54 protein-coding genes (2 of these 54 cut by a window edge) are annotated in these 55533 nt (G+C 65.5%); 21 read left to right on the top strand and 33 right to left on the bottom strand.

The genetic code is table 11. The features are described 5' to 3' along the window. On the bottom strand, position 1 holds a 1-nt sliver of the coding sequence (locus tag SOM28_RS08145; RefSeq protein WP_123072169.1) for an RlmE family RNA methyltransferase. Its footprint begins 647 nt before the window's first position; only 1 of the gene's 648 nt is visible here; its start codon straddles the left edge of the window (only 1 of its three bases is visible, at position 1); the stop codon falls past the left edge of the window. A 44-nt stretch (positions 2-45) separates the two neighbouring features. Between SOM28_RS08145 and yhbY the strand changes: the two genes are divergently transcribed. After that, positions 46-516, top strand: coding sequence for a ribosome assembly RNA-binding protein YhbY (gene yhbY / locus SOM28_RS08140; protein ID WP_123072170.1), 471 nt, complete (start codon positions 46-48; stop codon positions 514-516). 49 nt (positions 517-565) lie between these two features. Here yhbY and SOM28_RS08135 read toward each other — a convergent pair whose 3' ends face one another. The 7 genes from SOM28_RS08135 to SOM28_RS08105 all read right to left on the bottom strand — a co-directional run bounded on the left by SOM28_RS08135 (position 566) and on the right by SOM28_RS08105 (position 10003). Further along, positions 566-1018, bottom strand: a complete 453-nt coding sequence (locus tag SOM28_RS08135; protein WP_320467796.1) for a DUF4149 domain-containing protein — start codon at positions 1016-1018, stop codon at positions 566-568. Positions 1019-1041: 23 nt separating this feature from the next. Next, complete coding sequence (gene greA / locus SOM28_RS08130) at positions 1042-1515, bottom strand: transcription elongation factor GreA (protein ID WP_123072171.1); 474 nt, start codon at positions 1513-1515, stop codon at positions 1042-1044. A 135-nt stretch (positions 1516-1650) separates the two neighbouring features. Next, positions 1651-4881, bottom strand: coding sequence for a carbamoyl-phosphate synthase large subunit (carB, locus tag SOM28_RS08125; protein WP_320467795.1), 3231 nt, complete (start codon positions 4879-4881; stop codon positions 1651-1653). 1 nt (position 4882) lies between these two features. Further along, positions 4883-6046, bottom strand: coding sequence for a glutamine-hydrolyzing carbamoyl-phosphate synthase small subunit (gene carA, locus SOM28_RS08120; protein WP_123072173.1), 1164 nt, complete (start codon positions 6044-6046; stop codon positions 4883-4885). A gap of 296 nt (positions 6047-6342) precedes the next feature. Then, complete coding sequence (locus SOM28_RS08115) at positions 6343-6753, bottom strand: GlcG/HbpS family heme-binding protein (RefSeq protein ID WP_320467794.1); 411 nt, start codon at positions 6751-6753, stop codon at positions 6343-6345. A gap of 13 nt (positions 6754-6766) precedes the next feature. Next, entirely contained in the window at positions 6767-7690 is a 924-nt protein-coding gene (locus tag SOM28_RS08110; protein ID WP_320467793.1) for a patatin-like phospholipase family protein, read from the bottom strand. A gap of 87 nt (positions 7691-7777) precedes the next feature. Continuing rightward, on the bottom strand, positions 7778-10003 hold the full coding sequence (locus SOM28_RS08105) for a TonB-dependent siderophore receptor (RefSeq protein WP_320467792.1): 2226 nt from the start codon (positions 10001-10003) through the stop codon (positions 7778-7780). A gap of 168 nt (positions 10004-10171) precedes the next feature. Here SOM28_RS08105 and SOM28_RS08100 point away from each other — a divergent pair, with 168 nt between their 5' ends. The 4 genes from SOM28_RS08100 to SOM28_RS08085 are packed head-to-tail and all read left to right on the top strand — an operon-like array spanning position 10172 to position 13197. Continuing rightward, positions 10172-10897: a DUF4198 domain-containing protein gene (locus tag SOM28_RS08100; protein WP_123072198.1), complete on the top strand. Its 726-nt coding sequence runs from the start codon at positions 10172-10174 to the stop codon at positions 10895-10897. Positions 10898-10931: 34 nt separating this feature from the next. After that, the gene (locus SOM28_RS08095) at positions 10932-11219 is read left to right on the top strand and encodes a DUF3649 domain-containing protein (protein ID WP_123072177.1); all 288 of its coding nucleotides are present in this window, start codon (positions 10932-10934) and stop codon (positions 11217-11219) included. Next, the gene (locus SOM28_RS08090; protein ID WP_123072178.1) at positions 11216-12850 is read left to right on the top strand and encodes a PepSY-associated TM helix domain-containing protein; all 1635 of its coding nucleotides are present in this window, start codon (positions 11216-11218) and stop codon (positions 12848-12850) included. Before SOM28_RS08095 ends, SOM28_RS08090 begins: the two co-directional genes overlap by 4 nt. Then, on the top strand, positions 12847-13197 hold the full coding sequence (locus SOM28_RS08085) for a DUF3325 domain-containing protein (RefSeq protein WP_123072179.1): 351 nt from the start codon (positions 12847-12849) through the stop codon (positions 13195-13197). The genes SOM28_RS08090 and SOM28_RS08085 overlap by 4 nt, the downstream gene beginning before the upstream one ends. Positions 13198-13663: 466 nt before the next feature. Here SOM28_RS08085 and phoR read toward each other — a convergent pair whose 3' ends face one another. From phoR to alr, 10 genes are all read right to left on the bottom strand, one after another. Next, positions 13664-14956 carry a phosphate regulon sensor histidine kinase PhoR gene (gene phoR, locus SOM28_RS08080; RefSeq protein WP_320467791.1) on the bottom strand — a complete coding sequence of 431 codons (1293 nt, stop codon included), beginning with the start codon at positions 14954-14956 and terminating at the stop codon, positions 13664-13666. Between the two features lie 18 nt (positions 14957-14974). Next, the gene (locus SOM28_RS08075) at positions 14975-15661 is read right to left on the bottom strand and encodes a response regulator (protein WP_320467790.1); all 687 of its coding nucleotides are present in this window, start codon (positions 15659-15661) and stop codon (positions 14975-14977) included. A 2-nt stretch (positions 15662-15663) separates the two neighbouring features. Then, on the bottom strand, positions 15664-16365 hold the full coding sequence (gene phoU, locus SOM28_RS08070; protein ID WP_123072182.1) for a phosphate signaling complex protein PhoU: 702 nt from the start codon (positions 16363-16365) through the stop codon (positions 15664-15666). 63 nt (positions 16366-16428) lie between these two features. Next, complete coding sequence (gene pstB / locus SOM28_RS08065; RefSeq protein WP_229520015.1) at positions 16429-17217, bottom strand: phosphate ABC transporter ATP-binding protein PstB; 789 nt, start codon at positions 17215-17217, stop codon at positions 16429-16431. Positions 17218-17254: 37 nt separating this feature from the next. Then, positions 17255-18115, bottom strand: coding sequence for a phosphate ABC transporter permease PstA (gene pstA, locus SOM28_RS08060; RefSeq protein ID WP_123072184.1), 861 nt, complete (start codon positions 18113-18115; stop codon positions 17255-17257). A gap of 15 nt (positions 18116-18130) precedes the next feature. Next, positions 18131-19063 (bottom strand): phosphate ABC transporter permease subunit PstC, encoded by a 933-nt coding sequence (gene pstC / locus SOM28_RS08055; RefSeq protein ID WP_414675166.1) that lies wholly within the window; start codon positions 19061-19063, stop codon positions 18131-18133. 189 nt (positions 19064-19252) lie between these two features. Further along, positions 19253-20287: a phosphate ABC transporter substrate-binding protein PstS gene (gene pstS / locus SOM28_RS08050; RefSeq protein WP_123072186.1), complete on the bottom strand. Its 1035-nt coding sequence runs from the start codon at positions 20285-20287 to the stop codon at positions 19253-19255. 504 nt (positions 20288-20791) lie between these two features. Beyond that, a complete protein-coding gene (locus SOM28_RS08045) occupies positions 20792-21112 on the bottom strand; it encodes a PilZ domain-containing protein (protein WP_320467788.1) in 321 nt (106 codons plus the stop codon). 94 nt (positions 21113-21206) lie between these two features. Further along, positions 21207-22583: a DNA repair protein RadA gene (gene radA, locus SOM28_RS08040; RefSeq protein WP_123072188.1), complete on the bottom strand. Its 1377-nt coding sequence runs from the start codon at positions 22581-22583 to the stop codon at positions 21207-21209. Positions 22584-22614: 31 nt separating this feature from the next. Continuing rightward, entirely contained in the window at positions 22615-23721 is a 1107-nt protein-coding gene (alr, locus tag SOM28_RS08035; protein ID WP_320467787.1) for an alanine racemase, read from the bottom strand. Between the two features lie 159 nt (positions 23722-23880). Here alr and lplT point away from each other — a divergent pair, with 159 nt between their 5' ends. Next, entirely contained in the window at positions 23881-25140 is a 1260-nt protein-coding gene (lplT, locus tag SOM28_RS08030; protein WP_320467786.1) for a lysophospholipid transporter LplT, read from the top strand. Between the two features lie 478 nt (positions 25141-25618). On the opposite strand, the gene SOM28_RS08025 is transcribed toward lplT, so the two are convergent. Genes SOM28_RS08025 through tsaB form a run of 4 tightly spaced genes read right to left on the bottom strand, consistent with a single transcriptional unit; the run spans position 25619 to position 28620 of the window. Further along, on the bottom strand, positions 25619-26569 hold the full coding sequence (locus tag SOM28_RS08025) for a DUF1853 family protein (protein ID WP_320467785.1): 951 nt from the start codon (positions 26567-26569) through the stop codon (positions 25619-25621). Beyond that, positions 26553-27434, bottom strand: coding sequence for a uracil-DNA glycosylase (locus SOM28_RS08020; protein WP_320467784.1), 882 nt, complete (start codon positions 27432-27434; stop codon positions 26553-26555). Before SOM28_RS08020 ends, SOM28_RS08025 begins: the two co-directional genes overlap by 17 nt. Then, positions 27431-27898, bottom strand: a complete 468-nt coding sequence (gene rimI, locus SOM28_RS08015; protein ID WP_320467783.1) for a ribosomal protein S18-alanine N-acetyltransferase — start codon at positions 27896-27898, stop codon at positions 27431-27433. Before rimI ends, SOM28_RS08020 begins: the two co-directional genes overlap by 4 nt. Beyond that, on the bottom strand, positions 27895-28620 hold the full coding sequence (gene tsaB / locus SOM28_RS08010) for a tRNA (adenosine(37)-N6)-threonylcarbamoyltransferase complex dimerization subunit type 1 TsaB (protein WP_320467782.1): 726 nt from the start codon (positions 28618-28620) through the stop codon (positions 27895-27897). The genes rimI and tsaB overlap by 4 nt, the downstream gene beginning before the upstream one ends. A 99-nt stretch (positions 28621-28719) precedes the next feature. Between tsaB and SOM28_RS08005 the strand changes: the two genes are divergently transcribed. Next, positions 28720-29142 (top strand): thioredoxin family protein, encoded by a 423-nt coding sequence (locus SOM28_RS08005; protein ID WP_320467781.1) that lies wholly within the window; start codon positions 28720-28722, stop codon positions 29140-29142. Positions 29143-29164: 22 nt separating this feature from the next. On the opposite strand, the gene SOM28_RS08000 is transcribed toward SOM28_RS08005, so the two are convergent. Continuing rightward, complete coding sequence (locus SOM28_RS08000; protein ID WP_320467780.1) at positions 29165-29638, bottom strand: AtaL-like protein; 474 nt, start codon at positions 29636-29638, stop codon at positions 29165-29167. A 108-nt stretch (positions 29639-29746) separates the two neighbouring features. Here SOM28_RS08000 and SOM28_RS07995 point away from each other — a divergent pair, with 108 nt between their 5' ends. Continuing rightward, the gene (locus SOM28_RS07995; protein ID WP_320467779.1) at positions 29747-30646 is read left to right on the top strand and encodes a LysR family transcriptional regulator; all 900 of its coding nucleotides are present in this window, start codon (positions 29747-29749) and stop codon (positions 30644-30646) included. A 17-nt stretch (positions 30647-30663) separates the two neighbouring features. Here the strand turns inward: SOM28_RS07995 and SOM28_RS07990 are convergent, their stop codons facing one another. After that, positions 30664-32928: a xanthine dehydrogenase family protein molybdopterin-binding subunit gene (locus SOM28_RS07990; protein ID WP_320467778.1), complete on the bottom strand. Its 2265-nt coding sequence runs from the start codon at positions 32926-32928 to the stop codon at positions 30664-30666. Next, entirely contained in the window at positions 32921-35782 is a 2862-nt protein-coding gene (locus SOM28_RS07985; RefSeq protein ID WP_123070835.1) for a bifunctional diguanylate cyclase/phosphodiesterase, read from the bottom strand. The genes SOM28_RS07990 and SOM28_RS07985 overlap by 8 nt, the downstream gene beginning before the upstream one ends. A gap of 154 nt (positions 35783-35936) precedes the next feature. Between SOM28_RS07985 and SOM28_RS07980 the strand changes: the two genes are divergently transcribed. Next, positions 35937-36446: a DUF1993 domain-containing protein gene (locus SOM28_RS07980; protein WP_123070834.1), complete on the top strand. Its 510-nt coding sequence runs from the start codon at positions 35937-35939 to the stop codon at positions 36444-36446. Positions 36447-36469: 23 nt separating this feature from the next. Here the strand turns inward: SOM28_RS07980 and SOM28_RS07975 are convergent, their stop codons facing one another. Next, positions 36470-36694 (bottom strand): DUF1289 domain-containing protein, encoded by a 225-nt coding sequence (locus SOM28_RS07975; protein WP_123070833.1) that lies wholly within the window; start codon positions 36692-36694, stop codon positions 36470-36472. Next, a complete protein-coding gene (locus tag SOM28_RS07970; protein ID WP_123070832.1) occupies positions 36678-37244 on the bottom strand; it encodes a DUF1415 domain-containing protein in 567 nt (188 codons plus the stop codon). The genes SOM28_RS07975 and SOM28_RS07970 overlap by 17 nt, the downstream gene beginning before the upstream one ends. A gap of 326 nt (positions 37245-37570) precedes the next feature. Between SOM28_RS07970 and SOM28_RS07965 the strand changes: the two genes are divergently transcribed. From SOM28_RS07965 to selD, 3 genes are all read left to right on the top strand, one after another. Next, positions 37571-38902 (top strand): transglycosylase SLT domain-containing protein, encoded by a 1332-nt coding sequence (locus SOM28_RS07965; RefSeq protein ID WP_123070831.1) that lies wholly within the window; start codon positions 37571-37573, stop codon positions 38900-38902. 366 nt (positions 38903-39268) lie between these two features. After that, positions 39269-40855 carry a DEAD/DEAH box helicase gene (locus tag SOM28_RS07960; RefSeq protein WP_123070830.1) on the top strand — a complete coding sequence of 529 codons (1587 nt, stop codon included), beginning with the start codon at positions 39269-39271 and terminating at the stop codon, positions 40853-40855. A 235-nt stretch (positions 40856-41090) separates the two neighbouring features. Beyond that, positions 41091-42146, top strand: coding sequence for a selenide, water dikinase SelD (gene selD, locus SOM28_RS07955; RefSeq protein ID WP_320467777.1), 1056 nt, complete (start codon positions 41091-41093; stop codon positions 42144-42146). A 33-nt stretch (positions 42147-42179) separates the two neighbouring features. Here selD and nhaR read toward each other — a convergent pair whose 3' ends face one another. Next, positions 42180-43124 (bottom strand): transcriptional activator NhaR, encoded by a 945-nt coding sequence (gene nhaR / locus SOM28_RS07950; protein WP_320467776.1) that lies wholly within the window; start codon positions 43122-43124, stop codon positions 42180-42182. 148 nt (positions 43125-43272) lie between these two features. Between nhaR and SOM28_RS07945 the strand changes: the two genes are divergently transcribed. Then, positions 43273-44238, top strand: coding sequence for a TerC family protein (locus SOM28_RS07945; RefSeq protein WP_320467775.1), 966 nt, complete (start codon positions 43273-43275; stop codon positions 44236-44238). A 51-nt stretch (positions 44239-44289) separates the two neighbouring features. On the opposite strand, the gene SOM28_RS07940 is transcribed toward SOM28_RS07945, so the two are convergent. From SOM28_RS07940 to egtD, 3 genes are read right to left on the bottom strand one after another with little or no spacing between them, the layout of a single operon-like run. Continuing rightward, entirely contained in the window at positions 44290-45237 is a 948-nt protein-coding gene (locus SOM28_RS07940) for a YihY/virulence factor BrkB family protein (protein WP_320467774.1), read from the bottom strand. Beyond that, the gene (egtB, locus tag SOM28_RS07935) at positions 45234-46460 is read right to left on the bottom strand and encodes an ergothioneine biosynthesis protein EgtB (protein ID WP_320467773.1); all 1227 of its coding nucleotides are present in this window, start codon (positions 46458-46460) and stop codon (positions 45234-45236) included. The genes SOM28_RS07940 and egtB overlap by 4 nt, the downstream gene beginning before the upstream one ends. Then, on the bottom strand, positions 46457-47425 hold the full coding sequence (gene egtD / locus SOM28_RS07930; RefSeq protein WP_320467772.1) for an L-histidine N(alpha)-methyltransferase: 969 nt from the start codon (positions 47423-47425) through the stop codon (positions 46457-46459). The genes egtB and egtD overlap by 4 nt, the downstream gene beginning before the upstream one ends. Positions 47426-47587: 162 nt before the next feature. Here egtD and SOM28_RS07925 point away from each other — a divergent pair, with 162 nt between their 5' ends. The 7 genes from SOM28_RS07925 (at position 47588) to SOM28_RS07895 (ending at position 52733) form a co-directional block, all read left to right on the top strand. Next, positions 47588-48202: a class I SAM-dependent methyltransferase gene (locus SOM28_RS07925; protein ID WP_320467771.1), complete on the top strand. Its 615-nt coding sequence runs from the start codon at positions 47588-47590 to the stop codon at positions 48200-48202. 52 nt (positions 48203-48254) lie between these two features. Beyond that, on the top strand, positions 48255-49133 hold the full coding sequence (locus SOM28_RS07920) for a putative selenate ABC transporter substrate-binding protein (protein ID WP_320467770.1): 879 nt from the start codon (positions 48255-48257) through the stop codon (positions 49131-49133). Between the two features lie 19 nt (positions 49134-49152). Further along, complete coding sequence (locus SOM28_RS07915) at positions 49153-49968, top strand: phosphonate ABC transporter ATP-binding protein (protein WP_320467769.1); 816 nt, start codon at positions 49153-49155, stop codon at positions 49966-49968. A gap of 16 nt (positions 49969-49984) precedes the next feature. After that, complete coding sequence (locus SOM28_RS07910; protein ID WP_320467768.1) at positions 49985-50815, top strand: PhnE/PtxC family ABC transporter permease; 831 nt, start codon at positions 49985-49987, stop codon at positions 50813-50815. Then, entirely contained in the window at positions 50812-51606 is a 795-nt protein-coding gene (gene phnE, locus SOM28_RS07905; RefSeq protein ID WP_320467767.1) for a phosphonate ABC transporter, permease protein PhnE, read from the top strand. The genes SOM28_RS07910 and phnE overlap by 4 nt, the downstream gene beginning before the upstream one ends. A 15-nt stretch (positions 51607-51621) precedes the next feature. Continuing rightward, positions 51622-52266 carry an ABC transporter ATP-binding protein gene (locus tag SOM28_RS07900; protein WP_320467766.1) on the top strand — a complete coding sequence of 215 codons (645 nt, stop codon included), beginning with the start codon at positions 51622-51624 and terminating at the stop codon, positions 52264-52266. A 176-nt stretch (positions 52267-52442) separates the two neighbouring features. Further along, positions 52443-52733, top strand: a complete 291-nt coding sequence (locus tag SOM28_RS07895) for a hypothetical protein (protein ID WP_123068909.1) — start codon at positions 52443-52445, stop codon at positions 52731-52733. Between the two features lie 7 nt (positions 52734-52740). On the opposite strand, the gene SOM28_RS07890 is transcribed toward SOM28_RS07895, so the two are convergent. Further along, positions 52741-53256, bottom strand: coding sequence for a hypothetical protein (locus SOM28_RS07890; protein WP_320467765.1), 516 nt, complete (start codon positions 53254-53256; stop codon positions 52741-52743). Between the two features lie 276 nt (positions 53257-53532). On the opposite strand from SOM28_RS07890, the gene SOM28_RS07885 reads away from it, so the two are divergent. Next, a complete protein-coding gene (locus SOM28_RS07885) occupies positions 53533-54627 on the top strand; it encodes an AI-2E family transporter (protein ID WP_320467764.1) in 1095 nt (364 codons plus the stop codon). Here SOM28_RS07885 and SOM28_RS07880 read toward each other — a convergent pair. Beyond that, positions 54601-55533, bottom strand: the 3' portion of a protein-coding gene (locus SOM28_RS07880; protein ID WP_320467763.1) for a Ppx/GppA phosphatase family protein. The gene runs 54 nt beyond the window's last position; 933 of the gene's 987 nt are visible here — the last part of the coding sequence; its start codon lies beyond the right edge, outside the window — the gene reads right to left on this strand; it ends in the stop codon at positions 54601-54603. The two genes, SOM28_RS07885 and SOM28_RS07880, sit on opposite strands and share 27 nt — an antisense overlap.

Genomic DNA, 55533 nt, shown 5'->3' with positions numbered 1-55533 from the left:
TTCGCGTAGAATACTGCTTTTATAGGTACATCAAAAAATATTGTTATGATCAAACTCACACCGGCCGAGCGCAGCGCCCTGCGCGCAGAAGCTCACGGGCTCAATCCAGTCGTCATGATCGGCGAAGCCGGCCTTACCGAATCCGTCGTCAAGGAAATCTCGGCCAGCCTCGATGCGCACGGCCTGATCAAGGTGCGCGTGTTCGGCGACGACCGCGAAGCGCGCGTCGCCATGTACGACCAGATCGCCACCGATCTCGACACCGCCCAGGTCCAGCACATCGGCAAGCTGCTGGTCCTCTACCGTCCAAAGAAAGAGGCGGTCAAGGAGCGCAGCGGCAAATCGGGCCCGGGCATGCGCGAAGTCACCATCGTCAAGGCCAGCGCCAGCGGCACCAAGAAGCCGAGCGTCACCAAGGTCATGCTGAAGGGGAACGAACGCGTCACCGCCGGCGGCAACATCAAGCGCGCCAAACCGCGTCAGACCAGTTCCAAGAAAAATTCGCTGAATAAGTGAACAAAAAAACCGGGGCAACCCGGTTTTTTTACGTCGGTACAGTTTGCGCTCAACGCAATCTGACCAGCAGCCACGCTCCGAGCAAGCTCTGCACGAGATAGAACAGCTGCGACACCCCATGCATCACGGCGAACTGCGTCCAGTACGGCGACGCCCTCACCCCGCCCGGCCCGGCCAGCTCACGCAATTGCGCCATGGCCGGCTGCAAGCCGACGAAAATCACCAGCGTACACGCCAGCATCGCCAGCACCAGCAGGCTCAGGAATTTGCGACGCGGCGGCGCCAGGTCGGTCGACAGCCGCAGCAAGACCAGCAGCACGACGGCGCAGGCGATCGACAACCACGCCTGGCGCGTGAGCAGCACCGCGACCAGGTCGCCCGCCTGCACACTGTCCAGGACGGCGAACGCCGCCGGCGCCGCGATATAGCCGAGCGCCCACAGGACACCCGCCCACAGCGCGGCTACCAGCAGGCGTGCCGCCGGCAGGCGCCCTGCCTTCACCCCACTGGCCGCCGCCGCGCCCATCAGACGTAGCGGACTTCGAGGATTTCGTATTCGCGCGGACCCGACGGGGCCTGCACTTCAACCACGTCTTCGGCAAACTTGCCGATCAGCGCGCGCGCGATCGGCGAGGTCACCGAGACCTTGTTCAGTTTCAGGTCGGCTTCATCCATGCCGACGATCTGGTAGGTGACTTTCTGGCCCGATTCCAGGTCTTCGAGGTCGACGGTGGCGCCGAACACGACGCGGCCTTCGGCGTCGAGCGTCGACGGATCGATGACCTGGGCGGTCGAGAGCTTGCCTTCGAGCTCGGCGATGCGACCTTCGACGAAGGCCTGGCGCTCCTTGGCGGCGTCGTACTCGGCGTTTTCGGACAGGTCGCCATGCGAACGCGCCTCGGCGATCGCGTCGATCACGATGCGGCGCTCCTTGGTCTTGAGCTGGTGCAGCTCTTCTTTCAGGAGTTCTGCGCCGAATTTGGTCAGTGGTGTGTTCATGGTTCTCTGCTGTTTGTGTTGTACGGGACACCCGTAGCGTCTCAAAGCGAAAACCACAGAGGCGCGCGGCGCCAAGGCCGCGCGAGCTCTGTGGTTCACTTGTGTACTAAGCTGTCCTACGGGTACTGCGTGTGCTTAGTGTAAGGTTTTATGCAGGCCTTGTAAATCGTACACGCGCAGTTCGTCGATGTGACGCATGCCCTCGATCGCCGCTTCGGCGCCGAAGATCGTGGTGTAGGTCACCACGTGCGCCGCCAGCGCCGAGGTACGGATCGCGCGCGAATCGTTGATCGCGCTGCGCTTTTCCTCGACCGTGTTCACGACCATCACGATTTCACGGTTCTTGATCATGTCGACCACATGCGGACGGCCTTCCAGCACCTTGTTCACCGAACGCACCGGGATGCCGGCGGCAGCGATCACGGCCGCGGTGCCCTTGGTCGCCACCAGGTCGAAGCCCAGCGCTACCAGGTCGCGCGCCACGGCCACGGTGCGCGGCTTGTCGGACGACTTCACCGACAGGAACACCGTGCCCGACTTCGGCAGCTTGATGCCGGCCGCCAGCTGCGACTTGACGAAGGCTTCGCCGAAGGTGGTGCCCACGCCCATGACTTCGCCGGTCGATTTCATCTCTGGTCCCAGGATGGTATCGACGCCAGGGAATTTCACGAACGGGAACACGACTTCCTTGACGCTGTAGAACGGCGGGATCACCTCTTTGGTGATGCCCTGCTGCGCCAGGGTCTGGCCGACCATGCAGCGCGCCGCGATCTTGGCCAGCTGCAGGCCAGTCGCCTTCGAGACGAACGGCACGGTACGCGAGGCGCGCGGGTTCACTTCCAGCACATAGACGGTGTCGACGGTCTGGCCGTTCTCTTCCGATTGCTTGATCGCGAACTGCACGTTCATCAGGCCGACCACGTTCAGGGCCTTGGCCATCAGCGAGGTCTGGCGCTTGAGTTCATCGATGGTGCTTTGTGACAGCGAGTACGGCGGCAGCGAGCAGGCCGAGTCGCCCGAGTGCACGCCGGCCTGTTCGATGTGTTCCATCACGCCGCCGATGAAGGTGGCTTCGCCGTCCGAGATGCAGTCGACGTCGACTTCGATGGCGTCGTTCAGGAAGCGATCCAGCAGCACCGGCGAATCGTGAGAGACCTTGACCGCTTCGCGCATATAGCGCTCCAGGTCGCGCTGCTCGTGGACGATTTCCATCGCGCGGCCGCCCAGCACGTAGGAAGGACGCACCACCAGCGGGTAGCCGATCTCTTCGGCCAGCGCCAGGGCGTCGGCTTCGGTGCGCGCGGTGCGGTTCGGCGGCTGGCGCAGATCCAGCTTTTGCAGCAGTTGCTGGAAACGCTCGCGGTCTTCGGCGGCGTCGATCATGTCCGGCGAGGTGCCGATGATCGGCACGCCGTTCGCTTCCAGGTCCAGCGCCAGCTTCAATGGAGTCTGGCCGCCGTACTGCACGATCACGCCGACCGGCTTTTCCAGTTCCACGATCTCGAGCACGTCTTCCAGGGTCAGCGATTCGAAGTACAGGCGGTCCGAGGTATCGTAGTCGGTCGACACGGTCTCCGGATTGCAGTTGACCATGATGGTCTCGTAGCCGTCTTCGCGCATGGCGAGGGCCGCGTGGACGCAGCAGTAGTCGAACTCGATGCCCTGGCCGATACGGTTCGGGCCACCGCCCAGCACCATGATCTTCTTCTTGTCGGTCGGGTTCGATTCGCATTCCTCATCGTACGTCGAGTACATGTAGGCGGTATTGGTCGCGAACTCGGCGGCGCAGGTGTCGACGCGCTTGTACACCGGACGGATGGCCAGCTCGTGACGGCGCGCACGCACGGCCATCGGCTCGACTTTCAGCAGGAAGGCCAAGCGGCGGTCGGCGAAGCCCTTCTGTTTGAGCTTGTACAGCGTGGCCCTGTCCAGCGACTCCAGGGTCTGGGTCTCGAGCCACAGCTCGATGTCCACGATCTCCTTGATCTGCACCAGGAACCACGGATCGATCTTGGTCAGATTGTGCACTTCTTCCAGGGTGAAGCCCTGGGCGAAAGCGTCGCCGACGTACCAGATGCGGTCCGGGCCAGGTTCGCCCAGCTCTTCCTCGATCTTTTCGCGGTCGCGGGTCTTTTCGTTCAGGCCGTCGACGCCGACTTCCAGGCCGCGCAGGGCTTTCTGGAACGATTCCTGGAAGGTGCGGCCCATCGCCATGACTTCACCGACCGATTTCATCTGCGTGGTCAGGTGCTTGTCGGCGGTCGGGAATTTCTCGAACGTGAAGCGCGGGATCTTGGTGACGACGTAGTCGATCGACGGCTCGAACGAGGCCGGGGTCGCGCCGCCGGTGATCTCGTTGCGCAGCTCGTCCAGCGTGAAACCGACGGCCAGCTTCGCGGCCACTTTGGCGATCGGGAAGCCGGTGGCTTTCGAGGCCAGCGCCGACGAACGCGACACGCGCGGGTTCATCTCGATGACGATCATGCGGCCGTCTTTCGGATTGATCGAGAACTGCACGTTCGAGCCGCCGGTGTCGACGCCGATCTCGCGCAGCACGTCGATCGACGCGTTACGCATGATCTGGTATTCCTTGTCGGTCAGGGTCTGCGCCGGCGCCACGGTGATCGAGTCGCCGGTGTGCACGCCCATCGGATCCAGGTTCTCGATCGAGCAGATGATGATGCAGTTGTCGTTCTTGTCGCGAACAACTTCCATCTCGTACTCTTTCCAGCCGAGCAGGGATTCTTCGATCAGCAGCTCGTTGGTCGGCGATGCTTCCAGGCCGCGCTTGCAGATCGCTTCGAATTCTTCTTCGTTGTAGGCGATGCCGCCGCCGCTGCCGCCCATGGTGAACGAAGGACGGATGATGGTCGGGAAGCCCAGTTCGCGCTGCACGGTCCAGGCTTCGTCCATCGAGTGGGCCACGCCCGAACGCGCCGAGCCCAGGCCGATCTTGGTCATCGCGTCCTTGAACTTCGAACGGTCTTCGGCCTTGTCGATCGCTTCCGGGGTCGCGCCGATCAGCTCGACCTTGTACTTGTCCAGCACGCCGTGGCGGTGCAGGTCGAGCGCGCAGTTGAGCGCGGTCTGGCCGCCCATGGTCGGCAGGATCGCGTCGGGACGCTCTTTCTCGATGATGCGCTCGACGACCTTCCAGGTGATCGGCTCGATATAGGTCACGTCCGCCGTTTCCGGGTCGGTCATGATGGTCGCCGGGTTCGAGTTGACCAGGATGACCTTGTAGCCTTCTTCGCGCAAGGCCTTGCAGGCCTGGGCGCCGGAGTAGTCGAATTCGACTGCCTGGCCGATGACGATCGGACCGGCGCCGATGATCAGGATGCTTTTGATATCACTACGTTTTGGCATATTATTTTTTCTCCGCTGCTTGCATCAGGCCGATGAAGCGGTCAAACAGGTAGGCGACGTCGGTCGGACCGGGCGAGGCTTCCGGGTGGCCCTGGAAGCAGAACGCCGGCTTGTCCGTGCGGGCGAAGCCCTGCAGCGAGCCGTCGAACAGCGAGACGTGGGTCACGCGGCAGTTGGCCGGCAAGGTTTCCGGGTCGACCGCGAAGCCGTGGTTCTGCGAGGTGATCAAGACCTTCTTGCTGTCCAGGTCCTGCACCGGGTGGTTGGCGCCATGGTGGCCGAACTTCATCTTCATGGTCTTGGCGCCGGATGCCAGCGCCATGATCTGGTGACCGAGGCAGATGCCGAAGGTCGGGATGCCCTTCTCGATCAGCTCGCGCGAGGCCGCAATGGCGTAGTCGCATGGTTCCGGGTCGCCCGGGCCGTTGGCCAGGAAGATACCGTCCGGATTGAGCGCCAGGGCGTCGGCGGCGGTCGATTGCGCCGGCAGCACGGTGACCTTGCAGCCGCGTTCGGCCAGCATGCGCAGGATGTTGCGCTTGACGCCGTAGTCGAAGGCGACCACGTGGTATTTCGGATCGGTCTGCTTGCCGAAACCTTGGCCCAGTTTCCACTCGGTTTCGGTGAACTCGTAGGGCTCGGTGACGGACACGACCTTGGCCAGGTCCATGCCGGCCAGGCCCGGGAACGAGCGCGCCAGTTCCAGCGCCTGGGCTGGCGACGGCTCGGCGCCTTGGGCGGCGGTGAGAATAGCGCCGGCCTGGGCGCCTTTTTCGCGCAGGATGCGGGTCAGCTTGCGGGTGTCGATGCCGGCGATGGCAACCACGTTCTCTTGCTTGAGATAGTCGCCCAGCGATTGGGTCGAACGGAAGTTCGAGGCCAGCAGCGGCAGGTCACGGATGATCAGGCCGGCGGCGTGCACCTTGCCCGCTTCGACGTCGGCGCTGTTCACGCCGTAGTTGCCGATATGCGGATAGGTCAGGGTAACGATCTGGCGCGAATAGCTCGGATCGGTCAGGATTTCCTGGTAGCCGGTGATCGCGGTGTTGAACACCACTTCGCCGGTCGTATGACCGACGGCACCAATGGAATATCCTTTGAAGATGGTCCCGTCAGCAAGTGCCAGGATGGCTGGAACGGAGGGGCCAGAAAAAAATGGCGGCAAGGGCAACTCCCGAAAAAGTTGCCGTAGCTTCGCCACGTCAGACCGACATCCAACTGTCCTGGACGCAGTGAAGCCGCCCGGTGTTGGAGGTCATGTTGAATGAGGGATGGTGGGTATGCGCTACGGCTAAGTTTGAATTAGATAAACTTCCGAATTATAGCGCGAACTCTGATGTTCGGCAATGCGGCGCTGCCACATATCCGATACCAAATTGTCGGAAGATGACACGCCTTGCCATCTTCCCTGCCCTGCTGAAACTTATGTTGCGAGTGCAATATGGCTCCCGCAACTTGTCCTTAGGCGACGTTCAAGGCAGCGATGCCGGCGCGGGCGATCTGCACGTCCTGCTCCGACTTGACGCCCGAAACGCCGACTGCGCCGATCACATGACCGTCGACGATTACCGGCACGCCGCCTTCGAGCATGCCTTCCAGCTTCGGCGCGCTCAGGAAGGACATGCGGCCGCCGTTGATCACGTCTTCATAGATCTTCGATTCGCGGCGGCCGAGCGCGGCGGTATTGGCCTTGGCGGGCGCGATATACGACGAGACCGGCGGCGCGCCGTCCAGGCGCTGCTGCCACAGCAGGTGGCCGCCATCGTCGACGATGGCGATCGAGACGTTCCAGCCGTTGTTGACGGCTTCGGCTTCGGCGGCAGCGCCGATTTTCTTCACGTCGGCCAGGGTCAGGTAGGGTTTGGTGTTCATGGTGTTGCCTTTCTTATGGAATTTGCTGCCGGAGCTTGAGCTTGGCTTTGATTTGCGGCATGACGGCGGCGGCGGCCTGCTCGCCGGCCAGGATGGCGAGATTGCGTCCGCCGAAATCGCTCGATCCCATATTGCCGAGTGCCGGCGTGATCACGATGTCGGCGTCCTTCAGTTCGAAATGGTTCAGGCGCTGGCCCATGATGCTGAAGGTCTGCATCAGCACGTCGAGCGAGCTGGCCGTGGCCGCGCCTTCGGTCGCGCTCGAGATATTGACGGCGATAATGAAATCGGCGCCCATCTCGCGCACGAAGCGCACCGGCACCGGCGCCACCAGGCCGCCATCGACGTATTCCTTGTTGCCGATTTTTACGGGCTGGAACACGCTCGGCACGGCCGACGAAGCGCGCACCGCCATGCCGGTATTGCCGCGGTTGAACAGGATCGGCTGGCCGCTCTTGAGGTCGGTGGCCACGGCGCCGAAGCGCAGTTTCAGCTTTTCCATCGGCACATTGCCGATCGCCTTGTTTACATAATTTTGCAGCGCCTCGCCCTTGAGCAGGCCACTCGATTTGCTGAGCCACGGCATGGCCCAGTCCGAGATGGTCGCCTCATCCATGGTGAGGGCCGTCTTTTGCAGCGCGAAGCCGTTCAGGCCAGATGCATATAGCGAGCCGACCACCGAGCCGGCGCTGGTGCCGACCACGATCTCCGGATAGATGCCCTGGGCCTCGAGCGCCTTGATCACGCCGATATGGGCGAAGCCGCGCGCCGCGCCGCCGCCGAGGGCCAGGCCGATGCGGATTTTCTTGGGAGGAAGCGGCGCAGCCTGGGGCGCCACCACGGGCGTGGCGGCGACGGGAGCCGGGGTCGGGGTGCTGCCGCAGGCTGCCAGCAGCAGCGCGGCGCAGGCCACGAGGGAAGTACGACGAGAAACCATGGAATGTGGGGAAAAGAACGAGGCGACGATTGTACCTCGGCTCGTTCTCTCCAGCACATCAAACCCACCCGGGGTGGGCGACGCCCTTTACAGGCTGCCGCGCAGGCTCACCGACACATTGCGTGGATCGCCGTAGTACCAGGCCAGGCCGGTCGGACCGAATTTCTTGTAGTAGACCTTATCGAACAGATTGTTCACATTGGCCTGCACCGACAGCTTGTCGCTGAAGCGCCAGGCGAGCATGGCGTTGGCGACGCCATAGCCACCCTGGGTCGCGGTCAGGCCGGCGCCGCGCACATAGGAATCGCTCTGCATGTTCACGCCGCCGCCGACGGTCCAGCCCGGGCCCGAGCGGTTCGGGCTATAGCTGGTGAACAGGCGCAGCTGGTGTTTTGGATCGATGGTGCGCAGCGGCTGGCCGGTGTTGGCGGCGGTACCGCTCACGTATTTGGTACGGGTGTTGGTATAGCCAGCCATCAGCTGCCAGCCAGGCAAGACTTCGCCCGACACTTCCGCTTCCAGGCCTTCGCTGCGCTCCTTGCCGCCGGCGATGCGGCAGAAGCCGGTCAGGTTGGTCGGCGGACAGGGATTGACCGACGACGTGTCTTCGATCGCGCGGCCGACGTTTTCGACCTGGAACAAGCCCATCGAGGCGTTCAGGCGGCCGCCGAAGAACTCCCCTTTCAGGCCGAACTCGATGTCCTCGCCGATGACCGGTTCGAGCAGGTTGCCGTCGGCGCCGCGCACCTCCTGCGGCTCGAAGATCTCGGTATAGCTGGCGTAGGCGCTGATCTCGTTCGACAAGTCATAAACGATGCCGACATAGGGCGTGGCTTCGCGCGTGACCTTGAAACCGCTGCCATTAGTGCGCCGCTCGGTTTCGTACCAGCTCAGGCGGGCGCCGAGCAGGACGGCCAGCGGGTCTGCCAGCGAAAAGCGCGCCGTGGCGTAGGCGCCGTTATTGGTGGTCACGGTCGGTGCGGCGCCGCCGGCCGGCATCGTCGTCACCTCGCGCTCTGGATAGGTCGAATACGGATCGAAGGTGCGGATGTCGATGGTCTGCTTGAACAGGGTGCCCGCGCCGTAGGTGGCGATCGTCCGGTCATACACGCGCTCGGCGCCAACCACCAGCGTGTGCTTGCGTCCGAACAGCGTGAACGGGCCATTGGCGACGAGGCTCAGCGCCTGCTGGCGGCTGTCGTCGCCGGTGTACTGAGACGTCGTCATGTCCATCAGGTAGGGATTGGTGGTGCTGGTGCGCGCGATATACGTCTGCTTGAAGCCATTGGTCTTGAGGCGCATCCCGAGATAACCGGCGTTCGCGCGCACGCTCCAGCCATTATCGAAGCGGTGTTCGATGCCGATCTGGGCCTGGTCGTTGTAGCGGTTCCAGCGGTTCCAGCTGGCGCCCAGGAAGGTGTCGATCGGCAGGTTCAGCGAGGAACCGTCGAAGTTGCCCGGCAAACCGCCCCAGGCGCCGGTGGCATCGAGGTCGGTGTGCTGCAGCCAGGCGGTGACCGTGGTGCGTGGCGTCAGGTCGGCCTGGACCACGCCGTACAGCACTTCACGGTCTTCTTCGCGCCCATCCTGGAACAAGTCCTTCTTGTCCTTCACCGCCACCACCCGGCCCCGTACCGAACCGCTCTCATTGAGCGGGGTCGACACGTCCATCTCGACCCGGCGGCGATCCCACGAGCCGACCGTCAGGCCGGCCGACGCCTGGAAGGCGGCCGTCGGCAGCTTGCGCACCATATTCACGGTGGCGGAAGGGCTGCCGGAACCGCGCAGCATGCCCGAGGCGCCGCGCAGCAGTTCGACCCGGTCCAGGACGGCCGTGTCCGGCTGGATGAAGTAGGCGCCGGACTGCTTGTAGCTGAGCCCATCGATCTGCATGGCATCGACGCGGAAGCCGCGCGAGTTGTAGGCGATGCGCTCGCTGTCGGTGTAGTCGACCGTGATGCCGGCGGTGTTGGTCAGCACGTCGGTCAGGTCGAGCATATTGCGCTCTTCCATCAGCTGGCGGGTGATGACGGTGACCGGCTGCGGCGTGTCGCGGATATCCTGCTCGCCCTTGAACAGGGTCGAGGAACGGGTGGTGAACGACTTGCTCTTTTCGGTGGTGGCGTCGTGCCTGCCGGTGATGTTGACGGTGGGGATGGCGTCGGTTGCGATGTCGTCCGGCGCTTCCGGCGCTTCCGCCATGGCAGTCAGCGGCGATAGCAGGGCTGCGGTTGCGCACAGTGCAGTGGCCTGGCGCACAAGGCGGGCGACGGGCGTTGGATGGGATACAACGGATGGCACTGGGCGCAACATGATCACTCCTTGAAAGTGTTTTGATAATGAGAATGATTCGCATTATAATTCCTGTTCAATAGTTGAAGCAATGCACATATTCGACGCCCCCACCAAAACAGGCATGTTTCGTTCGGGGAGTGCACAGGCATCATCGAATTAAATAAACCCTACAAGAGAATGACGACCATGAAGAAACTGCTGCTCTCCTCGCTCCTCGCCTTTGCTGCGATCGCACCTGCCGCCCAGGCGCACCACGTCTGGCTGGAGCAGGATGGCAAGACCGTGAAGCTGCAGTTCGGCGAATTCGGCCTGAACCAGCGCGAGACCACGCCCGGCCTGCTGGACAAGTTCGTCGCCCCGCGCGCGACCCTGCTCAAGGCTTCCGGAGAGACTGCGCTGACATTGGAAAAGACGGCCAAGGGCTATGTGGTCGGCGGCGCCACGCTGGCAGCGGGCGACGCGATCGTGGCTGAAGACAATGCCTATCCGGGCTGGGAAACGACGGAGGACGGCACAACCCGCCAGCACATCTGGATCCCGGCCGCGCGCCTGGCAACCAGCTTCGCCGCGCAGCAGCCGAAGCTGGCGCTGGACATCGTCCCGACCGGCACGGCCGGCGAATTCAAGGTGTTCTATAAAGGCCAGCCGCTGCCGAAGGCCAAGGTGGCGATCACCGTCCCGAGCGGCTGGTCGAAGGAAGCGCTGGCCGACGCCAACGGCGCGGTGAAGTTCGACCTGCCGTGGAAAGGCACCTATGTGCTGGAGACGGCGCATACCGACAAGACCGGCGGCGAGCGCGCCGGTGTGCAGTACGCCAGCGCCAGCCATACGTCGTCGCTGACCGTCGTGCAGCCGAAAGGCATCGCGGCCCTGGCCGCGGGCCCTGCGCTGGCGCCGGGCGCCGAGCACTGATCGCCGTTCGCTTGCATAGAAAGGCCCGAGCCTCATGACTACCCTCACCTGGCGCTACCGCGGCGGCGTGGCCGCGCGCACGGTCGCGGCCATCGCCGGCGGCTATGTGCTGACGTCGATCGCCAGCGCCCTGATCGCCATCGCGCTGCCGCTGCCGCGCGCCGACGCCGTCACCATCGCCACCCTGCTCTCCTTCGTGGTCTATACCTGCGTGATCCTGTGGGTATTTGCCACCAGCAGCGCGCTGCGCGCCTGGGTCGGCGTGGTCGCAAGCAGCAGCGTATTGGGCGCCGTCCTGTGGATCGCCGGGAGGGCGTCATGAAAGAAGGCTTGCGCCAATCGATGGCCTGGGTGCACACCTGGTCGGGCCTGCTGGTGTGCTGGCTGCTGCTGCTGGTGTTCATGGGCGGCACCGCTGCCTACTACAAGCACGAGATCACGTTCTGGATGAAGCCCGAGCTGCACAAGGCGGCCGATGCGCCCTCGCGGGTGACGCCGGCCGAATCGGCCGCGCTCGCGGTGCGCGAACTCCAGCAGCGCGCGCCGAAGGCCAATGCCTGGTTCCTCGACCTGCCGCACGAGCGCAATCCGCTGATCTACGCCAGCTGGACCAATCCGCCGAAGAAGGGCATGACCCGCGAAGAGCGGCGCGCGGCCTTCCGCACCCAGAACTTCACCCTCGATCCGATGACCGGCGAGCATACCGCCGCGCCGCGCGATACCCGCGGCGGCGAATTCCTGTACCGCCTGCACTTCGACCTGTACTACATGTCGGCGATCTGGGGCCGCTGGATCGTCGGCATCGCCGCGATGTTCATGCTGGTGGCGATCGTCAGCGGCGTGATCACGCACAAGCGCATCTTCAAGGATTTCTTCACCTTCCGTCCGAAGAAGGGCCAGCGCTCGTGGCTGGACGCGCACAACGCCACGGCGGTGCTGGCGCTGCCGTTTCACCTGATGATCACCTATACCGGCCTGGTCACGCTGATGTTCATGTACATGCCCTCGCCCACCAAGGCGCTGTACGGCGCCGAGCAGAACGCGATGTTCGCGGACGTGTTCCCGAACGCCGAACGGGTGAAGCCGGCGAAGGAATTCGCGCCGCTGGCCGACATCGCGCCGATGCTGCTGCAGGCCGAACGCGCGTGGGGCCAGGCGCCGACGCGCGTGGTGGTGACCAACCCGAACGACGCCAATGCCCGGATCGAGCTGCATCGCCCATCCGGCCAGCAGTTGTCGAACATCGAGCCGACCATGACATTCGACGGCGCCAGCGGTGCGCTGCTATCCGGCGCCAAGCCGATGAGCACGACGCTGGACGCGCGCGCCGCGATCTACGGCCTGCACGTTGCCCATTTCGCCGACCCGCTGCTGCGCGCGCTGTTCTTCGTGTGCGGCCTGGCCGGCACCGCGATGGTCGCCACCGGCGCCCTGCTGTGGGGCGTGAAGGAGCGCCAGAAATACGCCAAGGCGATCGCGCAAGGCGGCAAGGTCGGCTTCGGGGTGCGCCTGGTCGACGCCCTGAACATCGGCGCCATCGCCGGCCTGCCGATCGCCTTCGCCGTCTACTTCTGGGCCAACCGCCTGCTGCCGGTCGAGATCGCGCAGCGCACGAACCTCGAGGCCAACTGCTTCTTCATCGCCTGGGGCCTGGCCGCGCTGCTGGCCCAGATCCGCCCGACGCGCGCGATGTGGCGCTTCCAGCTGACGCTGGGAGCGGTCCTGCTGGCCGGTATCCCGGTGCTGAACGCGCTCACCACCGACACCCACCTGGGCGTGAGCCTGTTCGGCGGTCCGGCCCTGCGCGCGGTGGCCGGCTTCGACATCGTGGTCCTGCTGCTTGGCCTGCTGCTCGGCTGGGCCGCCTGGTGGCTGGGCCGCAAGGCAAAAAAACAGGCTGCCGCCCGGCAGCCGGCGAACCCGGCGCAAACCACGCCACTGGAGGCTGCATGAGCGCATTGATCCTGAGCGGCGCCGCCCTCGCCTTCAGCGGCTTCGCCGCGACGAGCATCACGATGGACCGCCACTACGCGGACATCCACGGCCGCGGCAAGGAAGCCCCCGCCGCCACCCGCCTTCGGCTGCGCGCCCTGGGCTGGATCGGCCTGCTGCTTTCATTCATGGCCTGCATCGGCGCCAGCGGCTGGCACCTCGGCCCGGTGCTGTGGTGCGGCATCCTGTCGCTCGCCGCCTGGACCGTCACCCTGCTCCTGCAATACCACCCGCGCCGCGTGATGCAAAGCGCCTGGATCGGCATCCCCGCCGCCCTGCTCGCCACCACCCTCCTCCTGCGCACCTAAAGCCCACGCAATTAGGGTCAGAGTCGAATTATCGAGCAATTTCCCATTCCCGCTCGCCGATCTTCTCTGACCACAATTTCTGAGTCACAGCTTTCCGAAAAGACAATTAGGGTCAGAGTCGAATTGTTTGACAACTTTAAAAGTTGCTCGATAATTCGACTCTGACCCTCATGCGTTTTGCAACAAAAACAGGCGTCTCAACTGTTCTGAGGCACGTTTTTTGGTCAGTCCTTTCGAGAGCCCATTGTTCATCGCTGAAGCATTTCTCGACAGCGAAAAAACAAGCATAAATTAATTAGGGTCAGAGTCGATTTATTGAGCAATTTCTCGAAATTGCCATTAATTCGACTCTGACCCTAATTATCTTGAAAGCAAATTGCAGCGAGGCTCGTGGAGCAAAAACAAAGCCCCTCTGCATTTCACAAAGTTGTCAAACAATTCGACTCTGACCCTAATTGGAGGGGGGTTAGGCGGGGAGCGAGGTGTTGGGGAGCGAGGCGGAGAAGGTGCTGCCTTTGCCGGGGTGTGAGGTGATTGTCAGCTTGCCGCCGTGGCGCAGCAGGACGTGCTTGACGATCGCCAGGCCGAGGCCGGTGCCCTGCGTTTCGCGCGAACGGCTCTTGTCGACGCGGTAGAAACGCTCGGTCAGGCGCGGGATGTGTTCGGGGTCGATGCCGATGCCGCAATCCGTTACCGCGAAACTCAGGGCGTCGGCGCCGCGGGTCCAGGCCAGGCGGATCGTGCCGCCGTTGGGCGAGTAGCGCACCGCGTTCGAGGCCAGGTTGGCGAAGGCGCTGCGCAGTTCTTCCATGCTGCCCATCACGTCGGGGCCGTCGACCGCCACGTCGATCGTGTGCCGGCCGCCAGACAGCGCGCGCGCCTCGGCGGCGATCGAGTCGATCAGGCTGCGCACGTCGACCCGCTCGCGCTTCATCGGATATTCGTCGGACTCCAGCCGCGACAGCGTCAGCATGTCCTGGATCAGGCGCTGCATGCGGTGCGCCTGCTCCGTCATCAGGTTCAGGTGCGCCATCCGCGTGGCGACGTCGATGCCTGGATCGGACATCGCGATCTCGAGGAAGCCCACGATCACCGTCAGCGGCGTGCGCAGCTCGTGCGAGGCGTTGGCGATGAAATCGCGGCGCATCGCTTCGATGCGCTCGGTGTCGGTGGCGTCGTGCGTCACCAGGATCTGGCGCCGGTTCTCGAACGGGATGATGCGGCATTCCAGCTTGCGGCCGCGGAACGACAGCGTCAGCGGCTGCTCGTAGCGGCCCAGCACAATGTAATCGATGAAGTCAGGATGGCGCACCAGGTTCGTGACGCGCAGCCCCTTGTCGCGCTCCATCGTCAGGCCCAAATGCTTCTCGACCGCCGGATTGCACCACTCCAGGAACAGCACGTCGTCCATGATGGCCACGCCTTCCGGCAGCAGATGCATCGCCTGGCGGAAGCGCGCCAGCCATTCGGTCAGGTCGGCCTGGTGGCGCTCATCGTCGCGCCGCAGGCGGTACAGACGGGCAAACGCATCGGTCCAGGCGCCCCAGCCGTCCGGCAGGCGCGTGCTATGCGGCTCGTCCAGCCACTCGCCCAGCTTGTACAGGTACGACAATTGCGTGAACACGGCGACCGCCATCCCGGCCAGCGCCAGCGACAGCGCGGCCACGAGACCGAACCACCACCACACCACGCCGGACACGGCGAACAACAGCGCCGTGCGCAGCAGCGCCGGCACCCAGAACAGCAGCTTGGGATTCATCGCGTCCTTCGACACCGCTTATTTCTCGGACAGCATGTAGCCGACGCTGCGCACCGTACGGATCAAGCCATCGGCCGATTTCAGTGCCTTGCGCAGCCGCAGCACGTGCACGTCGACCGTGCGCTCCTCGATCACAGCGTGGTCGCCCCACACCCTGTCGAGCAGCTGGGCGCGCGAGAACACGCGCTCCCGATGCGCCATCAGGTACTTCAAGAGCTTGTACTCCGCATTGCCGATGTCGATCTGCTGGTTCTCCACCGTGACGGTGCAGCTGTTCGGATCGAGCGTCACCGTGCCGGCGCGCAGCGGCGCCTCGGCCAGGTGCGGCGATTTGCGACGCAGCAGCGCGCGCGAACGCGCCAGCAGCTCGCGCGGCGAGAACGGCTTGGTGATGTAGTCGTCGGCGCCGTTGTTCAGGCCCGCCAGCTTGTCCTCTTCCATGCTTTTTGCCGTCAGCATGATCACCGGCAGGTCCTGGAAATCGCGGTCGGCGCGTAGGCGCGAGAGCAAACGCAGGCCGCTCTGGTCGGGCAGCATCCAGTCCAGCAGCAGCAGGTCGGGCTTGCCCCGGCTGATGCTTTCCCAGGCGCCGGCCGTGGTGTCGGCGGTGCGGATGTCCCACCCTGCCTCGCGCAGCGAATAGGTCACCAGCTCGACGATCGCCGGCTCGTCTTCGACCACCAGGACGGAGGTATTGTCCGCCATGCTCAAACCGCCGGCAGGTCGTCGAGGATGACCTTGCTGTGGCGGATGTCGCGGCCTTCGACCACGTAGATCACGTACTCGGCGATGTTCTTCGCGTGGTCGCCGATGCGCTCGATCGCCTTCGCCACCCACAGCGTGTCCAGCGCCGACGAGATCGTGCGCGGGTCTTCCATCATGTAGGTGACCATGCTGCGCAGGATGGTGCGGAACTCGTGGTCGACCACCTCGTCGCCGGCGATGATCTGCAAGGCCTGCTTGCCGTCCAGGCGCGCGAAGGCGTCCAGCGAATCGTGCAGCAGTTCCGAGGTCGCCTTGGCGATGGTGCGGATCATGTCGTAGTGGGCGAAGCCCGTAACGCCGCGCTCGTGCAGGCTCTTGGCGGTGCGCGCGACCTTGGTCGCCTCGTCGCCGATGCGCTCCAGGTCGGTGATGACCTTGATGGTGGCCATCACGGTGCGCAGGTCGTTGGCGGTCGGCTGGCGCTTGACGATCAGGTGGCTGCAGGCGTCGTCGAGCGAGACTTCGAGCTGGTTGACGGCCTGGTCTTCGGCCATCACGCGCTCGGCGCGCGGGATGTCGCCGATGCGGAAGCACTCGAGCGCTTCCTCGAACTGGGTTTCCACCATGCCGCCCATCAGCAAGACCTGGGAACGGATGCCCTCGAGTTCCTGGTCGTACTGCTTGGATGAATGCTCGCCTGTCATAACTTCTCCGTCAAATTTTTTTGTGAAGCCGGCGGGGCCGGCAAAATGAGCAACCGGGTGGAATCAGCCGAAGCGGCCGGTAATATAGTCTTGCGTTTCCTTGCGCGCCGGATTCATGAAGATCTGGTCGGTCTCGCCGAATTCGACCAGCTCGCCAAGATACATGTAGGCAGTGTAATCCGAGCAACGCGCGGCTTGTTGCATATTATGGGTCACGATGGTGATCGTGTAATCCTGCTTCAGCTCGCTGATCAGTTCTTCGATCTTGGCGGTCGAGATCGGATCCAGCGCCGAGGTCGGCTCGTCGAGCAGCAGGACGTCGGGTTTCACCGCCACGCCGCGCGCGATGCACAGGCGCTGCTGCTGGCCGCCCGACAGCGACAGGCCGCTCTTGTTCAATTTGTCCTTGGCTTCTTCCCACAGCGCCGCCTTTTTCAGGGCCCATTCGACGCGCTCGTCCATCTCGCCCTTCGACAGGTTTTCGTACAGGCGCACGCCGAAGGCGATGTTGTCGTAGATCGACATCGGGAACGGGGTCGGCTTCTGGAACACCATGCCGACCTTGGCGCGCAGCATGTTGACGTCGACACCCGGCTCCAGGATGTTGCGGCCGCGGTACATGATCGAACCTTCGGCGCGCTGGCCCGGGTACAGGTCGTACATCCGGTTCAGGGTGCGCAGCAGGGTCGACTTGCCGCAGCCCGACGGGCCGATGAAGGCCGTCACCTGCTTGGCGTGGATGTCGAGCGACACATTCTTGAGGCTCTGCGTTTTACCGTAAAAGAAGTTCAGGCCCTGGATTTCGATCGTCTTGGCTTTGGCGGCGGCCGGCGCCGGAGTCGTATTGAGCATGGCTTGGTTCATCACTTTGTCTTTTATCAGGATGGGATTAACGCGGGGTCTTTTGGGCAAACATGGTGCGCGAAACGATGTTCAGCAGCAGCACGGTAGCGGTCACGAGCAGTGCACCACCCCAGGCCAGCGAACGCCAGTCGTCGTACGGGCTCATCGCGAACTGGTAGATCACGACCGGCAGGTTGGCCAGCGGCGCATTCATGTCGTGGCTGTAGAACTGGTTGTTCAGCGCGGTGAACAGCAGCGGTGCGGTCTCGCCGGCCACGCGGGCCACGGCCAGCAGCACGCCGGTCACGACGCCGGCCTTCACGGCGCGCAGGCGCACCGTCATCGCCACCTTCCAGTGCGGCGCGCCGAGGGCGTAGGCCGCTTCGAGCAGGCTGGCCGGCACCAGTTGCAGCATATTGTCGGTGGTGCGCACCACGACCGGGATCGCGATCAGCGACAGCGCAATCGCGCCGGCATAACCCGAGAAGTGCTGGACGTTGGCGACATAGATCGCATACACGAACAGGCCGATCACGATCGATGGCGCCGACAGCATGATGTCGGTCACGAAGCGGGTGATTTGTGCGAACTTGTTGTTCTGGCCGTACTCAGCCAGGTAGATGCCGGCCAGGATGCCGATCGGGGTGCTGACCAGGGTCGACAGGCCGACCATCATCAGCGAGCCGACGATGGCGTTGCGCAGCCCGCCTCCCGGGGTGCCCGGGGCCGGGGTGTCGTTCGTGAACAGGGTGCCGGCCAGTGCGCCGAAGCCGTTGTACAGCAGCGTGCCCAGGATCCAGGCCAGGAAGGCCAGGCCGATGCCCATGGCCAGCACCGACATCGTAATGCCGACGCGGTGGGCCAGCAGGCGCTTGCGGTAGACGGGGTTCTTGATTGCGTTGTTCATCTCTGTCGCCTTGAATTATTTGGTGCCTTCGTTACGGGACATGCTCAGCAGCATCAGCTTGGCCGCGGACAGCACGACGAAGGTGATCGCGAACAGGATCAGCGCCAGGGCGAACAGGGCCGACGAGTGCAGCGCAGTGGCCGCTTCGGCGAATTCATTGGCCAGGGTCGACGAAATCGAGTTACCGGCCGAGAACAGCGAGGCCGAGATGCCGTGCGAGTTACCGATCACGAAGGTGACGGCCATGGTCTCGCCCAGTGCGCGGCCCAGGCCCAGCATCACGCCGCCGACCACGCCGCTGCGGGTGTACGGCAACACCACCTTGCGCACCACTTCCCATTTGGTGCAGCCGAGACCGTATGCCGATTCCTTCAGCACGGTCGGGACGACTTCGAACACGTCGCGCATCACCGAAGCGATGAAGGGGATGATCATGATCGCCAGGATCAGGCCGGCCGTCAGGATGCCGATGCCCATCACCGGGCCCTGGAACACCACGCCGATCAGCGGCAGCTGGCCCAGCGTTTCCTTCAGTGCCGGCTGCACGTATTCGGCGAACAGCGGCGCGAACACGAACAGACCCCACATGCCGTAGATGATCGACGGCACGCCGGCCAGCAGTTCGACCGCGGTGCCGAGCGGACGGCGCAGCCAGGCCGGGCAGATCTCGGTCAGGAACAGGGCGATGCCGAAACTGATCGGGAACGCCACCGCCAGTGCAATGATCGACGTCGCCAGGGTGCCGTAGATCGCAATCATGGCGCCATACTGGTCGTTGACCGGATCCCACTCGACGCGGGTGATGAAGCCCAGGCCGAATTCGGCGAACGCCGGAGCGGCGCCGATCGCCAGCGAAATGATGATACCGGCCAGCGCCGCCAGCACCGAGGCCGCGAACAGCCAGGTCACTTTATGGAAGAAGAAATCCTGCAGGCGCTGGTTGCGCATGGTGTTGCGCAGGGCGGGAGTTTCGAAGGTGTCGGCCTGGGCCGCCACCTTCGAAGGCAGGTCGTTCACGGACACGGATGGATGGACGCTCATGGTGTGGTTGACTTGGTTATCAATATCGTTTTGTCAATATCGCTGGCGTGCGGAAAGACCGGTCGCGCCGGCCCTTCCGGGTTCAGGAAATGTGGATTACCAGAGCGCCTTGCCGGTCGCATCCTTCAGGTTGGCGCGCCAGGCATCCTGCACCAGCTTGGCGACTTCGGCCGGCATCGGCACGTAGTCCAGGTCGGCGGCGGCAGGCGCGCCGTTCTTGTAGGCCCAGTCAAAGAACTTCAGCACTTGCTGGCCCTTGGCGGCAGCCTGGGTCTTGTGGACCAGGATGTAGGAGGCGCCGGTCACGGGCCATGCGCCCTTGCCAGCCTGGTTGGTCAGGACCACCGCGAAGCCCGGGGTGCCCTTCCAGTCGGCGCCGGCGGCGGCGGCCTTGAAGGCGTCGTCCGAAGGCTGCAGCCAGCTGCCGTCGGCGCCTTGCAGCTGGGTGTGCGACATCTTGTTCTTCTTGGCGTAGGCCCACTCGACGTAGCCGATGCCGCCCTTGATGCGCTGCACGTTGGCGGCCACGCCTTCGTTGCCCTTGCCGCCCACGCCCACTGCCCACTTGACGGTGGTGCCGGCGCCGATGGTCGATTTCCAGGTCGGGCTGACCTTGCTCAGGTAGTCGGTCCACAGGAACGAGGTGCCCGAGCTGTCGGCGCGGCGCACGACGGTGATGTCGGTGGCCGGCAGCTTGACGCCCGGGTTCAGCGCGGCGATCTGCGGCGCGTTCCACTTGACGATCTTGCCCATGTAGATGTCGGCGATGACGGCGCCGCTCAGTTTCAGCTGGCCCGGGGCGATGCCGTCCAGGTTCACGATCGGCACCACGCCGCCCATGATGGCCGGGAACTGGAACAGGCCCGCGGCATTCAGTTCATTCGCCGCCAGCGGCATGTCGGACGCGCCGAAGTCGACGGTCTTGGCCTTGATCTGCTTGATGCCGGCGCCCGAACCCACCGACTGGTAGTTCAGGCCGACGCCGGAAGCCGCCTTGTACAGCTCGGCCCACTTGGCATAGATCGGGTATGGGAAGGTCGCGCCGGCGCCGGTGATGTTGGCGTTCTGGGCGCTGGCGGAGAATGCCGTTGCGGCCAGGGCGATCGAGACGAAGAAGTGCTTCATGCGCATATCGGATCCTTTGGAAGTGACACCACGGGACGGTCCCGCTGACGATGAGGCGCAGTCTAACGGGCGAATGTGACAGGTTCATGACATATTTGGCCAATGTGACATGAACATGACACGCGCGCAAGGATGTCATCCCCGGGCGCGGCGCGGCGCGCGGATGGAAATTGGCGTCAGCCGAATAATGTCATGTTCCGCATTGTGGGCACTTGTAAATACACCATTGCCTGCTAACCTGAGAGTGTAGTCATTACATGGAGGGGATGCCGACAGGCGTTTGTTTTATATGTTAGATCTGATGGTGATGGGGATTCTGAGCGGACTGGCCGCCCTTGTGGCGTTCGAGATTTACCAGGAAGTCCGCGGCAGCTCCTCCGATTTGCACGACCGCTATCACGAATAGCGCATGGCCCGCTCAGTGGGCCAATACTGCAGGCGGCGAGGCCGATGGCGCTCGCCGCTTGTCGTATACGAGGCGCTATTGTCGAACTGCCGCCTTCATGACATTTATCGCATGAAGCGCGCTAGCGCCGTTACCGCGGCCAAGTCGGGCTGCAGGAACTGGAAGCCGACCTTGAATTCGCCGCTGCTGAAGATGCAATATGACACCTTGGCCCGCGTATTGATGGTCACGAAGCTGCCCTCGACCAGCAGGTCGAAGGACAGTTGGCCGCCCTGCCCGACCGCCAGCGGATCGGCCAGGCTGATGCTCACGCCGTTGGCGCCGACGTCGGTGGTCTTGCCGCCGACGGGCGGCTGGCCGTCCATGGCGAGCATGGCCTTGGTGCGGTACACCTTGCGTGGGGATTTCCTTTGGTCTTGATACACGTGTTTAGCCGAATACAGTGAACAAGACACAATTATAGAATCTTTCGAGAAATCCGACAGGCAATAGCCCAGCCCGCTGGGCAGGTATTGACGATCAGTCGACCTCGCGCAATTTATTAAACGCCTCCTCAATGCGTTCGACGGTAATGATGCGCATGCCCTCGATATTGCCCTTCGGCGCATTCGATTTCGGAATCACCGCCAGCGAGAAGCCCAGCTTGGCCGCTTCGCGCAGGCGTTCCTGGCCGCGCGGCGCGGGGCGGATCTCGCCGGCCAGGCCGACCTCGCCGAACACCACCAGCCCGCGCGGCAGCGGCTTGTTGCGCATCGACGAGTTGATCGCCAGCAGCACGGCCAGGTCGGCCGCCGGTTCGGTAATCTTGACGCCGCCGACCGCATTGATGAACACGTCCTGGTCGAAGGCTGCGATGCCGGCGTGGCGGTGCAGGACCGCCAGCAGCATGGCCAGTCGATTTTGCTCCAGGCCGACCGACAGGCGGCGCGCGTTGGGCAGGTGGCTGGTGTCGACCAGCGCTTGAATTTCGACTAACAGCGGTCTCGTTCCCTCTTGCGTCACCATCACGCAGGAACCCGGCACCTGGCTGTCGTGCTGCGAAAGGAACAGGGCGGACGGATTCGACACCCCTTTGAGGCCCTTCTCGGTCATCGCGAACACGCCCAGCTCGTTCACCGCGCCGAAGCGGTTCTTGATCGCCCGCACCAGACGATAGCTCGACTGCGTATCGCCCTCGAAGTACAGCACGGTGTCGACGATGTGCTCCAGCACGCGCGGGCCGGCCAGCGCGCCCTCCTTGGTGACGTGGCCGACCAGGATGATGGTGACGCCGGTCTGCTTGGCCACCCGCGTGAGCTGGGCCGCGCACTCGCGCACCTGGGCCACCGAGCCGGGGGCCGACGTGAGCGCATCCGAATACATGGTCTGGATCGAGTCGATCACCACCACGTCGGGTTTCAAGTCGGCGATGGTGCCGAGGATTTTCTCGAGCTGGATCTCGGCCTGCAATTTCAGGTCTTTCGCATCCACTGCCAGGCGCTTGGCGCGCAGCGCGATCTGGGCGCCGGATTCCTCGCCGCTGACGTAGAGGGTACTGCGGACGGTGGACAGGCTGGACAGCGCCTGCAGCAGCAGGGTCGACTTGCCGATGCCGGGGTCGCCGCCGATCAGGACCACGCCGCCGGCCACCAGGCCGCCGCCCAGCACGCGGTCGAATTCCTCGATGCCGGTGCCGAAGCGCGGCACATCGATCGCCTCGATGTCGGCCAGCGACAGCACCGGCGCCGTCTGCGCCAGGCTGCGGTGCGGGGTTTGCGACATGCGGTTCACGCCGGGCGTGTCGACGACCGTCTCGACCATCGTGTTCCAGGCCTTGCAATCGGCGCACTGGCCGGTCCAGCGGGTGGAGATCGCGCCGCACTCGCTGCAGGTGTAATTGGTTTTTGCTTTTGCCATCGTGTGTATATGGGGATTGTCGGGCCGCGGTTCAACCGTCGGTGCCGAGACGGCCTTCGGTCACGCGCACGCGCGGCGCCAGCGCGCACATCAGCTCATAGCCGATGGTGCCCGCGGCCTGGGCCACTTCGTCGATCGGCAAGCCGTCGCCCCACAAGGTGACCTTGCTGCCGATGCGGGCGTTGGGGATGGGCGTCAGGTCGACGGTCATCATGTCCATCGAGACCCGGCCGACCAGGGTGGTGCGCACGCCGTCGACGATCACCGGCGTACCATGCGGCGCGCTGCGCGGGTAGCCGTCGGCATAGCCGCAGGCCACCACGCCGATCGTCATCGGGCCTTCGGCCTCGAAGCGGCTGCCGTAGCCGACGGTGTCGCCCGGCCCGATATGCTGGATGCCGATCACTTCCGAGCGCAGGGTCATGGTGGGACGCAGGCCAAAATCCTGGGCGCTGCGGCCGCCCGGCGTGCCGCCATACAGCATGATGCCGGGCCGGACCCAGTCGTTCGACAGCTGGTCGGCGAGTTCGGCCTGGTGCAGCACGCCGCCCGAATTCGACAGGCTGCGCTCGCCGGCCAGGTCGGCCGCCCCCAGCTGGAAGCGCCGCACCTGCTCGGCGATCGTCAGGCGCGGATGCTCCAGCTCGTCGGCGTTGGCGAAATGGGTCATGTGGGTGATCGAGCGCACGTCGCGGATCGCGCGCAGGCGCTGGTAAGCCGCGGCGTACTCCGCGGGCGGGAAACCCAGGCGGTTCATCCCGGTGTTCATCTTGAGGTAGACGTCGATCGGGCGGTACAGCTGGGTGTACTCGAGCAGCTTGACCTGCTCGATGCTGTGCACGGCGGTGGCGATATTGTGCTCGGCCAGCAGGGGCACGTCGGCCGCTTCGAAGAATCCCTCTAATAAAAGAATCGGCTTGATCCAGCCGAGTTGGCGCAGGCGGATAGCGCTTTCCAGCTCGACCAGCGCCAGGCCGTCGGCGCTGGCGAAGCCGCGCAGGGCGCGTTCCAGGCCGTGGCCGTATGCATCGGCTTTCACGACGGCCCAGATGTTCGCCAGCGGCGCACAAGTGCGCGCCTGGGCGAGGTTGTGTTGCATGGAATCGATGTGGATGGTGGCGAAGAGCGGGCGCGGCATGGCAATCTTTTAAGAAAAACGGAGGGAATCCGGTATAAAACGTCAAGTGCCTATTTTACCGGAGCGGGCCACGCGCCGCCGCCTTGGCACCGTTTCCCGTTTCGCCTGTCTATGCATTCATGGTATAAAGCAACCCGGACCAGATTTGTGAATTCTCGAATGAACCGTGGTTTCTATACCATCATGGCGGCGCAGTTCTTCTCGTCGCTGGCGGATAACGCGCTCCTGTTTGTCGCGATCAGCCTGCTCGTCGCCATGGATGCGCCGGCATCGCTGACTCCGTTGCTGAAGCTGTCGTTCGTGCTGTTCTACGTCTTGCTCGCCGCTTTCGTGGGCGCCTTCGCCGATGCGCTGCCCAAGGGGCGCGTGATGTTCATCGCCAACATCATCAAGGTCTTCGGCTGTGCGCTGATGTTCTTCACCATCCATCCCCTGCTCTCGTATGCCGTGGTCGGCTTCGGCGCGGCCGTGTATTCGCCCGCCAAGTACGGCATCCTGACCGAACTGCTGCCGCCCGAGAAACTCGTGCCCGCCAATGGCTGGATCGAGGGACTGACCGTGATGTCGATCATCCTCGGCACCGTGCTCGGCGGCACCCTGGTGAGCGAACGCGGCACGGCCTTCCTGCTGTCGTTCGACACTTTTGCGAGCCTGGGCCTCACGACCGGCGCCGAAGCGGCGATGGCGGTGGTGGTCGGCATCTATCTCCTGGCCGCCCTGTTCAACCTGCGCATTCCGGACACCGGCGCCCGCTACGAGCACCAGGAACGCAATCCGGCCAAGCTGATCGCCGATTTCGCCAACTGCTCGGCCACCTTGTGGCGCGACAAGCTGGGCCAGATTTCGCTGGCGGTGACGACGCTGTTCTGGGGCGCCGGCGCGACCCTGCAATTCATCGTGCTGAAATGGGCCGAACGCTCGCTCGGCATGCCGCTGGACAAGGCCACGAACCTGATCGGCGTGGTCGCGATCGGCGTGGCGCTGGGCGCGGCGATGGCGGCGCGCATGATCCCGCTGCGCAAGTCGCTGACGGTGATCCCGATGGGCATCGTGATGGGCCTGGTCGTGACCAGCATGGTCTTCGTGCACTCGGTGACAGTGGCCTACCCGCTGCTGGCCCTGATCGGCTTCCTGTCGGGCTTCTTCGTGGTGCCGATGAACGCGCTGCTGCAGCACCGCGGCCATGTGTTGATGAGCGCGGGCCACTCGATCGCGGTACAGAACTTCAACGAGAACCTGTCGATCCTGGTGATGCTGGCCGCCTACGCGGTGATGATCACCCTGAACCTGGACCTGGACATCATCATCGTCATCTTCGGCCTGTCGGTCGCCGGCATCATGCTCCTGATCCAGCGCCGCCACACCCTCAACCAGCGCGAACACGACTCACTCGGCCTGATCGGCGAAGGCAAACACTGACCCCCACCGCCCCCCCCCCCAATGAGGGTCAGTGTCGAATTGTTTGACAACGTTTCGCGCCAGCCATTGCTCGGCGCGCGAACTGGCTTGCCGATTACCACCAGCACTTGCTCGGACAGCGCACTCTGTCCCCGATTACTCGCTGACGCGGGAAATTGCTCAATAAATCGACTCTGGCCCTAATTATTTTGCATGGAAATTTGGGGTAGTCAGGCAATGCATTTTCAGCGCATTCCGCTGCGGCTCAGCATCCTCCTCATTCGTTGCCAGACCTCAACTTAAACAGATCCCACCAGCAAAAAAATAATTAGGGTCAGTGTCGATTTATTGGGCAATTCCTCAAAGTTGTCAAACAATTCGACTCTGACCCTCATTGTTTACTGTCGAGTCGGCCACCTGAAAACGGAGGACTCGGGGGCGAATTATCGGGGGAGCCGGAAAGTTGTCAAACAATTTGACACTGACCCTCATTGGAGGGTCAGGCTGGCTTGGCCAGCTGCATTTGTGCGGCGCGGGAGCGCCAGTCGGTAGGGACGATGAAGCCGCGGTCGACTTCTTCGATGAAATCATCGTGGCGGCGCATGGTGGCGACCAGTACTGGCGTGCTGGAGGATGCGAACTGGTCCGCCAGGGCGGCGTGGAGTTGGGAACGGCTCATTAGTGGCGTGGTGGGATGCGCCCGCAATGGGGCGAGCCACTGGAGCTTGGGCAGGAGCAGGAATTCCTCGCCAGCGATGTCATCGATCTCGTCCAGGGCGCACCAGAAGCCGCGGCAGTGGGCGGCCGTGATGCCCCGCATCGCGGGCCAGTTGCCGGATGGGTAGAATAGCCAGCCCTTGACCAGGGCTTGTGCCTGGGTCACGGGGAGCGGCAGCAGCGCCTGCGCCGCGGGATGATCGCCCAACGCCAGCTGGCGATCGAAGACCTTGCGCATCTTGAGGCCCAGGGTGTCGGCCAGGTTGGGGCCCACCAGGGCGTCGAACTCGTTCGATCCGCCGCCATCGAGCAGGTAGAACTTGGTGGCGAATTCGATGTGGGTCAGCGCCCCCGGCCCGTTCTCGAGCAGGAAGTCGAACTCGCCCACCGTGTCGTTGCGGCTGGCGCGCACCTGCAGGCCGTGGCGCACCAGGCGGCCCTGCTCGGCGAAATAAAAGGCCATCAGCTTTTCGGCGTATAGCCCAAGCCGCGTGTGGATCTTGTCGCCCAGGGCCGCGTCGAGCCTGGCGGGGTCCAGGTCGAGTCGGGCCAGCCAGTCGGCCACGTCTTGCGTGACGGGGCCAAGTGTGGCGATGCGGCCAGCCCACTCGGGCGCGGCCGCATCGAGCAGGTCGGGCGCGTCGAGCAGCCAGGCCAGTGCGCGCACCCGGTCCTGCCGCAGGTGCCCCCAGCGGCGGTGAAAGCCGGCCTGGTAACTAGCCGCGTGGTCCAAGGGATCGCGCCCGGCACAGGTCGGCCCAGGCCTGCGCCTTGTTCTCGCCGCGCAGCAGCAGTTCGCCCGGATGCAAGGTCGCCACCAGTGGCACCTCGCCCAGGCGATGGACCTCGCCGCGGGCGCCGGCCAGCGGCTCCTGCAGCGCGCGGCCCAGCAGACCATTGGTCGCGACCTGGCCCAGGGTCAGCACGGTCGTGGCCCCGGTGAGCGCCAGTTCGCGTTCGACGAAGGGACGGCAGGCGGCGATCTCGCCCGGCGTCGGCGCGCGGTCGCCGCCTTTCGCGTTCAGCGGCCGGCACTTGACCAGCGGCGTAACATGGACATCGCGCTCGCGCGACAGCCCGACCGCGTGCAGCATATTGTCGAGCAGCTTGCCGGCATCGCCCGTGAGCGGCTGGCCGGCCTCTTCGTCGAGTGCGCTCGGGGTGCCGGCGACGATCAGCCAGCGCGCCTGGCGCGGACCGGCGCCGTACACCGGCTTGCGGCCCGCGCCGCAGGCGCAATCCGTGCAAGCGGCGATCGCCTGGCGCAGTCCAGTCCAATCCATGGTGGCGACGTCGGGCGCCGCCGGTTCGGGTGCGGCGCTGTCGTCCCAGGCCGAATCGTCGGCAACCGGCGGCGGATTGCGGTAAGGCGGCGCGGACAGCGGCGTGTGGGCGCGCGCGGCCGGTGCCGGCTCTGGTACAGGTGCAGGTGCGGCAACTGGCGCCACTGCGGGCGCAGCGGTTTCAGGCGCCGCCTCGACGACGGCCGCCTCGGCCACCGGATCCGCCTCGGACTGCGGCACATCGCGCAACTGCCACAGCGGGCCGACACCCATCTCGGCCAGGAACAGCGCGTCGCGCTGGCTCGTGTTCTTCATAAATCCAGCCTCATCACGATCGCATCCTCGCGGCTTGCCGGGCCCGCCGGATAATAGCCCTTGCGGCGGCCGATATGGACATAGCCATAGCGCCGATACACGTCCAGCGCCCGTTCGTTCGACGGCCGCACCTCGAGCAGGATCGACGTCATGCCCTGGCTGCGGGCGCGCGCCGCGACCTCGTCGAGCAGGCGCCGGCCCAGGCCCTGGCGCTGGCGCTTGCCGGCCACGGCGACGTCAAGCAGGTGCGCCTCGTCGAGCGCGTACATCAGCAGATAGTAGCCAGCCAACTCACCGGCCGCATCGCGCACGGTCCAGCAATCGTAGCCGCTGACCACGGAATCGACGAAGTTACCACGGCTCCAGGGATAGGGAAAGACGCCGCATTCCAGCGCCCATACCTCGTCCACGTCGGCCGCCGTCATCGGGGCCAGGCGCAAGCCGGTGCCTTCCAGCTCCCTCATGCGCCAGCCTTGGCCTGGTTGATGGCCTGGCGCTCGGCGCTCGTATACGCGACCTTGTTGCGCAGGTAGATCGGCTGGGCCTGAGCGGCGGGCACGCCCTGCCCGGCCGCCAGCGCGGCGCGCGCCAGCAACGCCAGCTCGCGCGCATGCGGCACGATATCGGGCAACGCGGTTTGCGCGAACGGCTTGCCGGCGAAGGCGTCGGCATACTCTGCGAAGCCATTACCGCAAGCTTGCAGGCGGTCGGCCGAATCCTGAGCCGGATACTGCGGCGCCACATCCTGCGGCGCCGACAGGGTCGGCGCCACCACCTCGCTCCAGCCACCATCAAGGAACCGGTACTGAGCCCAGTACACCTCGCCCATGCGCGCATCCAGCACCGCCAGCACTTCGCTGGCGCCGGTGGTGGCGCGGCAGGCTTCGCCCATCGCCTCCAGCGTCACCAGCGGCAGCACAGGTAGTTTGGCGCCGTAGGCCAGGCCCTGGGCCACGCCGCAGGCGGTGCGCACGCCGGTGAAGGAGCCGGGACCGGCGCCGAAAGCGACGGCGTCGCAATCGGCCAGCGCGATGCCGGCCTCGTTCAACAACTCCTGCACCATGGGCAGGACCGATTGCGAGTGGCTGCGCACGCCGGGAGTCGAGCGCGCGATGACGTTGTCCCCGACCAGCAGCGCGCAGGACGCCAGCTCGGCCGAGGTTTCGATAGCAAGGATGGTAGACATGCCGCTATTTTAACCTCTCGGCCCGGCGCCTTCCATGGTGGCGCCGCGAATCGCCATCGCAGTGCAACACGATTAAAAAGTCGCTGTACAATGCCGCACATGCAGAGCCTGACCCTCGACTCCACCTCTCGCGACGCTGTCGCCGCTGCCGTCAACGGCGACGGCTGGACCGTCGCCTGCCTGTGCGCCGCCTGGTGCGGCACCTGCGCGACCTACCGCGCCACCTTCGAAGAGCTGGCGCTGCGCCATCTGGACAAGCACTTCGTCTGGATCGACATCGAAGACCAGGCCGACCTGGTGGGCGACCTCGACGTCGACAACTTCCCAACCCTGCTGCTGCAGCGCGGCGACACAGTCGCCTTCTTCGGCACCATGGTGCCGGACGGCGGCGTGGCCGACCGGCTGATCCAGGCCCAGGCCGAGCAGAGCGATGCCGAACTGGCGCGCCTGGCGCAGTCGAGCCAGGAGCGACGCGACTGGCAAGAGGAATGCAATCTGCGCCAGCTGCTCGGCGCGCACTGACCCTCCGCAGTCGCTTCACCCGTCAAAGCTGCCCCTGCGCCAGCAGTTCGCGCGTACGCGAGAGCGTCGACAGCAAGGCGCTGCGGTAGCCCTTCTCGCCATCCATCCAGGCCTGCTCGGCCTGTTCTTCCGCGCCGCCCGGCGCCTTGTCGCGCAAACCCAGGTAGCAGTAGAAGCGCAGCTGCAGCGCGCCGTCGGCATCCTCGAAGAGTTCGTTGACGATGACGCCTTCGCGCGGACCCGAGGCCTGGAAGAAGGACACCTTGCGCTCCACTTCGAAGCCGATGATTTCGCGCAGGTCCTGGCCCGCGATAGTGGCCTCGCGCACGATATGCGTCGCGCTCTCTTCCACGACGTCGGAGCGGGTGCACAGGCCGGAGGGCAGGAACAGGCGTGCGTCGCGCGCCTTGCGCACCAGGCCGGCCCACGCCTGGGCGCGGGTCAACGGGGTTTCGCCTTGCGGGTTGACGGGGACGGTGGCGGTCGAATAAATCATGGCGTTCTCCTTGATGATGTGATGTCGGCTGACACTTCGTATGCTACGCATCCCACAGACGGTCCAAAAGCCGTTATATTTGGACACCCTGTCTTACCGGTGGAACATATGGACCTGCTTGCGCTTGCTGATTTCAATCTCGTCGCCCGCCACGGCGGATTCGGCCGCGCCGCGCGCGCCAGCGGCCGGCCGAAGGCGACCCTGTCGCGCCGGGTGGTCGAACTCGAGGCCAGCCTCGGCCTGCGCCTGCTCGAACGGGGTGCGCGCACGCTCAAGCTGACCCAGGAGGGGCTGGCGCTGCACGAGCGCACCCGGGTCTTGCTGGCCGAGATCGACGCGACGGCCGAGGCGATCGCGTCGGGCGCCGACCGCCCGCGTGGCCGCCTGCGCGTCAGCGCGCCGCTGCTGTTCTCGCAGCTCGCGATGGGCAGGCTGGCCGCCGGCTTCGCCCTGCGTTATCCCGACGTGAGGCTCGAGATCACGACCGAAGACCGCAGTGTCGACTTGGTCGAGGAAGGCTATGACCTGGCGATCCGGGTCAATCCTGATCCGGACGAGCAGCTCGTCGGCCGCATCTTCCTGCGCGACCGGCTGGTGGTCGTGGCCGGCCCTGGCGTGGCGCGCCCAGGAGAGGGAGAATCGGCGCCGGCCGTCGTGCGCGGTACGGGCGACAGCGCATGGAAACTGCGCTCGGATACCGGCACCGGCACAACCTGCATGCTGGTCGATCCTGTCCTGACCCTGTCGTCGCTCATCATGGTGCGCGATGCGGTGCGTGCCGGTATCGGCGCCGGCCGGCTGCCGCTGTCGCTCGTCAGCCGCGACCTGGCCGCCGGCGCCCTCGTGCACTGGGGCGACGTGGATGCGCCGGAGGTCGCCCTGTGGGCGCTGTACCCATCTCGGCGTCTGCTCAGCGCCAGGGTGTCGGCCTTCCTCGACTACCTCAAGGAAACGTTCCCGCAGGGAACGCCGGACGAACTGGCGGCCTGCATCGCCGGCGACCGCTAGCGCTCAAGCCAAAAGGTCTAGCCTAACCTCAGCGGCAGGCTACGCAAGCGCTTGCCAGTCAGCTTGAACACCGCCGCCGCCACCGCCGGCGCCACCGGCGGCACAGCCGGCTCGCCCACGCCTTCCGGATGCGCGCTGCTCGGCATCACGATGGTCTCCACATGCGGCGCCTGCCCCATACGCGGCAGCGGATAGTCGCCGAAGTTCGACTGCAGTATCCTGCCACCCTCGATCGTGATCTCGCCCGCCAGCGCCGCCGACAGCCCGAACACCACGCCCGACTCGACCTGCTGGGCCACGATATTCGGATTGACCGCCAGGCCGCAATCGATCGCGCACACCACCCGGTGCACGCGGATCTCGCCATCCGCGATCGACACCTCGGCCACCTGCGCCACCGTGCTGCCGAACGAGCGGTGCAGCGCCACGCCGTGCGCGCGTCCCTCCGCCGCCTGGCCGGCAGCGGCCACCGCCGCATCCAACACCGCCAGCGCGCGCGGCTGCCCCGCCAGCAGGGTGCGCCGCAAGGCCACCGGATCCTGCCCGCCGGCCTGCGCCACCTCGTCCAGGAACGACTCCTTGAAGAAGGCATTGTGCGAATGCCCGACCGAGCGCCAGTAGCCGATCGGCACCTGGCTGTCGACGATCACATGCGCCACGCGCTGGTTCGGGATCGCATATTGATGGTCATACTCTCCCTCGGCGGTGGTCTTGTCCGGCCCAACGCCCGGCAGGCCCAGGCTGCGTTCCACGTACTGGTGGCCGATGGCACCGCTCGCCGACTTGTTGTCCCAGGCCAGGATGTTCCCGCCTTCGTCCAGCTGCGCCGCGAAGCGCGCCAGCGCCGCCGGCCGGTAGACGTCGTGCATCGTGTCCTGCTCGCGGGTCCAGATCAGCTGCACCGGCTGGCCGTCGAGGGCCTTGGCCACTGCCACCGCTTGCGCCACCATGTCGACTTCGAGCCGGCGCCCGAAGCCGCCGCCCAGCAGCATGACCTCGATCGCCACGTCCTCGCGCGCCACCCCGGCCACGCGCGCGGCGCAGTCGACCGCGATGCTCGGCACCTGGGTCGAGGCCCACAGCCGCACCTTGCCCTGCGCGACCTGGGCCGTGCAATTCACCGGTTCCAGCGCCGCATGGGCCAGGAACGGCGCGCGGTATTCGGCGCGCAGCGTGCGCACGGCGCCCGCGACCTCTTGCGCACCGGTCTCGTGATAGACGTAACCGCGCTTTTCATCGAGCGCGCGCGCCAGGCCGGCCAGCACCGCGGCGCTCGACAGCGCCGCACCCTCGCCCGGCTGCCAGGTGACCGGCAAGGCCTGGGCCGCCTGGCGCGCCTGCCACCAGGTCGACGCCACCACCGCCACGCCGGCCCCGGCGCCGGTGCGGCCCTCGAGCGCGGACGAAACGTCGACCACCGCCAGCACGCCCGGCATCCGCCGGACCGCGTCGGCGTCGAACGCCGCGACCGTGGCGCCGATCATCGGCGCCATCGTCAAGGCCGCGTACACCATGCCGGCCGGCCGCGCATCGATGCCGAAGCGCGCGCTGCCGTCGGACTTGGCGCGGCTGTCCAGGCGCGGCAAAGGCTTGCCGATCAGGCGGAAGTCCTTCGCTTTCTTCAGCCGCACGTCGCGCGCGGTGAGTCCGGCGCCGGCCTGCGCCGCCCGCTGCGCCAGCGCGCCATAGCCGGCGCTGCGGCCGTCGACGTGGATCACGAAGCCGTCTTCGGTGCGGCAGTCCTCCACCCGCGCGCCCCACTCCTGCGCAGCCGCCTTCACCAGCATCGCCCGGGCCACCGCGCCCGCTTCGCGCATCGGCAGCCAGGCATCGCGCACGCTGCTCGAACCGCCGGTGAACATGATGCCCAGCTCGCGGCCAATCTTGGCCATCAGCCACTGGGCGCCCTGGGCGGTGTGGCCGCCGTCGTCCGGGTGGAATGGCAGGTTTTCGCTCAGCACCGTGACGTTGGCATAGATCTTGTCGATCGGCGGTGCGATGACGCGCACCGCATCCAGGCCGACGTCGAGTTCCTCGGCCACCAGCATCGGCAGCGCCGTGTGCACGCCCTGCCCCATCTCGCTGCGCGGCACCACCACCGACACCGTGCCGTCGGGCGCGAGCGCGACCCAGCCATTGAGCGCGACCTCGTCGCCGGCCAGCGCCAGCGGTCGCGAAGGATGCAGGCGCTGGCGCGGCGGCTGCGCGCCCCAGCCGATCAGCAGCGCGCCGCCGGCGGCCAGGCCGGCCAGCAGGAAGTTGCGGCGGGTTAGCTTATGCATTTTGCTCCACTCCCCAGCGCGCCAGGATCTCGCCGTGCGCAAGCGGCTTGCCATACAAATAGCCCTGGGCCAGGTTGCAACCGTGGCGCAGCAAAAAGGCCGCCTGGTCCTCGCGCTCGACGCCTTCCGCGATCACCGACAGGTTCATGCTCTTGCCGAGCTGGATGATGGCGATCGCGATCGCCTCGTCGTCCGGATCCTGCGGGATGTCCTTTATGAAGCTGCGGTCGATCTTGAGCGTCTGCACCGGCAGCTGCTTCAGGTAGGCCAGCGACGAGTAGCCGGTGCCGAAGTCGTCGATCGCAAGGCACACGCCGACCGCGTGCAGGTCGTTCACATACTGCAGCGCGTCGCCCGTGTTCATGATCACCGATTCCGTCACCTCGAGCTGCAGGCGATGCGGCGCCAGGCCGGTGTCCTGCAAGACCCCGGCCACGGCCGCCGCCATGCCGCCGCGCTCGAACTGGCGCACCGACAGGTTGACGGCGATCTTCGGCACCGCCAGGCCGCGCGCCTCCCACGCCACCATCTGGCGGCAGGCTTCCTGCAGCACCCACTGGCCCAGCTGGCCGATGAAGCCGGTGTCCTCGGCCAGCGGGATAAAGCTGCTTGGCGCGACCTGCCCCAGTTCGGGACTGTTCCAGCGCAGCAGGGCCTCGACCCCGATCAAGCGGCCGCTGTCGATCTCGACCTGCGGCTGGTAGGCCAGATGGATCTCGTCCTTGTCGATCGCGCGCCGCAGCAGGGCCTCCATGCGCAGGCGCAGCTCGCCGTCGCCGCTCATCGCCGGCGCGTAGAACCGGTAGCCGTTGCGGCCGCGCGCCTTGGCCTGGTACATCGCCACGTCGGCATTGCGGATCAGGATGTGCATGTCGCGCCCGTCCTGCGGATACAGGCTGATGCCGACGCTGCCGGTGACGAACAGCTCGTAGCCCGAGACATTGAAGGGCTGCTCGAACATCGCCATCAGCTTGTCGGCCACGCGCGTGGCGCCGTGCATGCCGTCGACGTCTTCCAGCAGCACGATGAATTCGTCGCCGCCCAGGCGGGCGAGGGTATCGCCTTCGCGCAGGCAGCGCGACAGCGCCAGCGCCGCCTGCTTGAGCAACTCGTCGCCCACATGGTGGCCGAGCGTGTCGTTGACGTTCTTGAAGCGGTCGAGGTCGATGAACATCACCGCCAGCTGATCGCCGTCGCGTTCGGCGCGCGCCATCGCGTGGCGCAGGCGGTCGTGGTACAGCAGGCGGTTGGGCAGCGCGGTCAGCGCGTCGTGGTGGGCCAGGTGGTCGAGCTGGTTCTGCGATTCGCGCTCGCGCGTGATGTCGCTGAACACGCACACATAGTGGGTGGTGGCGCCGTCGTCGTCGCGCACCGCCGACACCGTGAGCGCTTCCAGGTAGGCTTCGCCGCCCTTGCGCGTGTCCCAGATCTCGCCGCGCCAGAAGCCGGATGCGTCGAGCTCGCGCCACAGTTCCTGGTACAGGGAGGGATCGTTGCGGGTGCCTGACCCGTCGTGCGAAGACAGGCTCGATGAGCGCCCCAAGGCTTCATGCTCGGAATAGCCGGTGATGCGGGTAAACGCGGGATTGGTGGCCGCGATCCGCCCGTGCACGTCGAGCACCATCACGCCGTCGGCGATGTGTTCCAGCACGTTGGCCGACAGGCGCAGCTTTTCCTCGGCCAGCTTGCGTTCGGTGATGTCGGCGAACACCCAGATGCTGCCCTCGTTGGCGCGGTTCGGCTCGAGCGCACAGCCGCTCATCAGGCACCAGAACAGGCTGCCGTCGCGGTGGCGCAGCTGGCGCTCCTCGCCCAGGTCCATGCCTTTCTCGAGCAGCGGATACTGTTCGACGCCGATGCGTTCATAGTCCTCGTGGTTGGGATACAGGACTGCGGTCGACTGCCCCACCATCTCGCCTTCGGCGTAGCCGAACAGCTCTTCGCAGCGGCGGTTGCTCGAGACGATGCGGCGCTGGCGCACGAACAGCACGCCGAACATGACGTTGTCCAGGATCGCGCCCTGCTCGGCCAGCAGCGCCTCGATGCGCATCTCGTCGTGGCGGCGCTCGCTGATGTCCGAGATGATGCCGTCCACCCGCACGCCATCCGGCCCGTGCAGCGCCGGATCCCAGGCGGCCTGCGGCTGGCCGTGTTCCTGCACCCAGCGCTCGATGCCGTGGGCGTCGACGATCCGGTATTCCATCTCGAAGGCCGCGCCCGACAGGGCCGCATCGCGCACGGTGCGGTGGTAGACGCGCCGGTCTTCCGGATGGACGATGGCGGCCCAGTCCTCGGTGGTGGCGCACATGAAGCGCGCCGACGGGTAGCCGGTGATCTTCTCGATCTCGTCGCTGACGAATTCGATCGCCCCGCCCGCGCGCGCGCGGTAGACGGCGCCCGGGACCTGGGTCACGATGGTACGGAACTGTTCCTCGCGGCGCGCGACGTCGGCGAAGAGGTCGCGGATCGCCAGGCGCATGCGCTCCATCTGCTCGCCCAGCCGTCCCAGCTCGTCGTGGGCCGACAGCGCCAGCGGGGTCTCGAAGTCGCCACGCGCCAGGCGGTCCGAAAAACGCATCAGCTGGCGCAGGGGCGACACCAGGCGCCGCCGCAGCAGCAGCGCGATCAGGAGCAGCGACACCGCCAGTTGCAGTGCGAGCACCAGCGCGTAATTGCCCTGCAGCGCGTCGTTCAGGCTGGCGCCTGCGCGCTGCTGCAGGCCGACCAGCAGGTAGCCGCCGACCACGGCCGGGGCCAGCAGGCCCGCGAATACCACCAGCAGCAGCGCACCGTACAGCGAACGGCCGTACAGCGAACGCAGGCGGGACGGATTGCGGGCAACGGGACTCGACATGGACGCGGAACGGGGTCGGGCGAGCCCGATGCATAAAGGATGGCCAGATTATGCACAGTTGCTTGCCGGGAGTCACTAACTATAGGGGCAACACCGTCAACGGCGCGCGACAGGACTTGCTATGATGGGACGATTCTGACAATAGGAGAACCAGATGAGTCATTCCCTGTACGCCGCTTCGGTGCCGGTATTCCGCCAACTGCTGGGCAGCCTGGCCGCGGTGCTGGAAAAGGCCGAGGCCCACGCCCAGGAACGCCGCATCGAGCCGGACGCCCTGCTGCAGGCCCGCCTCTATCCCGACATGTTCCCGCTGGCCAAACAAATCCAGATCGCCACCGACTTCGCCAAGGGCGCCAGTGCGCGCCTGGCCGGGGTCGAGCCGCCGCGCTACGAGGATGGCGAGCGCAGCTTCGCCGAGCTGCAGCAGCGCATCAGCAAGACGCTGGGCTTCATCGACGGCCTGAAACAGGCGGACGTGGAAGCCGGCGCCACCCGCCCCATCACCCATGGCAGCGGCGAGCGGGCGCGCCATTTCGACGACGGCGCGCACTACCTGACGCATTTCGCGCTGCCGCAGTTCTTCTTTCACGTGACGACGGCGTACGCGATCCTGCGCCACAACGGCATCCCGATCGGCAAGAAGGATTTCATCGGGGCCTATTGAAGGGCCCGCGGCACTTAACTTAGTTAACTATTCCGGCGCGGATAACCCTGCGCCAGGATGCGCTGCCACACGACTTCCTTCGCGGCAGCGTCCATCGATACCCAGTGGGCGACTTCGGCGACCGTGCGGCCGCAGCCGCGGCACACCTCGTCGAAGGTGGTCGAGCACACCGCCACGCACGGGGTATCGGGCCGTTCGGCCGGCGCCGGTTCCTGCGCCGCGGCGCTATCCTCAGGCCGGGCCGACATCGAGCTTGTCCCAGCCCTCGTGACCGAGCTTTTCCATGGTGGCGATATTCTTTTCGAAGATCTCTTCCGCTTCCGGGAATGCGTCGACCGCGCGCGCGATACTGTCCTCGCGCAACAGGTGCAGGATCGGATAAGGGGCGCGGTTGGTGTAGTTAGAGATATCGTTGGCGTCGCTGTCCGCGAACTGGTAATCCGGGTGGAAGGAAGCCACCTGCAACTCGCCGTCGAGCTGCATGTCCTCGACCGCGACGTCGGCCACGTCCAGGAACTCGTTGTAGTCCTCGAAATCGTTGAGCACGAAGGGGTGGATCAGCAAAGTCGTGTCGATCTGCTCCGGACTGGTATCGGACAGGCGCTGCAACTCATCCATCAAGGTCTCAAGCAATTGCTCGGGCGTGGTGGCGTTCGAGACGACGTAGCGCACCTGCTCCTTGACATAGACCGACTTGGCGAAGGGACAGAGATTGAGGCCGATGACGGCGCGCTCCAGCCACTTGCGGGTGGCGGCGACGATGGCGTCATCGTCGGCATTCAGATTGGGGGTGCTCATGGTGAAACTTTCGAAAGCAAGGCGAACGGCAAAGCCTGGATTGTACGCACTCTTTGCGCCCACTCATAGTTCGGCCCCACCATGGCGCTAAGGTTTGCCAGACGCGACCGTTATCCGGGATGGGTCGGGCAAAAAGCGTCCTGCTCGTCAATATCCGTGATATGTGCGGCATCTTCCGTTTTCATGATGCCAACGGATGATATTTACCCTTCGATCTGAATTGTAACGACAGCGACTTAATTCTTGACTGACTCGACAATTGATACGTACACTGCCCTCTTGCCCTGTCCGTTCGTTCCTGGACGCAACACTGGAAACGCCTGACCATGAAGCCCATGCACGATACGAAACGCTCCATCTTCACCCTGGCTGCGCTGGCCCTGCTGGCCGCAGCACCGCTCTGCCAGGCGATGGATGCAGCCCCGGCTTCAGGCGCCCTCGCCGCCACCAGCTACGAGCGCTCGGCACTGTCACCGTCGACAATGAAGCTGGACGCCGACGAATACCGCGAGACCGACGTCTGGGGCCGCATCCGCAGCGGCTATGCCATTCCCGACCTGAACAATGCCCTGGTGACGCGCCACGCCCAGGCCTATGCGGCGCATCCGGGCAACCTGTCGCGCATTTCCGGGCGCGCCTCGCCGTATCTGTACCACGTGGTGTCGGAACTGGAAAAACGCGGCATGCCGACCGAGCTGGCGCTGCTGCCGGTGATCGAATCGGCCTTCAACCCGCAAGCCATGTCGAGCGCCAATGCCGCCGGCCTGTGGCAATTCGTGCCGGGCACCGGCAAGGATTTCGACCTGCGCCAGAATATGTTCAAGGACGAGCGGCGCGGCGTGGTCGCCTCGACCGACGCCGCCCTCTCCTATCTGCAGCGCCTGTACACGATGTTCGGCGACTGGCCGCTGGCCCTTGCGGCGTATAACTGGGGTGAAGGCAATGTCCAGCGCGCTATCAAGAAAAACCAGGAACTGGGCAAGCCGACCGACTTCGACAGCCTGGCCGAGCTGATGCCGGCCGAGACCCGCAACTACGTACCTAAATTGCAGGCGGTCAAGAATGTGGTGGCCAATCCATCGCAGTACGGCGTCACCCTGCCGGCGATCGACAACCAGCCCTACTTCACTACGGTCGACAAGACCAGCGACATCGACCTGGCCATCGCGGCCCAGCTGGCCGAAATGTCGCTCGACGAATTCAAGGCGCTCAATCCGCAGTTCAAGAAGCCGGTGATCATCGGCGGCGAGCGCACCAAGATCCTGCTGCCGACCGAGAACGCCGAGAAATTCCACATCAACCTGGCGCAATGGGGCCATGCGCTGTCGACCTGGACCACGCACAAGATCACCGGCGCCCGTGTGACCATCGCGCAGCTGGCCTCGAAGTTCGGCACCACGCCCGAAGTCATCCGCCAGGCCAATAACATCCCGCCGCAGTCGCGCCTGAAAGCCGGCTCGACGATCCTGGTGCCGAAGACCTCGGCCTCGAACCACGGCGACATCGCCGAGAACATCATCGAAAACGCCGTCGTCGCCTTCGAGGCCGACCGCGGCAAGGCCAAGCGCAATGCCTCCCGCTTCAAGGCCAAGGCAACCACCAGCAAGAACGGCAAGCGCATCGCCCGCAATACTTCTTCCAAGCGCAAGCAGCGTTGATGTTGCCGTGCTGCATTAGCTGCACGGTTTTACGCGCTGTCGTGCAAACAAACTGAAAAACCTGTATAGTTCTGTTTGTGCGCTGCGACATCGCGCCCGCTCGATACGATCTCCAGGAGATTCGATGAGCCGGCAGCAACAGCGTTAGCAGTACAACTAGCAGCTACGCAAACCCCAGGCAGCTCGACATAGAGCGCCTTTCCAAAGCCTCCCGCCTTGCGTGTCGTTTCCAGACACCGTCCCGGCGCAAAGCTTTTGTGCCGAAATTTCTTTCATTACTGAGTCATTTCGTTTGTCGGTTCGCGTTGCATTTTTACGTTCGCGCCACATGTGCGAACGCATGATTTATTCCGAAAGTAAAAACACATGAGTTTTGAAGCACTTGGCCTGCACGCGTCTATCGTTCAGGCAGTCGTCGACAGCGGCTATACCACCCCGACCCCGGTCCAGGCGCAAGCCGTCCCTGCAGCCATCGCCGGCCGCGACCTGCTGGTCTCGTCGCAAACCGGTTCGGGCAAGACCGCGGCCTTCATGCTGCCAGCCCTGCACCACCTGGCGAACGCCGAGCTTGCGCCTGCCGGCAAGACCCCTGCGCAAGAAGCGCAGGCTGCCAAGGCCCGCGGCGAGCGCGTCCGTTTCAAGCCGGCCCAGCCGAAGATGCTGGTCCTGACCCCGACCCGCGAACTGGCGCTGCAAGTGACCAGCAATACCGACAAGTACACGGCCCATATGCGCCGCGTGCGCTGCGTCTCGATCCTGGGCGGCATGCCGTACCCAAAACAGATGCAACTGCTGGCCAAGAATCCTGAAATCCTGGTCGCCACCCCAGGCCGCCTGATCGACCACATGGAATCGGGCAAGATCGACTTCTCGCAGCTCGAGATCCTGGTGCTGGACGAAGCCGACCGCATGCTCGACATGGGCTTCATCGACGACATCGAAAAGATCGTCGCCGCGACCCCGTCGACCCGCCAGACCATGCTGTTCTCGGCAACCCTGGACGGCGTCGTGGGCAATATGGCCCGTCGCATCACCACCGATCCGATGACGATCCAGATCGCCAGCGCCGGCAACCGCCACGAGAACATCGTGCAGCGCGTGCACTTTGTCGACGACCTGTCGCACAAGAACCGCCTGCTCGACCACCTGCTGCGCGACGAGTCGATGGACCAGGCCGTGGTGTTCACCGCCACCAAGCGTGACGCCGACATGATCGCCGACCGCCTGAACATCGCCGGCTTCGCCGCCGCCGCACTGCATGGCGACATGCACCAGGGCGCCCGTAACCGTACGCTCGACGGCATGCGCCGCGGCAGCGTGCGCGTGCTGGTGGCCACCGACGTCGCGGCCCGCGGCATCGACGTGCCGACCATCACCCACGTGGTGAACTACGACCTGCCGAAGTTCCCTGAGGACTACGTGCACCGTATCGGCCGTACCGGCCGCGCCGGCCGCAACGGCACCGCGATCTCGCTGGTGAACCACGCCGAGAACATGAACATCCGCCGCATCGAACGCTTCACCCGCCAGCCGATCCCGGTCAACGTGGTCGAAGGTTTCGAGCCGAAGCGCAGCGCGGCGCCACGCACGGCAGCGCGTCCAGGCTGGAAGCCGGGCGACGGCCGCAACAGCAAGCCGGCCCAGCGCGGTTTCGGCAAGCCGACCGGCCCACGTGAAGGCGGCTACGCCGACCGCGCGCCACGCGATGGCTTCGCGGCACGTCCGCAGGGCGACCGCCCTGCCGGCGAGAGCCGTTATGCCGACCGTGGCCCGCGTGAAGGTTACGCACCGCGTCCACAAGGCGACCGTCCGGCCGCCGACCGTGCGCCACGCGACGGCAACCGCTTCGGCGGCCCGCGCGAAGGCCAGGGCCAGGGCCAGCGCCGCGAAGGCGGCTACAAGGGCGCCCACCCGCGCTCGATGGACGGCGCCCGTCGTTCGTTCGGCGAATAATCTCCGAACGCTTAACAGCAAACTGCAGTAACCCGTCGTCCCCGCGCAGGCGGGGATCCAAGTTTCTCAGCACGCCACTACGAATACCGAAGTGGCTGTGCCGGCAACCTTGGGTCCCCGCCTGCGCGGGGACGACGTTTTTGGGCCAACGAAAAAAGTACCTCGCCGGCTCGCCGCCAAGCGCCGGCGCCCGACTTGCGCGATAATTCCACGATCAACGATAACCGGATATCCCATGAGTACCAGCGACCAACCCATCAAACTCACCTCGTTCTCGCACGGCGGCGGCTGCGGCTGCAAGATCGCGCCCGGCGTGCTGGCCGAGATCCTCAAGTCGTCCGGCGGCTTCCCGCTGCCGAAGGAGCTGATGGTCGGCATCGAGACCTCGGACGACGCCGCGGTCTACCTGCTCAACGACGAGCAGGCGCTGGTCGCCACCACCGATTTCTTCATGCCGATCGTCGACGACCCATTCGACTTCGGCCGCATCGCCGCCACCAATGCGATCTCGGACGTGTACGCGATGGGCGGCACCCCGATCATGGCCCTGGCCCTGGTCGGCATGCCGATCAACAAGCTGCCGCTCGAGACCATCGGCCAGATCCTGGAAGGCGGCGCATCGATCTGCCGCGAAGCCGGCATCCCGATCGCCGGCGGCCACACGATCGATTCGGTCGAGCCGATCTATGGCTTGGTGGTGATGGGCCTGGTGCACCCGTCGAAGGTCAAGAAGAACAGCGCCGCGCGCGCCGGCGACGTGCTGGTGCTGGGCAAACCGCTGGGCGTGGGCGTGCTGTCGGCCGCGCTCAAGAAGGGCGTGCTGGGTGAGGACGGCTATGCGGCCATGATCGCAAATACCACCAAATTGAACAAGCCGGGCCGCCTGCTTGCCGACATGCCCGGCGTGCACGCCATGACCGACGTCACCGGCTTCGGCCTCTTGGGCCACTTGCTCGAACTCGCGCGCGGCGCCCAAATGCACGCGGAACTTGATATGCCGGCGATCCCGCTGCTGCCCGGCGTGCTGCAACTGGCGCACGACGGCTTCTTCACCGGCGCCTCGGGACGCAACTGGGATGCCTATGGCAAGGACGTGCAGCTCGACGATGCCCTCACCCCAGCCCAGCGCGCGCTGCTGACCGATCCGCAAACCTCGGGCGGCCTGCTGGTGGCCTGCGATCCGGCCTCGGTCGACGAGGTGCTGGCCCTGTTCGCGCGCGAAGGGTTCGCGGATGCGGCGGTGGTCGGCCGCGTCGAAGCCGGCGCCGCCGGCGTCACCGTTCGCGCCTGAGCGTATTACCCACCGGGCGCCGCGCGGCGCCCATCAATCGTTACCCTCCCGGCCGCCCGCGCCCTCACCGCGGCCATCGCCACGCGCAAACAGCTTATCGCGCGCCAGCCTGCTGATCGCCACGGTGGCCGGATGGCTCATGCGGCGCTCGGTCGTGATCGCATACACCTGCTCGACCACCGACTCGACCTCGCCCAGCGCGACCAGGCCGTACTGGCTGCTGACCTGGGCCGCGATCACGCTCGGCGCGAAGAACACGCCGGCGCCCGAGCGGCCGAAAGCCTGGATCATGGCGCTGTCGTCGAACTCCCCCACCACACGCGGATGCACGTCGCAGCGCTCGAGCCAGCGCAGCAGGCGCTGGTGGATCGCGAAATCCTCTCCCGGCAGCAGCATCGGCGCATTGTGCAGGCAGGCCGGGAAAGGCTGATCGAAGGTGGCCGCCAGCGCTTCGGTGCAGAAGGCCGTCATCGGGCTCTCGCCCAGCAAGTGGTTATAGGCGCGCACGCTGAAGTGGCCCGGGATCGGGCGGTCGGCGACCACCAGGTCGAGCCGGTGCACGGCCAGGTCGGCGATCAGGCTGTCCAGCCGCCCTTCACGGCAGATCAGCTTGACTGGGTCTTTCAGCCTGAGGGCCGGCTCGACCAGGTCGACGGCGATCAGCTTGGACACCGAATCGGCGCAACCGACGCGATAGGACGTAGTCGCGAAGGCCTGGTCGCGCACCAGTTCAAGCAGCTCGTCTCCGGTATTGAAGATGGCTTCGGCATAGCTCACGATGCGCCGCCCGGTATCGGTCAGTTCGAGCTTGCGCCCGACCCGGCGAAACAGTTCGACACCCAGGCTGTCGGCGAACTCGGACAGCTGGCCCGAGATCGAGTGCGGGGTCAGGTGCAGCTGTTCGGCTGCGCGGGCAATGCTGCCGGTTTTGGCTACCATCCAGAAGTAGCGCAGGTGTTTATAGTTGAGTGTCGACACGGCGCTCTCGCGTAAAGATCGAAAAACCCGATCTTACATCAAACAATATTCGATTTGTACGATGTATTGGTGCAACCTATAGTGTGGTTTTTACCCATTGGAGGACTGTCATGCCCCCTCGTCCCGTTGTAAGTACAAGGAGTACCCGATGAACGGATTGGAAACCATCGCAAGCCCCATGATGTGGGCCGGCTTCGTCGGCTTCGTACTGGTCATGCTCGCACTCGACCTGTTCGTCTTCGGCGGCAACAAGGCGCATAAGGTCAGCGTCAAGGAAGCCGGCATCTGGTCGCTGGTCTGGGTCAGCCTGGCGCTGATCTTCAACGCCTGTCTGTATTTCTACCTGAAAGACACTGCCGGCCCCGAGATCGCGAGCCAGAAGTCGCTCGAGTTCTTCTCCGGCTACCTGATCGAGAAAGCGCTGTCGGTCGACAACGTGTTCGTGTTCCTGCTGATCTTTACCGCCTTCCAGGTGCCGCAGCAGTACCAGCGCCGCGTCCTGATCTATGGCGTGCTGGGTGCGATCATCATGCGCGCCATCATGATCAGCGCCGGCGCCTGGGTCGTGAGTGAATTCAGCTGGGTCCTGTACCTGTTCGGCGCCTTCCTGCTGTTCACCGGTATCCGCATGCTGGTGGCGGTCGACGAAGAACCGGACGTGGCCAACAACCCGATCCTGAAGCTGGCGCGCAAGCACCTGCGCGTGGCCGAGGGTGACCATGGCGAGAAGTTCTTCGTGCAGAAGGATGGCCTGCGTTACGTGACGCCGCTGTTCCTTGTGCTGATCCTGATCGAGGTGACCGACCTGATCTTCGCGGTGGACTCGATTCCGGCGATCTTCGCGATCACGACCGACCCGTTCATCGTGTTCACGTCGAACATGTTCGCGATCCTGGGCTTGCGTGCGCTGTACTTCCTGCTGGTCGACGTGGCTGACCGCTTCCACCTGCTCAAGTATGGCCTGGCGATGGTCCTGACCTTCATCGGCGTCAAGATGCTGATCATGCCGTGGTATCACATCCCGGTGCAGGCTTCGCTGACCGTCGTGGCAGTCCTGATCGCGGGTAGCTGCATCGCCAGCCTGATGATCAAGCCGAAAGACGAAGCAAAGTAATACATCGGAAAGAATGAATAGGGTGGACGGCTGTGCCGTCCACCCTTTTTTTCAGCCTCGCGCCAGCGGCGGAATATCGCAGCTTGGCTTGGCCGGCGGCTCCCCGCCGCCGGCCTGCCCCACCCGCTCGTACTCGGCGATCACCTGGGCTCCCAGCAGCAGCAGGGTGGCCGCAATCTCCAGCGAGAACATCACCACGATCGCGGTCGTCATCGAGCCATACACCAGGTTCACCTGCGACAGGGTCGAGAAATACCAGACCAGCACATGGCGCGCGACTTCCCACAACAGCGCCGCCGTCGCGCCGCCGATGAAGGCGTGCCAGATCGACAGCCGGCCCACCGGCATCACCAAGTAGATCGAGGTCAGCACCAGTATCTCGCCCGCCAGTCCCAGCAAGTACAGCAACACCCCCGACACCCCGCCCAGCGACCACTTGTAGTTGAACAGCCATACGCTCTCGGACCCCATCACCTGCAGCGCACCGGCGACCAGGGTCACCACCATGATGCCGATGCCCAGCGCCAGGATGTAGCAATAAGGCAGCACGGCCGAGACCATGAAGTGGCGCCGCCGCACCGCGACCCGGTGCACGAAGATCACGCTCATCGCATTCTCCAGCACCGTGAACGCAAGCGAGCTGAAAAACAGCATGGTGAGCGCCAGCACCCAGGTCAGCAGCTGGCGGTCCTGCAGGAAGTTGGCGACCTCGGTCACGATCGGGCGCGACTGCCCTGGCACCAGCAGTTCGAGGTAGCGCCGCAAGGTGTCGAGCAATTCGTGCGGGTCGATGAAGTGAGACAGCACCACCACCACCAGCATCAGGAAGGGCACGATCGACAGCAGTGCGTAATAGGCGACCGCGCCGGCCAGCAGCAGGCCCTGGTTGGCGCGGAAGCCCTTGAGCACCTGCAGGGTGAACTTGAGGGGATGCGACAGGATGTAGATATTGGCGCGCTGGTCCTTCAGGCGCGCGCGCCAGTCACGCCGCCGGCTCATCTTGCCAGCCGGATGCCGGTGAACTGCCAGCGCGCGCCGGACGGGAAGAAGTTGCGGTAGCTGGCGCGCGCATGGCCTTCGGGGGTGGCGCAGGACGAGCCGCGCAGCACGTACTGGTTGATCATGAACTTGCCGTTGTATTCGCCGATGGCGCCCGGCGCCGGGGCATAGCCGGGATATGGCGCGTAGCTACTGCTGGTCCACTGCCAGCAGGCGCCGAACAGTTGCTGCAGGCCGGCGCCGCTGGCCGCCGCCGGATGATGGGTCGGCAGCCCGCCCAGGCTAGTCTGGCGCGCCGCGAACTCCCACTCTGCCTCGGTCGGCAAGCGTGCACCGCGCCAGCGCGCATAGGCGTCGGCTTCGTACAGCGAGACGTGGGTGACGGGACGCTCGGGATCGAGCGGCTGCACACCGTGCAGCGTGAACTCGTGCCAGCCATCGTCCTGCTCGATCCAGTACAGCGGCCGGGCGATCTCGCCCGAGCAGACCCGGTCCCAGCCCTCGGCCAGCCACAGCGCCGGGTCGCGGTAGCCGCCGGCCTCGATGAAGGCGCGGTATTCGCCATTGGTGACGAGGCGCGAGGCCAGCGCGAACGGCGCCACATAGGTGCGATGGCGCGGCAGTTCGTTGTCGAAGCAAAAGCCGCTGCCCTTGTGGCCGATCTCGGCCAGTCCACCTTCGAACGGCAGCCACTCGAGCTGCGGCGCCGGCTGGGAGGGCGCCAGGGGCTCGGCCGCATAGGCCGGATACAGGGGGCTCTGCGCCAGCAGGTGCTTGACGTCGGTGAGCATCAACTCCTGGTGCTGCTGCTCGTGCTGCAGACCCAGTTCGACCAGGGCCGCCAGTTCGCTATCGATGCCGCGCGCCAGCAAGGCGTCCATGCGGCGGTCGACGTCGTGGCGGTAGGCCTTCACCTCGCCCAGCGAAGGCCGCGTGAGCAGGCCGCGCTGCGGGCGCGGATGCTTGTCGCCGACGCCGTTGTAGTAGGAGTTGAAGATGACGCGGAACGCCGGGTGAAATGGCGCGAAGCCCGGCTCGCGCGGCTCGAGGATGAAGGTCTCGAAGAACCAGGTGGTGTGCGCCAGGTGCCACTTGATCGGGCTGGCGTCGGGCATCGACTGCGCGCAGCAATCCTCGTCGGACAACCTTTCTGCCAGGTGCAGCGAACGGCCGCGCACCCGGGCAAAAGTGCGTGGCAGGCCCTCGTCGCGCAGCATATTCATACGGGTATGGCCTGTGCGTGGACCACCGCGAACCAGCGCTGGGGATCGGTCCAGACGCGGGTCGCCTCGAAACCGGAACGCTCCAGCAGCTTGATGGCATCGGCCTGCTGGTATTTATAGCTGTTCTCGGTATGGATGCAGTCGCCCGCCTCGAAGCGGCGCGCGCCGCCGCGCCAGTGGACTTCCTGCGCCGTGCGCGCCTCGAGGTGCATCTCGATGCGTCCGCGCGCGGCGTTGTAGAAGCCGTGGTGACGCCACTGGCGGATGTCGAAGTCGGCGTCGACCAACTGGTTTACATGGCGCAGGATGTTCAGGTTGAAGGCGGCGGTCACGCCCAGCGCGTCGTCATAGGCGGCGTCGAGCGTGGCCTTGTCCTTGGCCAGGTCGATGCCGATCAGGATGCCGCCGTCCGGCCCGCACTGCGCGCGCAGGCGCTCCAGGAAGGCCTGCGCATCCTCTGGCGTGAAGTTGCCGAGCGACGAGCCGGGATAGAAGAACAGGCGGCGCTCGGCGCGCACCAGCTCGGGCAGCTCGAAACGGTTCGAGAAATCCATGCCCAGCGCTTCCATCGCGATCTGCGGGAAACGCTGGCGCAGGCGCGCCAGGGCGTCATGCGTGAACTCGCTGGAGATGTCGACCGCCACATATTGCGCCGGCTGCAGCAGCGGGAACAGCTTGGCGGCCTTGGCGCAATTGCCGGCGCCGAGGTCGATCATGGTGGCGCCGGTGCCGGCCACGCGCGCGATCTCGGCGCCATGGCGTTCGAAGATCGCCGCCTCGGTGCGGGTCGGATAATACTCGGGCAGTTCGCAGATCGCCTCGAACAGCTTGGAGCCGAGCGCGTCATACAGAAATTTTGGCGAGATGCAGGCGTGCGGCGCGCGCAGGCCGGCGTGCAGGTCTTGTGCGTCGTGGGCGTTGGCGACGGCAGCCTGGCGCTCGTCGGATGTGCAGGTTGTCAGCATAAGGTTTATCATTCGTGCCGCCACGCCGCACCATGCGAGATGGCATATGAGGATTACGTCTATCGTTGCTGTTTTTACCATCATAGCGGATTCCCCCGATTCGCTGTGCGCGTGACAATTCAAGCGTGCAGGGTTTGCCCTGCGATCTTTCTAAGTTGAAATATGGACCAGCGACTTCATTGGGAGACCGTCTACCGAACCAAGGCGCCGGATGCGGTGAGCTGGTACGCCCCGCACCTGGATACCTCGCTCGCGCTGATCGAACGCAGCGCCGGCGCACCCTCGGCGGCCGTCATCGACGTCGGCGGCGGCGAAGCCACGCTGGTCGACGACCTGCTGGCGCGCGGCTACACCGACGTGTCCGTGCTGGACATCTCGGCCGAGGCGGTCCGCGTCGCCCGCGAACGCCTTGGCGCCCAGGCTGGCCAGGCCCAATGGCTGGTGGGAGACATCACCAGGGCCGAGCTGCCGGAACGGCGCTACGACGTCTGGCACGACCGCGCCGTGTTCCATTTCCTGCTCGAACCCGCGCACAGGGCGGCCTACGTGCGCCAGGTGGCGCGCGCCATGCGCCCGGGCGGCAGCGTGATCGTCGCCACCTTCGGCCCCGAAGGGCCCACCAAATGCAGCGGCCTGGACATCGTGCGCTATGACGCCAAAGGCTTGCACGACGAGTTCGGCCCGGCCTTCCGCCTGGTCGAAAGCCGCACCGAACTGCACCGGACACCGTTCGGCACGACACAGCAATTCATGTACTGTTTTTGCCGGGTGGAATGATCGGCCTTTATAATCCGTATTCCACCCCGATAAACCATCAATAAAAACCACCATGACCATGTCCATTCGCCGTCACGTCCTGAAAACCCTGTGCGCAGCCGCTGCTGGCACGATGCTGATCGCCGGCGCCGCTTCGGCCCAGAGCAATGGCGTGCTGCGCGTCTCGGCCATCCCCGACGAATCGCCGACCGAACTGCAGCGCAAGTTCAAGCCGCTGGGCGAATACCTGGCCAAGGCCACCGGCCTGAAGGTCGAATTCACCCCGGTGACGGACTACGCCGCCTCGGTCGAAGGCCTGATCAACCGCAAGATCGACATGGTCTGGTTCGGCGGCTTCACCTTCGTGCAAGCCAATGTGCGCAGCAAGGGCCAGGTCACCCCGCTGGTGCAGCGCGAGGAAGACGAGAAATTCCGTTCGGTCTTCATCACCACCGTGCCAGGCATCACCAAGCTGGAAGACCTGAAGGGCAAGACCCTGGCCTTCGGTTCGGAATCGTCGACTTCGGGCCACCTGATGCCACGCTCGTTCCTGCTGCAAGCCAAAGTCAACCCGGACACCGACCTGAAGCGCATCGCCTTCTCGGGCGCGCATGACGCGACCGTGGCCGCCGTGGCCGGCGGCAAGGTCGATGCCGGCGCGCTGAACATCTCGGTCTGGGAAAAGCTGGTCGAGACCAAGAAGGTCGATCCGAAACAGGTGCGCGTGTTCTACACCACCCCGGGCTACTTCGACTACAACTGGACCGTGCGCACCGACATGGATCCGGCGCTCAAGAAAAAGATCACCGACGCCTTCCTGGCGCTGGACGGCTCGACCGCCGAAGGCAAGCAGATCCTGGAACTGCAGCGTGCGACCAGGTTCGTGCCGACCAAGACCGCCAACTATGGCGCGATCGAGGCCGCCGCACGCAATGCGGGCCTGCTGAAGTAATCAGGGAAAGCGATTCACCATGGCGACCTACCGCCTGCGCAATCTGACCGTGCGCCACCTGGCCGGCAGCCGCGCGCCGGCCCTGCACGCGCTCGACCTCACGATCCGCGCCGGCGAGCAGGTCGCCCTGATCGGTCCCTCCGGGGCCGGCAAGACCACCCTCTTGTCCACCCTCGCCTGCGCCCACCGGCCGGCCGAGGGCACGCTTGAAATCTTCGGCCAGGATCCCTGGCAGTTGACCGGCGCAGAGCGCCACCACCTGCGCTCGCGCCTGTTCCTGGCGCCGCAGGCGCCGCCCTTGCCGCCGCGCCAGCGCGTGGTGACGGCAGTGCTGGCCGCGCGCCTGCCGCACTGGTCGCTGTGGCAGGCCCTTGCCTCGCTGGTGCGTCCACAAGATCCCGACGCCGCGCACGCCGCACTGGCGCGCTTTTCGCTGGGCGACAAACTGTATGCGCGGGTCGACCGCCTGTCGGGCGGCGAACGTCAGCGCTGCGGCCTGGCGCGCCTGCTGTTATCGAGCGCCGAAGCACTACTGGTCGACGAGCCGATCTCGGCGCTCGACCCGGCGCTGGCGCGCCACACCCTGGCCACCTTGCGCCAGGAAGCGCAACAACGGGGTGCGACCCTGGTCTGCAGCCTGCACCAGGTCGACCTGGCGCGCGAGCAGTTCGGGCGACTGATCGGCCTGCGCGACGGCCGCATCGTGTTCGATGCGGCGCGCGACGACGTCAGCGACGCCATGATCGCCGAGCTGTACGCCAATGAGCAGGTCGACATGCCGCCTGAAACACCGCACGACACACCCGGCCAGATCGCCGTCGGCGCCTGCTTCTGATGGGCGTTTGCTTCTAATGTCCGATCAAGCAGTTCTTCACCGCGATCCCGCGTGGCGCAACCGCGTCACCTGGGCCGCGATCTTCATCGTGCTGCTATATCCGCTGCTGGCGGGCGCCGAATTCAAGCCCTGGCTGCTGTTCGACGCGCAAAGCCTGCGCGCGGCCGGGATGTTCCTGTCCGATTTCCTGGTGCCCGCCACCGACCCTGAATTCCTGGCCATGGTGCTGCGCGAGACCTGGCAGACGGTGGCGATCGCCACCGCCGGCCTCACGCTGGCCTTGCTGGTGGCGATTCCCGCCACCTTCGTCATCACCGAACGCCTGTCGATCTCGCGCCTGGGCACCGGCCGCGTCCATCCGTTCGCGGCGCTCGTGCGCCAGGGCCTGCGCTGGATCCTGATGATCCTGCGTTCGGTGCCGGAACTCGTGTGGGCGCTGCTGTTCGTGCGCATCGTCGGCCTCGGGCCGACCGCCGGCGTGCTGGCAATCGCCCTGTCATACAGCGGCATGCTGGCCAAGGTGTATGCCGAGATCCTCGAGTCGAGCGACGCGCATGCCACCGACGTCCTGCTCGCCAATGGCAGCGCTCGCCTGCCGGCGCTGCTGTACGGCGCCCTGCCCGATTCGAGCGCCGAACTGGTGTCGTACACGGTGTACCGCTGGGAGTGCGCGATCCGCGGCTCGGCGGTGATGGGCTTCGTCGGCGCCGGCGGCCTGGGCCAGCGCCTGGACGAATCGACCAAGATGATGGCCGGCGGCGAAGTCGCCACCATGCTGATCATGTTCGTGCTGCTGGTGGCAGCGGCCGACCTGGTGTCGAAACTGCTGCGCCGGAGGCTCGGATGAAGCAATCTACGTTGCCACCGGCTCCGCCGCGCGACCTCACGAGCTGGCTGATCCTGCTTGGCCTCTCGGCCCTGGTGGTGGCCAGCTTCGCCTCGCTGCCGCTGCAGTGGAGCGCCTTCTTCACCGCCGAGGCGGTCGACTCGGCGCGCGAATTCCTGGCCGGCTTCGCGCCGCCCGAGACCAGCACGCCCTTCCTCACGAAGACGCTGGGCGCGCTGTGGGAGACGCTGGCGATGTCGGCCATCGGCACCCTGCTCGCCGCCATCGTCGGCCTGCCGCTGGCGCTGGCCGGCGCCGGACGCCTGGGCCGCGTGGCGCGCGCCGCCACGCGCCTGGTGCTCAATGTGCTGCGCTCGATTCCTGAACTGGTGTGGGCCGCGGTGCTGCTGGTGCTGGCCGGCCTGGGGCCGATGGCCGGCACCATGGCGCTGGCCGCGCACACGGCCGGGGTGCTGGGCCGGCTGTTCGCCGACGCCCTGGAAAACGTCGAACCGCATACCGAGCAGACCCTGCGCACCAATGGCGCGCGGCCGCTGGCGGCGTTCCTGTACGCTACGCTGCCCCAGGCGTTGCCGCAGATGCTGTCGTATACGCTGTACCGCTGGGAGAACAATATTCGCGCGGCGGCGGTGCTTGGCGTGGTCGGGGCCGGCGGCCTGGGCCAGATGCTCAAGTACCACCTGTCGCTGTTCCAGATGCCTAGCGCGGCCACCGTGGTGATCGCGATGCTGGTGCTGGTGGCCCTGGTCGATGCGGCCAGTTACGCGCTGCGGCGCGCCCTGACCCGATAGACCGGTATCAACTGCATGCTCGAACTCGACCAGCTCACCAAATCCTACGGCGGCCGCACCGTGCTGGCGCAGCTGTCGCATGTTTTCCAGGCCGGCGAGTTCGTGGCGATCATGGGCGAATCGGGTGTCGGCAAGTCCACCCTGCTCAACCTCATCGCGGGCCTCGACACGCCCGACGCCGGCCAGGTGATCGTGGACGGCGCGCCGATGTCCAGCCTCGACGACGATGCCGCCACCCGCCTGCGGCGCACCCGCATGGGCTTCATCTTCCAGGCCTTTCATGTGCTGCCGCATCTGACGCTGCGCCAGAACGTGGCGCTGCCGCTGCTGCTCAACAAGGAGCCCGCCGGGCGGGCCGACCTGATGCTGGACGCCGTCGGTCTGCAAGGACGGGGCGACGATTTCCCGCGCCAGCTTTCGGGCGGCGAACTGCAGCGGGTGGCGATCGCGCGCGCCCTGGTGCACCGCCCGGCCCTGCTGCTGGCGGATGAACCTACCGGCAACCTCGATCCGGAAACGGCCGACGTCATCCTCCAGCTATTACGCCATGAGACCCGCGCCCACGGCGCCGGGGCCATCATGGTCACCCACTCCCACGCCGCGGCCGCCATGGCCGACAAGGTGCTGCTACTGACGCATTCCGGACTGAAATTAGCATAAGTTCCTGGAAGAAACGAACAATTGCGGCATTTTTAGTTAAATTTCGCGAATCGTGCGCAACATAATCGTAGTAATATCACAACGACCCGCCGCGATAAAGCGAATACAACAGGCGTGGATCGTTTTCCAGAACAGTCGATCTGTCTTGAATCATGTTTTCATATTGGAGAATCGACATGACCGTACGACAGAAAAAACAGGAAATGCTCGAGGCCATGCATCGAGCGCGGGCGCTCGAGCCCTCGAGTTTCGTACCCAACAAACTGCTCGATACCCTGATCGAGCGTTTGCAGCTGAAGAACGACGCGGAGCTGTGCCGCGTGCTCGAAGTGCAGCCGCCGATCATCAGCAAGATCCGCCACCGCAAACTCAATGTCGGCGCGACGATCCTGCTGCGCATGCACGAAAAATCGAATATCCCGATCCGCGAACTCAAGGAATTGACGAGCGCGTCGGCAATCCACTAGCGCGTGTTTACTCCTGCGCCGGCGGACGCCCGGTCTTGAGCTGGGGCAGCGCCGCCAGCACGCCCTGCAGCGTTGCCACGTCGAGCTGGCCCAGCAGGGCGACGCCGATGCGCAGCAGTTCGCTCTTCTTGACGTCGATGCCGGCGCGCAGGCAGGCCTGCTTGACGTCGAGCAGCACCGCGTACTCCCCCTCGGGCATGGTGAAGCTGTCGCGCACTAGCACCGGCCGCGCATCCTGGACGGGCGCGCGTTCCACGGCCTTCGCCGCCGGCTTGGCTACCGCCTTCCTGGCAGGGAGCGTCGCGAGCGCCCTGGCGGCCGACTTGACCGCCGTCTTGAGCCCGCCCTTCGCCGTCGCGGCCCTGGTGGCCTTGGCGGCCGGCCTGGCTGCAGGCTTGGTCGCGGGCTTGGTCACCGCCTTGCTCACCGCCTTGGCCGCCGGTTTAAGACTGGCGCTCTTCGCCCTGGCGCGCGGCGCGCGCGTTGCTGCTGGTTCGGGCGCGGTCGCCGGCTTGCGTGGCATGGTGCTGCTCCTTCGTTGCGAGGGCAAATAGTATAAACGATTTAGCCGCTTGCCGCCGAATAGCGTACATACCGCGCGCTTGCTGCCGCCGGCGCCGATCGGTGTCACAATACGATCTTCATAGGAGCGGCATTCTGTTTTTCAGAAGTATTCATTCTGTAAACTCCGCTTTTATGGGAAGCCATCCTGTATTATTCTTTCGAGCGGACAACTCTGCTGTAAACTCCGCGCGACGTAGAAACTTTTTGAGGAAAACGTGATTCAATCCGGGCCAGTATGCGCAACAAAGCTCATTTGATCCTGCCGGTGCTGTTCGCCATCGCCCTGGCCTTCCTGTTGCAGCATTTTCTTGGCTCGATCGCCTGGGCCGGCCTCTTGGCGGTGATCACCTGGCCGTTGCACCAGCGCCTGCTCCGGCGCGGCTGGGCGCCGCTGGCCAGTGCCAGCTTCATGCTGCTGCTCCTGATCGTCAGCTTCGTCGGGCCGTCGGTGCTGCTGTTCCACACGCTTACCTACGAGCTGGCGAGCCTGCAGCGCATGCTCATCAGCTTCAACCAGACCGGGGTGCCGGTGCCGGACTGGCTGGCCAACCTGCCGCTGGTGGCCGAACCCGCCGTCAAGTGGTGGCTCGAGCACCTCGCCGTGCCGGGCGGACTCAACGCGCTGGTGCGCACCACGGTGGGCGACTTCATGCCGCACCTGACCGACACCGCGCGCGTCTGGGGCTCCACGATCCTGGCCAACGCCCTGTACCTGTTCCTCACCCTGCTCACGCTGTTCGTGCTGTACGTGCACGGATCAAGCGTCATGCACTACATCGACCGCGCCGGCGCGCGTCTGCTGCCCGACCAGTACACCAAGCTGCGGCGCGTGCTGCCGCTGTCGGTACGCGGCACCGCGCTGGGACTCGGTTCGATCGCGATCCTGGAAGGCATCGTGCTGGGCGTGGCCTACTGGGTGGCCGGGGCGCCGGCCCCGGTGCTGCTGGGCGTGATCACCGGCTACCTGGCCCTGATTCCGGGCGGCGCCCCGCTGTCGTTCACGATGGTCTCGCTGCTGCTGTTCGGCCAGGGCCATTCGGCCGAGGCGCTGGGCCTGTTCACCTGGGGCGCGGTCGAGCTGTTCCTGGTCGATAAATTCATCCGCCCGAAACTGATCGGGCAGCGCGTCAACCTGCCCTTCCTGGCGGTGCTGTTCGGCCTGCTGGGCGGCGTCTCGACGCTCGGTGTGATCGGCCTGTTCGTCGGCCCGCTGATGATGGCGATCCTGTTCGGCTGGCTGCGCGACGAGCCGCCGGGCACCGCACTGCTGACGGTGCCGCCACCGCAAACGCCGGCCGAAGCGTCAGACGACGCCGGGCGGATGCGCTAGCGAATCGACCAGCGCGGCGGTGCCCACCGCCGCCGCCCGCTGGTGCAAATCCCATAGAGCGCCCACGCGCAGGCCGGCCTGCACCGCGACCAGCTCGGCGATATCGAGTTCTTCCACCAAACCGATCAAAATTGCCAGCCCGCCCGGCAGGTGCGATGCCCGCTCGGCCGCCGGATAGGCCAGCCGCACGCCGGCCACGTGGCCGATCCGGATGAAGTCTGCGCGCAGGCGTTCGAGGCCGGCGCGACTCAACACTCCTTGCTCGCCGTGCAGTTGTGCGATCTCGGCCAGTGCGCGCACCGTGCCGCAGGCGCCATATGCCTGCTGCCAGCGCTGGGCGCCCAGTCTGGCCTCGGCGAAGCGGCTGCGGCTCGAACGCACCGCGGCGTCGAAACCGGCGGCATCCAGGCGCCCATCCGGGAAGAAGGTCAGGCTCTGGCGCACGGCGCCGACCGCGAACGATTCGATGCACCGGATCGTGGCGCCCTGCCCCAGCACCAGCTCGGTCGAGCCGCTGCCGATATCCACCACCAGCCGCGCGGCGGTGTCCTGCGCGCCGAGCGTGGTCGCCACGCCCAGGTAGACCAGGCGCCCGGCTTCGTCGCCCGCGATCAGTTCGATCGGCCGGCCCAGCGCCCTGCCGGCAGCGGGCAGGAACAGCGCCGCATTGCGCGCCATGCGCAGGGCCGAGGTGGCCACCACCCGCACCGCCTGCGGGCGCCAGGCATCGAGCGCACTGCGGAAGGCATCCAGGCAGTCCAGCGCGCGCCGCATGGCGGCCGTGCACAGCATGCCGTCCTCGTCGAGCGTCGCGGCCAGCCGGACCGGCTCGGCCATGGTGGCGACCAGGCGCAGCACGCCGTCTTCGACATGCCCGACGTGCAGGCGGAAACTGTCCGAGCCCAG

Origin of the sequence: Massilia sp. CFBP9026 (genome assembly GCF_034045165.1) — a bacterium.
In the GTDB taxonomy this organism is placed as follows: Bacteria; Pseudomonadota; Gammaproteobacteria; order Burkholderiales; family Burkholderiaceae_D; genus Telluria; species Telluria arenae.
Note: the sequence above shows the minus strand (reverse complement) of the source record. Positions and strands in the feature narration are given on the sequence as shown.

What these genes read in the sequence shown, in the direction of transcription:
- SOM28_RS07920 (WP_320467770.1), top strand. Translation starts at nt 48,255, where the DNA reads ATGACCATGTCCATTCGCCGTCACGTCCTGAAAACCCTGTGCGCAGCC.
- SOM28_RS07980 (WP_123070834.1), top strand. Translation starts at nt 35,937, where the DNA reads ATGAGTCATTCCCTGTACGCCGCTTCGGTGCCGGTATTCCGCCAACTG.
- alr (WP_320467787.1), bottom strand. Translation starts at nt 23,721, where the DNA reads ATGCCGCGCCCGCTCTTCGCCACCATCCACATCGATTCCATGCAACAC.
- SOM28_RS07985 (WP_123070835.1), bottom strand. Translation starts at nt 35,782, where the DNA reads ATGTCGAGTCCCGTTGCCCGCAATCCGTCCCGCCTGCGTTCGCTGTAC.
- pstS (WP_123072186.1), bottom strand. Translation starts at nt 20,287, where the DNA reads ATGCGCATGAAGCACTTCTTCGTCTCGATCGCCCTGGCCGCAACGGCA.
- phoU (WP_123072182.1), bottom strand. Translation starts at nt 16,365, where the DNA reads ATGACAGGCGAGCATTCATCCAAGCAGTACGACCAGGAACTCGAGGGC.
- egtB (WP_320467773.1), bottom strand. Translation starts at nt 46,460, where the DNA reads ATGAATATGCTGCGCGACGAGGGCCTGCCACGCACTTTTGCCCGGGTG.
- SOM28_RS07915 (WP_320467769.1), top strand. Translation starts at nt 49,153, where the DNA reads ATGGCGACCTACCGCCTGCGCAATCTGACCGTGCGCCACCTGGCCGGC.
- greA (WP_123072171.1), bottom strand. Translation starts at nt 1,515, where the DNA reads ATGAACACACCACTGACCAAATTCGGCGCAGAACTCCTGAAAGAAGAG.
- selD (WP_320467777.1), top strand. Translation starts at nt 41,091, where the DNA reads ATGAGTACCAGCGACCAACCCATCAAACTCACCTCGTTCTCGCACGGC.
- SOM28_RS08115 (WP_320467794.1), bottom strand. Translation starts at nt 6,753, where the DNA reads ATGAACACCAAACCCTACCTGACCCTGGCCGACGTGAAGAAAATCGGC.
- SOM28_RS07945 (WP_320467775.1), top strand. Translation starts at nt 43,273, where the DNA reads ATGAACGGATTGGAAACCATCGCAAGCCCCATGATGTGGGCCGGCTTC.
- tsaB (WP_320467782.1), bottom strand. Translation starts at nt 28,620, where the DNA reads ATGTCTACCATCCTTGCTATCGAAACCTCGGCCGAGCTGGCGTCCTGC.
- SOM28_RS07995 (WP_320467779.1), top strand. Translation starts at nt 29,747, where the DNA reads ATGGACCTGCTTGCGCTTGCTGATTTCAATCTCGTCGCCCGCCACGGC.
- SOM28_RS07895 (WP_123068909.1), top strand. Translation starts at nt 52,443, where the DNA reads ATGACCGTACGACAGAAAAAACAGGAAATGCTCGAGGCCATGCATCGA.
- pstC (WP_414675166.1), bottom strand. Translation starts at nt 19,063, where the DNA reads ATGCGCAACCAGCGCCTGCAGGATTTCTTCTTCCATAAAGTGACCTGG.
- phoR (WP_320467791.1), bottom strand. Translation starts at nt 14,956, where the DNA reads ATGAATCCCAAGCTGCTGTTCTGGGTGCCGGCGCTGCTGCGCACGGCG.
- SOM28_RS07960 (WP_123070830.1), top strand. Translation starts at nt 39,269, where the DNA reads ATGAGTTTTGAAGCACTTGGCCTGCACGCGTCTATCGTTCAGGCAGTC.
- egtD (WP_320467772.1), bottom strand. Translation starts at nt 47,425, where the DNA reads ATGCTGACAACCTGCACATCCGACGAGCGCCAGGCTGCCGTCGCCAAC.
- radA (WP_123072188.1), bottom strand. Translation starts at nt 22,583, where the DNA reads ATGGCAAAAGCAAAAACCAATTACACCTGCAGCGAGTGCGGCGCGATC.
- SOM28_RS08105 (WP_320467792.1), bottom strand. Translation starts at nt 10,003, where the DNA reads ATGTTGCGCCCAGTGCCATCCGTTGTATCCCATCCAACGCCCGTCGCC.
- SOM28_RS07975 (WP_123070833.1), bottom strand. Translation starts at nt 36,694, where the DNA reads ATGTCGGCCCGGCCTGAGGATAGCGCCGCGGCGCAGGAACCGGCGCCG.
- SOM28_RS07885 (WP_320467764.1), top strand. Translation starts at nt 53,533, where the DNA reads ATGCGCAACAAAGCTCATTTGATCCTGCCGGTGCTGTTCGCCATCGCC.
- SOM28_RS07940 (WP_320467774.1), bottom strand. Translation starts at nt 45,237, where the DNA reads ATGAGCCGGCGGCGTGACTGGCGCGCGCGCCTGAAGGACCAGCGCGCC.
- SOM28_RS08100 (WP_123072198.1), top strand. Translation starts at nt 10,172, where the DNA reads ATGAAGAAACTGCTGCTCTCCTCGCTCCTCGCCTTTGCTGCGATCGCA.
- SOM28_RS08090 (WP_123072178.1), top strand. Translation starts at nt 11,216, where the DNA reads ATGAAAGAAGGCTTGCGCCAATCGATGGCCTGGGTGCACACCTGGTCG.
- SOM28_RS08075 (WP_320467790.1), bottom strand. Translation starts at nt 15,661, where the DNA reads ATGGCGGACAATACCTCCGTCCTGGTGGTCGAAGACGAGCCGGCGATC.
- SOM28_RS08110 (WP_320467793.1), bottom strand. Translation starts at nt 7,690, where the DNA reads ATGGTTTCTCGTCGTACTTCCCTCGTGGCCTGCGCCGCGCTGCTGCTG.
- pstA (WP_123072184.1), bottom strand. Translation starts at nt 18,115, where the DNA reads ATGAACAACGCAATCAAGAACCCCGTCTACCGCAAGCGCCTGCTGGCC.
- lplT (WP_320467786.1), top strand. Translation starts at nt 23,881, where the DNA reads ATGAACCGTGGTTTCTATACCATCATGGCGGCGCAGTTCTTCTCGTCG.
- SOM28_RS07990 (WP_320467778.1), bottom strand. Translation starts at nt 32,928, where the DNA reads ATGCATAAGCTAACCCGCCGCAACTTCCTGCTGGCCGGCCTGGCCGCC.
- SOM28_RS07890 (WP_320467765.1), bottom strand. Translation starts at nt 53,256, where the DNA reads ATGCCACGCAAGCCGGCGACCGCGCCCGAACCAGCAGCAACGCGCGCG.
- yhbY (WP_123072170.1), top strand. Translation starts at nt 46, where the DNA reads ATGATCAAACTCACACCGGCCGAGCGCAGCGCCCTGCGCGCAGAAGCT.
- SOM28_RS08005 (WP_320467781.1), top strand. Translation starts at nt 28,720, where the DNA reads ATGCAGAGCCTGACCCTCGACTCCACCTCTCGCGACGCTGTCGCCGCT.
- SOM28_RS08095 (WP_123072177.1), top strand. Translation starts at nt 10,932, where the DNA reads ATGACTACCCTCACCTGGCGCTACCGCGGCGGCGTGGCCGCGCGCACG.
- pstB (WP_229520015.1), bottom strand. Translation starts at nt 17,217, where the DNA reads ATGCTCAATACGACTCCGGCGCCGGCCGCCGCCAAAGCCAAGACGATC.
- carB (WP_320467795.1), bottom strand. Translation starts at nt 4,881, where the DNA reads ATGCCAAAACGTAGTGATATCAAAAGCATCCTGATCATCGGCGCCGGT.
- SOM28_RS08000 (WP_320467780.1), bottom strand. Translation starts at nt 29,638, where the DNA reads ATGATTTATTCGACCGCCACCGTCCCCGTCAACCCGCAAGGCGAAACC.
- SOM28_RS07925 (WP_320467771.1), top strand. Translation starts at nt 47,588, where the DNA reads ATGGACCAGCGACTTCATTGGGAGACCGTCTACCGAACCAAGGCGCCG.
- phnE (WP_320467767.1), top strand. Translation starts at nt 50,812, where the DNA reads ATGAAGCAATCTACGTTGCCACCGGCTCCGCCGCGCGACCTCACGAGC.
- rimI (WP_320467783.1), bottom strand. Translation starts at nt 27,898, where the DNA reads ATGAGGGAGCTGGAAGGCACCGGCTTGCGCCTGGCCCCGATGACGGCG.
- SOM28_RS08085 (WP_123072179.1), top strand. Translation starts at nt 12,847, where the DNA reads ATGAGCGCATTGATCCTGAGCGGCGCCGCCCTCGCCTTCAGCGGCTTC.
- SOM28_RS07910 (WP_320467768.1), top strand. Translation starts at nt 49,985, where the DNA reads ATGTCCGATCAAGCAGTTCTTCACCGCGATCCCGCGTGGCGCAACCGC.
- SOM28_RS08020 (WP_320467784.1), bottom strand. Translation starts at nt 27,434, where the DNA reads ATGAAGAACACGAGCCAGCGCGACGCGCTGTTCCTGGCCGAGATGGGT.
- SOM28_RS07900 (WP_320467766.1), top strand. Translation starts at nt 51,622, where the DNA reads ATGCTCGAACTCGACCAGCTCACCAAATCCTACGGCGGCCGCACCGTG.
- SOM28_RS07970 (WP_123070832.1), bottom strand. Translation starts at nt 37,244, where the DNA reads ATGAGCACCCCCAATCTGAATGCCGACGATGACGCCATCGTCGCCGCC.
- SOM28_RS07965 (WP_123070831.1), top strand. Translation starts at nt 37,571, where the DNA reads ATGAAGCCCATGCACGATACGAAACGCTCCATCTTCACCCTGGCTGCG.